53 protein-coding genes (2 of these 53 only partly in view) are annotated in these 56,095 nt (G+C 65.1%); 26 read left to right on the top strand and 27 right to left on the bottom strand.

The features are described 5' to 3' along the window. The 3 genes in view from VRZ08_RS15710 to dctP are tightly spaced (at most 33 nt apart) and all read right to left on the bottom strand, a layout consistent with a single transcriptional unit that may run on beyond the window. On the bottom strand, nt 1-436 hold the 5' end (the start) of the coding sequence (locus tag VRZ08_RS15710) for a TRAP transporter large permease (RefSeq protein ID WP_414533135.1). The gene continues 854 nt to the left of window position 1, outside the view; 436 of the gene's 1,290 nt are visible here — the first part of the coding sequence; the start codon lies at nt 434-436; its stop codon lies off the left edge, out of view. 11 nt (nt 437-447) lie between these two features. Further along, nucleotides 448-999 carry a TRAP transporter small permease gene (locus tag VRZ08_RS15705; protein WP_414533134.1) on the bottom strand — a complete coding sequence of 184 codons (552 nt, stop codon included), beginning with the start codon at nt 997-999 and terminating at the stop codon, nt 448-450. A 33-nt stretch (nt 1,000-1,032) separates the two neighbouring features. Then, on the bottom strand, nt 1,033-2,058 hold the full coding sequence (dctP, locus tag VRZ08_RS15700; protein WP_414533133.1) for a TRAP transporter substrate-binding protein DctP: 1,026 nt from the start codon (nt 2,056-2,058) through the stop codon (nt 1,033-1,035). Nucleotides 2,059-2,259: 201 nt separating this feature from the next. Here dctP and VRZ08_RS15695 point away from each other — a divergent pair, with 201 nt between their 5' ends. Genes VRZ08_RS15695 through VRZ08_RS15680 form a run of 4 tightly spaced genes read left to right on the top strand, consistent with a single transcriptional unit; the run spans nt 2,260 to nt 5,572 of the window. Then, entirely contained in the window at nt 2,260-3,456 is a 1,197-nt protein-coding gene (locus VRZ08_RS15695; protein ID WP_414533132.1) for a CaiB/BaiF CoA transferase family protein, read from the top strand. 7 nt (nt 3,457-3,463) lie between these two features. After that, nucleotides 3,464-3,952 carry a MaoC family dehydratase gene (locus tag VRZ08_RS15690; protein WP_414533164.1) on the top strand — a complete coding sequence of 163 codons (489 nt, stop codon included), beginning with the start codon at nt 3,464-3,466 and terminating at the stop codon, nt 3,950-3,952. Continuing rightward, the gene (locus VRZ08_RS15685) at nt 3,952-4,800 is read left to right on the top strand and encodes an HpcH/HpaI aldolase/citrate lyase family protein (protein ID WP_414533131.1); all 849 of its coding nucleotides are present in this window, start codon (nt 3,952-3,954) and stop codon (nt 4,798-4,800) included. Before VRZ08_RS15690 ends, VRZ08_RS15685 begins: the two co-directional genes overlap by 1 nt. A 40-nt stretch (nt 4,801-4,840) precedes the next feature. Beyond that, on the top strand, nt 4,841-5,572 hold the full coding sequence (locus VRZ08_RS15680; RefSeq protein ID WP_414533130.1) for an IclR family transcriptional regulator: 732 nt from the start codon (nt 4,841-4,843) through the stop codon (nt 5,570-5,572). A gap of 143 nt (nt 5,573-5,715) precedes the next feature. Here VRZ08_RS15680 and VRZ08_RS15675 read toward each other — a convergent pair whose 3' ends face one another. Beyond that, on the bottom strand, nt 5,716-6,759 hold the full coding sequence (locus VRZ08_RS15675) for a GMP reductase (RefSeq protein ID WP_414533129.1): 1,044 nt from the start codon (nt 6,757-6,759) through the stop codon (nt 5,716-5,718). Between the two features lie 87 nt (nt 6,760-6,846). Between VRZ08_RS15675 and VRZ08_RS15670 the strand changes: the two genes are divergently transcribed. Further along, entirely contained in the window at nt 6,847-7,752 is a 906-nt protein-coding gene (locus VRZ08_RS15670; RefSeq protein WP_414533128.1) for a ketopantoate reductase family protein, read from the top strand. Between the two features lies 1 nt (nt 7,753). Here the strand turns inward: VRZ08_RS15670 and VRZ08_RS15665 are convergent, their stop codons facing one another. Next, entirely contained in the window at nt 7,754-8,503 is a 750-nt protein-coding gene (locus tag VRZ08_RS15665) for a thermonuclease family protein (protein WP_414533127.1), read from the bottom strand. 127 nt (nt 8,504-8,630) lie between these two features. Between VRZ08_RS15665 and VRZ08_RS15660 the strand changes: the two genes are divergently transcribed. Both VRZ08_RS15660 and VRZ08_RS15655 read left to right on the top strand, forming a co-directional pair. Beyond that, nucleotides 8,631-9,545: a PaaI family thioesterase gene (locus tag VRZ08_RS15660; protein ID WP_264053538.1), complete on the top strand. Its 915-nt coding sequence runs from the start codon at nt 8,631-8,633 to the stop codon at nt 9,543-9,545. Nucleotides 9,546-9,725: 180 nt separating this feature from the next. Next, nucleotides 9,726-10,928 (top strand): diguanylate cyclase domain-containing protein, encoded by a 1,203-nt coding sequence (locus VRZ08_RS15655; protein WP_414533126.1) that lies wholly within the window; start codon nt 9,726-9,728, stop codon nt 10,926-10,928. Here the strand turns inward: VRZ08_RS15655 and VRZ08_RS15650 are convergent, their stop codons facing one another. From VRZ08_RS15650 to VRZ08_RS15635, 4 genes are all read right to left on the bottom strand, one after another. Next, complete coding sequence (locus VRZ08_RS15650) at nt 10,929-12,125, bottom strand: acetate/propionate family kinase (RefSeq protein WP_414533124.1); 1,197 nt, start codon at nt 12,123-12,125, stop codon at nt 10,929-10,931. It abuts the gene before it with no gap. After that, on the bottom strand, nt 12,122-13,537 hold the full coding sequence (locus tag VRZ08_RS15645) for a bifunctional enoyl-CoA hydratase/phosphate acetyltransferase (protein ID WP_414533123.1): 1,416 nt from the start codon (nt 13,535-13,537) through the stop codon (nt 12,122-12,124). The genes VRZ08_RS15650 and VRZ08_RS15645 overlap by 4 nt, the downstream gene beginning before the upstream one ends. Continuing rightward, entirely contained in the window at nt 13,537-14,322 is a 786-nt protein-coding gene (gene fabI, locus VRZ08_RS15640; protein ID WP_414533122.1) for an enoyl-ACP reductase FabI, read from the bottom strand. Before fabI ends, VRZ08_RS15645 begins: the two co-directional genes overlap by 1 nt. 83 nt (nt 14,323-14,405) lie before the next feature. Continuing rightward, entirely contained in the window at nt 14,406-15,275 is an 870-nt protein-coding gene (locus tag VRZ08_RS15635) for an ADP-polyphosphate phosphotransferase (RefSeq protein ID WP_264074788.1), read from the bottom strand. Between the two features lie 382 nt (nt 15,276-15,657). On the opposite strand from VRZ08_RS15635, the gene VRZ08_RS15630 reads away from it, so the two are divergent. Further along, nucleotides 15,658-17,040: a hypothetical protein gene (locus VRZ08_RS15630; RefSeq protein ID WP_414533121.1), complete on the top strand. Its 1,383-nt coding sequence runs from the start codon at nt 15,658-15,660 to the stop codon at nt 17,038-17,040. 81 nt (nt 17,041-17,121) lie between these two features. On the opposite strand, the gene VRZ08_RS15625 is transcribed toward VRZ08_RS15630, so the two are convergent. From VRZ08_RS15625 to VRZ08_RS15605, 5 genes are all read right to left on the bottom strand, one after another. After that, the gene (locus VRZ08_RS15625; RefSeq protein WP_414533120.1) at nt 17,122-17,526 is read right to left on the bottom strand and encodes a BA14K family protein; all 405 of its coding nucleotides are present in this window, start codon (nt 17,524-17,526) and stop codon (nt 17,122-17,124) included. A gap of 277 nt (nt 17,527-17,803) precedes the next feature. Then, nucleotides 17,804-18,859, bottom strand: a complete 1,056-nt coding sequence (locus VRZ08_RS15620) for an SDR family oxidoreductase (protein ID WP_414533119.1) — start codon at nt 18,857-18,859, stop codon at nt 17,804-17,806. 179 nt (nt 18,860-19,038) lie between these two features. Next, on the bottom strand, nt 19,039-20,601 hold the full coding sequence (locus VRZ08_RS15615; RefSeq protein WP_414533118.1) for a Do family serine endopeptidase: 1,563 nt from the start codon (nt 20,599-20,601) through the stop codon (nt 19,039-19,041). A gap of 256 nt (nt 20,602-20,857) precedes the next feature. Then, entirely contained in the window at nt 20,858-21,346 is a 489-nt protein-coding gene (locus VRZ08_RS15610) for a hypothetical protein (RefSeq protein WP_414533117.1), read from the bottom strand. Nucleotides 21,347-21,453: 107 nt separating this feature from the next. Next, nucleotides 21,454-21,738, bottom strand: a complete 285-nt coding sequence (locus VRZ08_RS15605) for a hypothetical protein (RefSeq protein WP_107357061.1) — start codon at nt 21,736-21,738, stop codon at nt 21,454-21,456. Nucleotides 21,739-21,895: 157 nt separating this feature from the next. Here VRZ08_RS15605 and VRZ08_RS15600 point away from each other — a divergent pair, with 157 nt between their 5' ends. From VRZ08_RS15600 to VRZ08_RS15585, 4 genes are all read left to right on the top strand, one after another. Beyond that, a complete protein-coding gene (locus tag VRZ08_RS15600) occupies nt 21,896-23,461 on the top strand; it encodes an ABC transporter ATP-binding protein (RefSeq protein ID WP_414533116.1) in 1,566 nt (521 codons plus the stop codon). Then, nucleotides 23,445-24,536 carry an ABC transporter permease gene (locus tag VRZ08_RS15595; RefSeq protein ID WP_414533115.1) on the top strand — a complete coding sequence of 364 codons (1,092 nt, stop codon included), beginning with the start codon at nt 23,445-23,447 and terminating at the stop codon, nt 24,534-24,536. The genes VRZ08_RS15600 and VRZ08_RS15595 overlap by 17 nt, the downstream gene beginning before the upstream one ends. Beyond that, the gene (locus VRZ08_RS15590) at nt 24,523-25,440 is read left to right on the top strand and encodes an ABC transporter permease (RefSeq protein WP_414533114.1); all 918 of its coding nucleotides are present in this window, start codon (nt 24,523-24,525) and stop codon (nt 25,438-25,440) included. Before VRZ08_RS15595 ends, VRZ08_RS15590 begins: the two co-directional genes overlap by 14 nt. A 78-nt stretch (nt 25,441-25,518) precedes the next feature. After that, entirely contained in the window at nt 25,519-26,616 is a 1,098-nt protein-coding gene (locus tag VRZ08_RS15585; protein ID WP_414533113.1) for a BMP family ABC transporter substrate-binding protein, read from the top strand. A gap of 188 nt (nt 26,617-26,804) precedes the next feature. Here VRZ08_RS15585 and VRZ08_RS15580 read toward each other — a convergent pair whose 3' ends face one another. After that, nucleotides 26,805-27,770 (bottom strand): S1C family serine protease, encoded by a 966-nt coding sequence (locus VRZ08_RS15580; RefSeq protein ID WP_408017960.1) that lies wholly within the window; start codon nt 27,768-27,770, stop codon nt 26,805-26,807. A gap of 119 nt (nt 27,771-27,889) precedes the next feature. Continuing rightward, the gene (locus tag VRZ08_RS15575; RefSeq protein ID WP_414533112.1) at nt 27,890-28,885 is read right to left on the bottom strand and encodes a Bug family tripartite tricarboxylate transporter substrate binding protein; all 996 of its coding nucleotides are present in this window, start codon (nt 28,883-28,885) and stop codon (nt 27,890-27,892) included. A 258-nt stretch (nt 28,886-29,143) separates the two neighbouring features. On the opposite strand from VRZ08_RS15575, the gene VRZ08_RS15570 reads away from it, so the two are divergent. The 3 genes from VRZ08_RS15570 (at nt 29,144) to VRZ08_RS15560 (ending at nt 32,562) form a co-directional block, all read left to right on the top strand. Beyond that, on the top strand, nt 29,144-30,403 hold the full coding sequence (locus VRZ08_RS15570) for an O-antigen ligase family protein (RefSeq protein ID WP_414533111.1): 1,260 nt from the start codon (nt 29,144-29,146) through the stop codon (nt 30,401-30,403). 30 nt (nt 30,404-30,433) lie between these two features. Then, on the top strand, nt 30,434-31,417 hold the full coding sequence (gene galE / locus VRZ08_RS15565) for a UDP-glucose 4-epimerase GalE (protein WP_414533110.1): 984 nt from the start codon (nt 30,434-30,436) through the stop codon (nt 31,415-31,417). Between the two features lie 227 nt (nt 31,418-31,644). After that, nucleotides 31,645-32,562, top strand: coding sequence for a WecB/TagA/CpsF family glycosyltransferase (locus VRZ08_RS15560; RefSeq protein WP_414533109.1), 918 nt, complete (start codon nt 31,645-31,647; stop codon nt 32,560-32,562). A gap of 15 nt (nt 32,563-32,577) precedes the next feature. Here VRZ08_RS15560 and VRZ08_RS15555 read toward each other — a convergent pair whose 3' ends face one another. Both VRZ08_RS15555 and VRZ08_RS15550 read right to left on the bottom strand, forming a co-directional pair. Continuing rightward, on the bottom strand, nt 32,578-33,714 hold the full coding sequence (locus VRZ08_RS15555; RefSeq protein ID WP_414533108.1) for a glycoside hydrolase family 5 protein: 1,137 nt from the start codon (nt 33,712-33,714) through the stop codon (nt 32,578-32,580). Nucleotides 33,715-33,728: 14 nt separating this feature from the next. Next, entirely contained in the window at nt 33,729-35,867 is a 2,139-nt protein-coding gene (locus VRZ08_RS15550) for a GumC family protein (RefSeq protein ID WP_414533107.1), read from the bottom strand. 405 nt (nt 35,868-36,272) lie between these two features. On the opposite strand from VRZ08_RS15550, the gene VRZ08_RS15545 reads away from it, so the two are divergent. Then, complete coding sequence (locus tag VRZ08_RS15545; protein ID WP_414533163.1) at nt 36,273-37,373, top strand: glycosyltransferase family 4 protein; 1,101 nt, start codon at nt 36,273-36,275, stop codon at nt 37,371-37,373. 21 nt (nt 37,374-37,394) lie between these two features. Continuing rightward, a complete protein-coding gene (locus tag VRZ08_RS15540) occupies nt 37,395-38,924 on the top strand; it encodes a hypothetical protein (protein WP_414533106.1) in 1,530 nt (509 codons plus the stop codon). Nucleotides 38,925-38,940: 16 nt separating this feature from the next. On the opposite strand, the gene VRZ08_RS15535 is transcribed toward VRZ08_RS15540, so the two are convergent. Next, the gene (locus VRZ08_RS15535; protein WP_164639186.1) at nt 38,941-39,306 is read right to left on the bottom strand and encodes a hypothetical protein; all 366 of its coding nucleotides are present in this window, start codon (nt 39,304-39,306) and stop codon (nt 38,941-38,943) included. A 252-nt stretch (nt 39,307-39,558) separates the two neighbouring features. On the opposite strand from VRZ08_RS15535, the gene VRZ08_RS15530 reads away from it, so the two are divergent. Continuing rightward, entirely contained in the window at nt 39,559-40,917 is a 1,359-nt protein-coding gene (locus tag VRZ08_RS15530; protein ID WP_414533105.1) for a lipopolysaccharide biosynthesis protein, read from the top strand. Nucleotides 40,918-40,986: 69 nt separating this feature from the next. On the opposite strand, the gene metA is transcribed toward VRZ08_RS15530, so the two are convergent. After that, nucleotides 40,987-41,988 carry a homoserine O-succinyltransferase MetA gene (gene metA, locus VRZ08_RS15525; protein WP_414533104.1) on the bottom strand — a complete coding sequence of 334 codons (1,002 nt, stop codon included), beginning with the start codon at nt 41,986-41,988 and terminating at the stop codon, nt 40,987-40,989. 13 nt (nt 41,989-42,001) lie between these two features. Further along, on the bottom strand, nt 42,002-43,303 hold the full coding sequence (locus tag VRZ08_RS15520) for an O-acetylhomoserine aminocarboxypropyltransferase/cysteine synthase family protein (RefSeq protein ID WP_414533103.1): 1,302 nt from the start codon (nt 43,301-43,303) through the stop codon (nt 42,002-42,004). 262 nt (nt 43,304-43,565) lie between these two features. Between VRZ08_RS15520 and VRZ08_RS15515 the strand changes: the two genes are divergently transcribed. Together VRZ08_RS15515 and VRZ08_RS15510 are read left to right on the top strand one after the other, a co-directional pair. Then, complete coding sequence (locus VRZ08_RS15515; protein ID WP_414533102.1) at nt 43,566-45,383, top strand: long-chain-acyl-CoA synthetase; 1,818 nt, start codon at nt 43,566-43,568, stop codon at nt 45,381-45,383. Nucleotides 45,384-45,394: 11 nt separating this feature from the next. Continuing rightward, on the top strand, nt 45,395-46,264 hold the full coding sequence (locus VRZ08_RS15510) for a branched-chain amino acid aminotransferase (protein ID WP_234822282.1): 870 nt from the start codon (nt 45,395-45,397) through the stop codon (nt 46,262-46,264). A gap of 26 nt (nt 46,265-46,290) precedes the next feature. On the opposite strand, the gene VRZ08_RS15505 is transcribed toward VRZ08_RS15510, so the two are convergent. Next, nucleotides 46,291-47,175 (bottom strand): acyl-CoA acyltransferase, encoded by an 885-nt coding sequence (locus tag VRZ08_RS15505; RefSeq protein WP_414533101.1) that lies wholly within the window; start codon nt 47,173-47,175, stop codon nt 46,291-46,293. Nucleotides 47,176-47,275: 100 nt separating this feature from the next. Between VRZ08_RS15505 and VRZ08_RS15500 the strand changes: the two genes are divergently transcribed. The 3 genes from VRZ08_RS15500 to VRZ08_RS15490 are packed head-to-tail and all read left to right on the top strand — an operon-like array spanning nt 47,276 to nt 49,608. Beyond that, nucleotides 47,276-47,521, top strand: a complete 246-nt coding sequence (locus VRZ08_RS15500) for an acyl carrier protein (RefSeq protein ID WP_012497748.1) — start codon at nt 47,276-47,278, stop codon at nt 47,519-47,521. After that, a complete protein-coding gene (locus VRZ08_RS15495) occupies nt 47,508-48,884 on the top strand; it encodes a class I adenylate-forming enzyme family protein (RefSeq protein WP_414533100.1) in 1,377 nt (458 codons plus the stop codon). Before VRZ08_RS15500 ends, VRZ08_RS15495 begins: the two co-directional genes overlap by 14 nt. After that, complete coding sequence (locus tag VRZ08_RS15490; RefSeq protein ID WP_414533099.1) at nt 48,877-49,608, top strand: SDR family NAD(P)-dependent oxidoreductase; 732 nt, start codon at nt 48,877-48,879, stop codon at nt 49,606-49,608. The genes VRZ08_RS15495 and VRZ08_RS15490 overlap by 8 nt, the downstream gene beginning before the upstream one ends. Nucleotides 49,609-49,680: 72 nt before the next feature. Here VRZ08_RS15490 and VRZ08_RS15485 read toward each other — a convergent pair whose 3' ends face one another. Both VRZ08_RS15485 and VRZ08_RS15480 read right to left on the bottom strand, forming a co-directional pair. After that, on the bottom strand, nt 49,681-50,622 hold the full coding sequence (locus tag VRZ08_RS15485) for an amino acid--[acyl-carrier-protein] ligase (RefSeq protein ID WP_414533098.1): 942 nt from the start codon (nt 50,620-50,622) through the stop codon (nt 49,681-49,683). Between the two features lie 34 nt (nt 50,623-50,656). Then, nucleotides 50,657-51,886 (bottom strand): acyl-CoA dehydrogenase family protein, encoded by a 1,230-nt coding sequence (locus VRZ08_RS15480; protein ID WP_414533097.1) that lies wholly within the window; start codon nt 51,884-51,886, stop codon nt 50,657-50,659. A 368-nt stretch (nt 51,887-52,254) separates the two neighbouring features. Between VRZ08_RS15480 and VRZ08_RS15475 the strand changes: the two genes are divergently transcribed. The 3 genes from VRZ08_RS15475 (at nt 52,255) to VRZ08_RS15465 (ending at nt 53,813) form a co-directional block, all read left to right on the top strand. After that, a complete protein-coding gene (locus VRZ08_RS15475) occupies nt 52,255-52,527 on the top strand; it encodes a phosphopantetheine-binding protein (protein WP_107357084.1) in 273 nt (90 codons plus the stop codon). Nucleotides 52,528-52,593: 66 nt separating this feature from the next. Beyond that, the gene (locus tag VRZ08_RS15470) at nt 52,594-53,049 is read left to right on the top strand and encodes a cupin domain-containing protein (protein WP_164572321.1); all 456 of its coding nucleotides are present in this window, start codon (nt 52,594-52,596) and stop codon (nt 53,047-53,049) included. A gap of 176 nt (nt 53,050-53,225) precedes the next feature. Further along, a complete protein-coding gene (locus VRZ08_RS15465) occupies nt 53,226-53,813 on the top strand; it encodes a DUF2478 domain-containing protein (RefSeq protein ID WP_107346145.1) in 588 nt (195 codons plus the stop codon). A 409-nt stretch (nt 53,814-54,222) separates the two neighbouring features. On the opposite strand, the gene VRZ08_RS15460 is transcribed toward VRZ08_RS15465, so the two are convergent. The 3 genes in view from VRZ08_RS15460 to VRZ08_RS15450 are tightly spaced (at most 33 nt apart) and all read right to left on the bottom strand, a layout consistent with a single transcriptional unit that may run on beyond the window. Continuing rightward, nucleotides 54,223-54,519: a ferredoxin family protein gene (locus tag VRZ08_RS15460; RefSeq protein ID WP_107346146.1), complete on the bottom strand. Its 297-nt coding sequence runs from the start codon at nt 54,517-54,519 to the stop codon at nt 54,223-54,225. Between the two features lie 33 nt (nt 54,520-54,552). Next, a complete protein-coding gene (locus VRZ08_RS15455) occupies nt 54,553-55,860 on the bottom strand; it encodes an FAD-dependent oxidoreductase (protein WP_414533096.1) in 1,308 nt (435 codons plus the stop codon). A 12-nt stretch (nt 55,861-55,872) separates the two neighbouring features. After that, nucleotides 55,873-56,095 carry the 3' portion of an electron transfer flavoprotein subunit alpha/FixB family protein gene (locus VRZ08_RS15450; protein WP_107346148.1) on the bottom strand. It continues 884 nt past the right edge of the window, so only the last 223 of its 1,107 coding nucleotides appear in the window; its start codon lies beyond the right edge, outside the window; the stop codon is at nt 55,873-55,875.

The following is a 56,095-nucleotide window of genomic DNA, read 5'->3' as shown; positions in this document are numbered from 1 at the left end:
CGGAGATCGCCACCACGCCGGCCGCCATCTTCGGCTCGTAACCCTGCTTGATCATCGCCGGCAGGCTGGTCGACGACAGCGTCGCCGCCGAAGCGGTGCTGGTGCCGCAGATCGCACCGAAGCCGGCGCCGGCGAGCGCGGTCGCCATGCCGAGGCCACCGGGGATGCGGCCGACCCAGGCCGAGGCGGTCTTGAATAGTGCGTCGGCAACGCCGGACAGCAGCACGAGTTCGGCCATCAAAAGGAACATCGGGATGGTGATCAGCTCATAGGACGACACCGTCGACAGCGGCGCGGTCTCCAGGATGCCGAACAGCGTGCCGGTGCCGCCGACCATCAACAGGCCGACCGAGCCGGAGAACGCCATCGCGAAGCCGACCGGCGTGCCGATCGCGAGCAGGACGAACAGCAGGCCGAGAACGATCAAGGTTGTCATGTCGGCCGCCGCTATTCGAAGGATTTGGCTTCACCGACCCCAACCAGGGGCGGCAACGGATAGAGATCTCGGCCGGTGACGAGGCTCGCCACATGGCCCGCGAGCATCAGCACGAGCCGCAGCACCAGCACGCCGCAGCCCAGCGGCACCAGCGCCGCCGAAATCCAGGTCGGCCACGGGATCGCGCCAGCAAGCACGTCGTTCTGCTGAAAGTTGTCGAGCGCGCGGTCGAAGCCGACCTTGCACAGCAGCGCGAACACGAACAGGCCAGTCAGCGCGGTGACGATCTCGGCGAGGCGCCGCCCTGCTGGCGAGAACCGCGGCACCAGAATGTCGACGCCGACATGAACGTGCTCGCGGAGCGCGTCCGACAACGTCAGGAAGAACACCCCGGCCGTCAAATAGAGGCCGATCAGATCGTAGGTGAAGGAGAACGGACGGTTCAGCGCGTAGCGCATGAATACGTCCGCCACCACCAGCACCATGATCGCGAACATGAATGTGACCGCGATCAGCGTCAGCGCTCGTTCGAGCGCGGCGAGAGCGGCACTGGCTCGCTGCATCACGCGGTCTCCACTTTTCTTTCAGGAAGACGCTTACTTGCCGGCACCAGCGGCGAGCAGGCTCTGAAACTCTTCGAGCGCCTGCGTGCCCGGCTTACCGCGGGAGTCGATGCCGGCGGCCCATTCCTTGGCGACGCCCTTCAGCTTGTCCTTCATCTGCGCCTTGGTGGCGTCAGGGATCGGATCGAATGTCACGCCTGCGTCGTTGAGCTGCTTGCGAGTCTGCTGCTGCTCCTTATCGACGTCAGCGCAGACCTTCGGCTCGATCGCCTCGGAGGCTTCTTCCATCGCCTTCTTGACGTCGTCGGGCAGCTTGGCCCAGGCCCGCTCGCTGATCGAATAAGCGACGATGAACGAGCCGAAGCTGACGCCGTCGGTGGCGTGCTTGACCAGCTTATCGAGGCCGTACGACGCGATGCTGTCCGCCGGGAACAACACGCCGTCCATGGTGCCGCGCGCCAACGACTCATAGGCGTCCGGCGCCGCCATGCGCACCGGCACGGCGCCGAGCGCGCGCAGGGTCAGGTCCTGCGCGCCGCCGGTCGAGCGCAGCTTGAGACCCTGGATCGTGGCCATCGCGTCGACCTTCTGCTTGACCGTGAACACCTGATACGGCGGCAGCACCACGGCCATCAGCAGCTTGATCTTGTTGGGCGCGTATTCCTGCTTGGCGAGCACGCCGTCGCGGGCGCTCTTCCAATAGGCCATCGTGCCCTGACAGCTCGTCGTGAACGACTCCGGCAGCTGCGCGACTTCGGACAGCGGCATCTTGTCGGAGGCGTAGGACGGCGCGATGTAGCCGATGTCGACGACGCCCGACTGGGTCAGGCGCAGCAGGTCGGTCGCCTTGCCCATCTGCTGGTTCGGATAATAGCTGAAGGTCACCGCGCCGTTGGTGCGCTTGGTGACGTCGTCCATCCACGGCTTCAGCATCAGGCGGACCAGATAGTGCCCGGCGGGAAACGAGTCGGCGACCTTGAGTTCGAGCGCCTGAGCAGGCGCCAACGCCATCGTCACCGGCAGCGACAACGCCACCGCCCAAGCCACGCTTGTCCGCATCCGAAATCCTCCCTGCATCCGTCCGCAGCAGCGGCCGGGGCGGCTTGTGCCGCTTTGATGGAGGGATCGTACATACAGGTGAATTTTTCAGTCAATATGATGGACAATGCATGGAGCTATGCGCCGCCCGAACAGCCAAATCGATTGACCGGGTTATTTTTTGAATTCTAGCTACACAGGTGTGAACTGAAGGATCGCGCGTTGGGACCTCTGACTGGCATTACGATACTCGACCTGACCTCGGTGCTGATGGGGCCCTATGCTACTCAGACGCTCGCCGACATGGGCGCGGACGTCATCAAGGTCGAGAGCCCGGAGGGCGACATCGTCCGCCATATCGGTCCCGGCCGCACGCCCGGCATGGGCGGGATGTTTCTCAACACCAATCGCGGCAAGCGCAGCATCGTCATCGACCTCAAACAGGACGATGGCCGGCAGGCGCTGCTGCGGCTCACCGCGCGGGCCAACGCGCTGATCTACAACGTGCGTCCGCAGGCGATGGCGCGGCTCGGGCTGAGCTACGAGCAGGTCGCCGCGGTCAATCCGGGCATCATCTATCTCGGCGCGTTCGGCTACGGCCAGGACGGCCCCTACGCCGCCAAGCCGGCCTATGACGATCTGATCCAGGGCGCGGCCGGCGTGCCGACGCTGCTCGCGGCGGCCGGCGACGGCACCCCGCGCTACGTGCCGATCACCATCGCCGATCGCATCGTCGGGCTGATGGCCGTCAACGCCATGCTTGGCGCACTACTGCATCAGCAGCGCACCGGCGAAGGCCAGCGCATCGACGTCCCGATGTTCGAGTCGATGGCGTCGTTCGTGCTGGTCGATCATCTCGGCGGACTGACCTACGAGCCACCGCTCGACCATGGCGGCTACGCCCGCCTGCTGTCGCGCTCCCGCAAGCCGTACCGCACCAGCGACGGCTATCTGTGCGTGCTGATCTACAACGACAAGCAATGGCGCAGCTTCTTCGAGGCGATCGACCGCACCGATTTCCTGGCGCAGCCACGCTTCGCCAACCACGCGGCGCGCGCCCGGCACATCGACGAGATCTATGAGGAGATTGGCGCGATCTTCCAAACCCGCACCACAGCAGACTGGCGCGAACTGCTGGAGCGCGCCGATATTCCGGTGATGCCAATGCACAGCATGGAGTCGATCCTCGACGATCCGCATCTGCGTGCGATCGGCTTCTTCGAGACCGTCGAGCACCCGGTCGAAGGACGCGTACGCCAGATGAAAGTGCCGTCGACCTGGAGCGCGACACAGCCGGAGCCCGGCGCTCCGGCGCCGACGCTGGGCGGCAACGGCCGCGACATCCTCATCGAAGCAGGGTTCTCGGCCGCGGAGATCGACCGCCTGGGCCACAGCAAGGCGGTGCATCTGCCCGACTGACACCGGCCTGCGGGCCCAATTGAATCAAAGGGAGACGACGATCATGGCGGGGATGTACTTCGAGGAATTCGAGGTCGGCCAGGAATTCCGGCATGCGCTGACGCGCACGGTGACCGAGATGGACAACACGATGTTCAGCCTGCTGACGCTGAATCCGCAGCCGCTGCACATCGACGCGCACTTCGCCGAGAAGACCGAATTCGGCCAGCGTATTTTCAACAGCCTGTACACGCTCGGCATCATGATCGGCATGACCGTCTATGATACGACGCTGGGCACGACCGTTGCTAATCTCGGCATGACCGACGTGACCTTCCCCAAGCCCGTGTTCCACGGTGATACGCTGCGCGCCACCACCAAAGTGCTGTCGAAGCGCGAGTCGAAGTCGCGCCCGAACGCCGGCATCGTCGAGTTCGAACACCACGCGCTGAACCAGAACGACGAGATCGTCGGCAGGTGCCTGCGCACGGCACTGATGCACAAGAGGCCGGCCTGATGCGTTCGATGCTGTTCGTGCCGGGCGACAGCCCGCGCAAATTCGAGAAGGCGTCGCAAGGCGCCGCCGACGCGCTGATCATCGACCTCGAAGATTCCGTCGTCGCCGAGAAGAAGGACGAGGCCCGCGGCCTGACCCGCACCATGCTGCAGGCGCCGCGCAGCCGGCAGAAGCTCTATGTCCGCGTCAACGCGCTCGACACCGGCCGCACGCTCGGCGACCTCGCCGCCGTAATGCCGGCGCGGCCCGACGGCATCGTGTTGCCGAAATCGCGCGGCGGCGACGACGTGCGCAACGTCGCGCTGTGGCTCGATGCGTTCGAAGCTGCCGCTGGCATCGAGTCCGGAGCGACTCGGATCGTCGTGGTCGCGACCGAGACCGCCGGCTCGATCTTCGGACTCGGCAGCTACAAGGACTGCTCGCCTCGGCTTGCCGGGCTGATGTGGGGCGCGGAAGACCTTGCCGCCTCGCTCGGCGCCACCGAAAACGGCTCGGGCGGCGTGTTTCACAGCCCCTACCGGCTCGCGCGCGACCTGTGCCTGATGGGCGCGGCGGCGGCCGAGGTCACCGCAATCGACACCGTCTATACCGACATCGACAATCTCGCCGGGCTGGAAGCGGAGACCCGCGCCGCGCGGCGCGACGGCTTTACCTGCAAGGCGCTGATCCACCCCAAGCACGTCGACATCGTCAACGCCGCCTTCGCCCCAACCGAGGCCGAACGGAGCTGGGCGGAAAAAGTGATTGCGGCATTCGCGGACAATCCCGACGCCGGCACGCTGCGGCTCGACGGCAGGATGCTCGACAAGCCGCATCTGCGCGCCGCGCAGAAGATTCTCGGACTATGACAACCGCGGGTGGCCGGGTCGGCCGCCCCGAGGGCCCCTGATGATCGTTCGCCAAGCCGCAAATGTTCTGGACATCCTGGAATACTTCGCGCGCGTGAAGAAGCCGGCGACGCTGGCGGAAATCGCCGATCACTTCGGCTGGCCGCGCTCGTCGACCTTCAACCTGCTGACCACGCTGGCCGAGAAGGGCTATCTGTACGAACCGCGGCCGCGCGCCGGCTATTATCCGACGCCGCGCTGGCTGGTCATGGCTCGGGAAGTCGCGGAGGTCGAGCCGCTGCCGGGCTGGACTCACGCGCTGATCGCGGCACTGTCGGCAGAGACCGGGGAGACGGTCGCGATCGCGGCGCCGGCCGGAGTGATGGCGGTGTTCATCGACGTCGTCGAATCCGCCGCCGCGATCCGCTACTTCGCCAAGGTCGGGCACCGCGTGCCGATCCACGCGACGTCCAGCGGCCGGGCGCTGCTGCTGCAATACGCCAAGGACGAGCGCGACTCGCTGTATCGCAAGATCGAGTTCAAGCAATACAACCACACCACCCCGATCAGCATCGAGGCGGTCGAGGCCGAACTGCGCACATCCATCGAGCGCGGCTATTGCCAGAGCTTCGCCGACTACAGCCGCGACCTCGCCGGCGTCGCGGTGCCGCTGCCGATCGGCGAGCGCCGGCTGTCGGTGGTGGTCGCCGGCCCCGAATATCGCATCGGCGACAAGACCGCGGCGATTGCCGTCACGCTGCAGCAGTTCGTCGAACGGTTTCGCGCGCAGTAGTCATTCTGTGCCGCAGCCGGCCAGCCCCGTCATTGCGAGGAGCGAAGCGTCGAGCAATCCAGAGGTAGCACGCGTGGCTCCTGGATTGCTTCGCTTCGCTCGCAATGACGTGGAAGGGGGCCGTGAAGCCCCTCGCACTGAGCTCAGCGATCGAACACCGTATTGCGCTGGGCGTTGACCAGGATGAAGGTGGTCCGCTTCGGGATTTCCTTCAGGTTTTCGGCGCCGATATAGGTCATCGCTGAGCGCAGGCCGCCGGCGATCTTTTCGACCGTGGCCCGCACCTCGCCGCGATACGGCACCTCCACGGTCTTGCCTTCGGCGGCCCGATAGTCGGCGACGCCGCCGTGGTACTTGTTCATCGCGGTCTCTGACGACATGCCGTAGAACACCATGCTGGTCGGAGTCTTCTGCCCGCCCTGCTCGGCATATTTCAATTCACCGCCGCACTCGTCATGGCCAGCCAACATGCCCCCGAGCATGACGAAGTCCGCACCGCCGCCATAAGCCTTGGCGAGATCGCCGGGGACGACGCAGCCGCCGTCGGAGCAGACGTGGCCTTTCAAGCCGTGCGCCGCATCGGCGCATTCGATCACCGCCGAGAGCTGCGGATAGCCGACGCCGGTGAGATCGCGCGTGGTACACACCGAGCCGGAGCCGATGCCGACGCGGACGATGTCGGCGCCGGCGATCACCAGAGCCTCGGTCATCTCGGCGGTCACCACCGTGCCGGCCATGATGATCGCGTCCGGGTTCTCGTCGCGCAGCTTGGCCACCGCGCGCACGAAGGCTTCGGTGTAGCCATTGGCGACGTCGATGTTCAGCATCGGCACCTTGACCTTGGCCTTCACCGCAGCGAGCCGCTCCCAATCGGCCGAGCCGGTGCCGACGGTGACGAACACATTGGCGTCCTCGTCGCCGGCGAGGTATTCGTCCAGCCGATCCGGATGATGAAACTTGTGCAAGGCGACCAGCGCGCCGAACGGCTTGAAGGCCTTCGCCATCTCCAGTGTGCCGATGGTGTCCATGTTGGAGGCGATCAGCGGAAAGCCTGTCCAGGCCCGGCTGGAATGGCGGAAGCGGAAGTCGCGCTTGATGTTGGCCTCGAACCGCGACGACAGCACCGAACGCTTGGGCCGGATCAGCACGTCGCGAAAGTCGAGCTTCGGGTTCAAATCGATGTGCACGCACGCCACTCCCGGTTTCATCGGCCGAACGCCGACCTTAAGAAGGAAACATTGCGCATTGGTTGGCGCACGGGAAGGGAGAACGGAATGCAAGTGGCGGTGATGGGAGCCGGCGCGGTCGGATGCTATTTCGGCGGGCTGCTGGCGCTGGACGGCCATGACGTCACGCTGATCGGGCGTCCGAACCATGTCGCCGCGATCGAAGCGAACGGCTTGCGGCTGGAGACCAAGACCGGCACGCAGATGATTCCGCTGAAGGCCGCCACCGAGCCGGGCGCGATCGCCCCGCCCGATCTGGTGCTGTTCTGCGTCAAATCCGCCGATACCGAAGCCGCAGGCCGCGCGCTGCAGCCGCGGCTGAAGCCGGACAGCGTCATCCTCAGCCTGCAGAACGGCGTCGACAACGCAGCGAGACTGCAAGCCGCCATCGGCCATCCGGTGATCGCCTCGGTGGTGTATGTCGGCACCGAAATGGCCGGCCCGGGTCACGTCAAGCACCATGGCCGCGGCGAATTGCTGATCGGCGCCTCGGCGCAGAGCGATGCGATCGCGGCCGCGCTGACGGCGGCGAAGATCCCGACCACCGTGGCGCCCGACATCGATCAGGCGCTGTGGTCGAAGCTGATCCTGAACTGCGCCTACAACGCGCTGTCGGCGGTCGCCGACCTGCCTTACGGCGCGCTGCTGGCGATCGACGGCACCGAGCAGGTGGTCCGCAACGTGATCGACGAATGCATCGCGGTCGCCCGCGCCTGCGGCGTCAGGGTCCCCGACGATGTCCTCACCAAGACGCTGGCGCTGCCCGGCGCGATGCCCAGCCAGAAATCATCTACTGCGCAGGATCTGGCGCGCGGCAAGCCGAGCGAGATCGACTTTCTCAACGGCACCGTCGCTCGCCTCGGCGCCGCGCACGGGGTGCCGACGCCGACCAATCTCGCACTCACCGTGATGGTCAAGCTAATCGAGAGCCGCCGCGGTATTGGCGCCTCGTGAGTTACGGCGTCAGCTTGATCCGGCAGTTGTAGGCCTTGCGGAAGCCGGCCGCACGGGCATCGTCCTCCGAGCAGAACCAGCGGTTCGGCTTGGTCAGACTGGCGTAGCTCGGGCAGCCGCGGATTTGATACACGCCGACATTGCCGGTGATGCGGGCACGGCGCGCCAGCTTGCCCTTGATGGTGCAGCCCGGCAGCATCGCCGGCTGATCGGGAAACATCACGTCGATCAGCTCGCTATGCTTGTCCTCGCGGCATGCGGCGCCGCGCAGCGGGGCGTCCTTGTCCCAGCGGCGAAAGTCGTTCGGCGCGACGAAGCAGCCCTGCCACAGCCCCTTGCGCTCGTCCTTGGCCTTGGTCTCGTCACCGGCAAAGCGGTCCTTGCCGCCGGCAGCGGCGTTGAGAGCGAAGCCATCCTGCACCAGGCGGCGGCTGAGGCTGTCGCTCTCACCGGCGATCGCGCAGGTGCCGAGCCGGCGGCCCTTGAACACCGGGTCCGGCCCGAGATCGCGGCAGGTGACGCTGCGACCGCCGATCAGCTTGACCAGCGCATCGCGGGCTTCGAGGCCGCAGGCCGACGGATCGGCGAACTGGTTGACGCAGCGCTGATCGAGCTCGGGTGCATCGACACCTTCGAGCCGGAAGACCTTGTCGCCGAGCTGCAGGGTGTCTCCGTCCTTCACCACCGCTTCCGCCGCCAAGGCCGGCGCCGCCAGCAAGAGTCCCAGCACCATCACGATCAGTCGACGCATTCCCGAACCCTCGTCCCGTCTGCCGGCCGCTCCGGCCGGACACAGTCATACCAGCCGTGCGCCGAAATGGTAGTCGTGCAGCACCGGACGGCTTTGCGGCTTCGCAAGCGCTTGCTAGAACCAATTCATGTCCGACCAATCGATCCCCGATCCGGTGATGTCGTTCGACGACAAAGCGCGGATGATTCAGAACCGCCGCTCGATCCACGGCGCCATCATCGGCCTGCAGCTCGACCGCTACGCGCCCGCGGAGGCGTGGAGCAGCCTGCCCTATCACCCGGTATTCGTCGGCGACATCTCGACCGGCGTGATCCATGGCGGCGTGGTCACCGCGATGCTCGACGAGAGCTGCGGCATGGCGGTGCAGCTCGCGCTGCCCGGCACCACGGCGATCGCCACGCTCGACCTGCGGATCGATTACTTGCGGCCGGCGACGCCCGGACAGGTGATGCGGGCCCATGCGCACTGCTATCACCTCACCCGTTCGATCGCGTTCGTTCGCGCCACCGCCTATCAGGACGCCGAGGACGTTCCAATCGCCACCGCGACCGCGATGTTCATGGTCGGCGCCAATCGCACCGATATGCTGCGGCAGACGCCGAAGGTGACGCTCGACTCCGCACCCGAGCTGGTGGCGCCCGACGATCCGGACGGCGGGCCGCTGGCGATCAGCCCGTATCCGCGCTTCCTCGGCATCCGCGTCGATGGCGATGCCCAGGCGATCATGCCGTATGATCCGAAGCTGGTCGGCAATCCGATCCTGCCGGCGCTGCATGGCGGCGTGATCGGCGCCTTCCTGGAGACCGCGGCGATCGTCAGCGTGCGCCGTGAAGTCGGCCTCGCCACCGCGCCGAAGCCGATCGGGCTGACGGTGAACTATCTGCGCTCGGGCCGGCCGCTCGACACCTTCGCCAAGGTCTCGATCGTCAAGCAGGGCCGCCGCGTGGTTGCGTTCGAAGCGCAGGCCTATCAGCGCGATCCGGCCGAACCGATCGCGTCGTGCTACGGCCACTTCAAGTTGCGCTCCGGCGCGGCGGAGTAAACCGCCGCCATCGCAGGCCTTATTCGCCGCTGTCCTGTGGCGATTAAGCGGCGATTCACCACACTCTGGCCGGCGGAACTGGTTTCACGCTGGATTCAGCATTGTGGGAATAGGTATCGCGCTGTCGCAACAGGCGCTGGTCGCCTGACGCGGCACACTGCTGCGAGATCGACACCTCTGATGACCGCGAACAGCAAGATCGCGAACGCCGTCTACATCGAATTCGTTCGGTTGCTGTACACCGCGCGCTGGCCGATCGTGGTGGTGGGCTGCGCGATGCTGACCACCGGGCTCGCGGTCGCCTGGCAGACCCGCGATGTGGTGATGGCGGTGATCGGTCTCACCGGCATGGCGGTGACACTCGGACGACTCGTGCTGTGTTTCGCGTTCGACCACGCGGTTGCAAAGCGTCCGCTCGATGTGGCGACGGCTAAGCTATGGGAGCGCCGGCTCGCGGTCGGCGTGATCTCCACCGGCGTCTGCGTCGGCGCCTTCGCGGTCCGCTGCTTCCTGCTGCCGGATCTCGCGGCGCATATGATCGCCGGCGGTCTGGTGTTCGGCTATTGCGCCGGCACCACCACGCGGTTTTCGATCAGGCCGTGGATCGTGCAGGCCTCGCTGGTGGTCTCCGTCACGCCGGCAGTCGCGGCAGCGCTGTGGAATTTCGATCTGCTGCACACAGCCCAGGCGCTGCTGTTCGTGATCTTCGCGTTGGGCGGCCTCGAACTGATCGACTACATCCACGCCACCACCGCCGAACAACTGACGCTGCGCGCCGAAGCGACGCGGCTGGCGCGAGCCGACGCGCTGACCAATCTGCCGAACCGGCGGCATCTGGTCGAACACTTCAACGAACTCGCCAAGCGGCTGGCCCGCCACGGCGAAGGCTTCGCGGTGATCAGCCTCGATCTCGATTTCTTCAAAGAGGCCAACGACCGGTTCGGCCATGCCGCCGGCGACGAGATTCTGCGCACCGTCGCCGGGCGGATGACCGAACTACTGGACGACGAGGACCTTGCGGCGCGGATCGGCGGCGACGAATTCGTCGTGGTGCAGGCCAACGTCTCGGATACGGCAGCAGCCGATGACCTCGGCCGCCGGATCGTCGCGGCGCTATCGGAGCCCTATGCGATCGCCGGCGAAGCCGTGATGCTCGGCGCCAGCTTCGGCAGCGCACTGGCGCCGACCGACGGCGTCACGCTCGACGAACTGCTGCGCAAGGCCGATGAGGCGCTGTATACGGTGAAGCGCAACCGGCCCGGCCGAGTGCGCGAGGTCACTTCCTGGACCGACCATGCACCGCTGGTGCCGGAGATCGGCACCACGCCGGAGCACGACCAGACCACCTCTGCAACGCGGCCGATCAACGCCGACGCCGGCTGATCAGCGCCCACCATCGGCAAGCCGCCAGACATGGCGGGCGATCATCAGATCTTCATCGGTCGGGATCGCCCAGGCCGACACTTTGCTGTTCGGTGCGCTGATCCGCCCCGCCCCCGACAGGTTCGTATTCAGGTCCGGATCGAGGCTCACACCGAGCCAGGCGGCCTGCTCGCAGACGCGGCGCCGGATCTCCGAGGCGTGTTCACCGATGCCGCCGGTGAACACCAGCGCGTCGAGCCCGCCGAGTGCGGCGGCGAGCGAGCCGAGCTCACGGGAAATGCGATAGACGAACAATTCAATCGCCTCGCAGGCGCGCGGATCGTCGCTCGCCAGCAGCGTGCGCATATCGTCGCTGATGCCCGACACGCCGAGCAATCCCGACTCGCGATACAGCAGATCCTCGATCTCGCGCGGCGTCATGCTCTTCTCTTCGAGCAGATACAGCACCACGCCCGGATCGAGCTCGCCGCAACGGCTACCCATCATCAGGCCGTCAAGCGCGGTGAAACCCATCGTGGTGGCGATGCTGCGACATCTCAGCATCGCGCACATGCTGGCGCCGGCGCCGAGATGCGCCACCACCACCCGGCCGTCGGCAACCGCCTGTCCGGCGACGTCCGGCAGCCGGCCCGCGATGTACTCATAAGACAGCCCGTGAAAGCCGTAGCGGCGGACGCCCTGTTCGGTCAGCTCGCGGGGCAGCGCGAAGGCCGTGGCGACCTCCGGCAAGCGATGATGGAACGCGGTATCGAAACACGCGATCTGGGTCAGCGACGGATGCAGCTTGGCCAGGGCCTCGATCGCCGAGACGTTGTGCGGCTGATGTAGCGGCGCCAGCCTGTCGAACGCGCGAAGCTGGGCGATCACCTCGGGCGTTACATCCACCGGTCCATCGAACAGCGCTCCGCCATGGACCACGCGGTGGCCGACCGCGCTCAGCCGATGCTCGGGAAACGTCGTTTCGATCCAGCCGATCAGCACCGCCATCGCGTCGTCGTGGCTGCTGCCCTCGGGCAGATAGGTGTCGTAGCGGGTCGAGCCGTCGCTGTTCACCGCCTTGAAATGCGGCCGGTGACCGAGGCTGCCGATGCCGCCTTCGCAGATCAGGTGATCGGCGGTCGGTTCGGTATGCGCTTCATACAGCGCGAATTTGATACTCGAAGACCCCGCATTGAGGACCAGCAGCACATCGCTCATGCGGCACCTCCGGAAAGGCGCGGCGGCGCGGCGGTGGTGTGGCGGGCAAGCAGCAGCGCGATCGCACAGGAGCCGAGCCGCGCCAGCGTCTTATCGGCGCGGCTGGTGAGGATGATCGGCACCCGCGCGCCGAGCACGATCCCGGCAACGCGGGCGTGTGCCAGATACTCGAGCTGCTTGGCGAGCATGTTGCCGGCTTCGAGGTCCGGCACCACGAAGATGTCGGCACGCCCTGCGACCGGCGAGACGATGCCCTTGGTTTTGGCAGCCTCTTCCGACACCGCATTATCGAAGGCCAGCGGCCCATCCAGGATGCCGCCTTTGATCTGGCCGCGCTCGGCCATCTTGCACAATGCGGCTGCGTCGAGCGTCGAGCGGATGCTCTCGGTGACGGTTTCGACCGCCGACAGGATCGCCACCCGCGGCTCGGCGATGCCCAGCGCATGCGCCAGATCGATCGCGTTCTGGATGATGTCGCGCTTGTCGGCGAGCGTCGGATAGATGTTGATCGCCGCATCGGTGACCAGCAGCGCGCGAGGATAGTCCGGCGCGTCGATCGCATAGACATGGCTGATACGACGTGCGGTGCGGAGACCGCGTGCACGATCGACCACCGCGTGCATCAGCTCGTCGGTGTGCAGTGCACCCTTCATCACCGCCTCGACCTCACCGGCCCGCGCCATCGCCACCCCGGCTTCGGCAGCGGCTGCGCTGTGCTCCACCGCGACGATCTCATATCCGGCAAGGTCCACCGCGGCCTGGGCGGCGGCGGCGCGGATCTTGGCTTCCGGTCCGACCAGCACCGGCACGATCAGCCCCTCACGCGCCGCCTCGACAGCGCCGAGCAGCGAGGCTGAATCCACCGGATGCACCACCGCAGTTCGGATCGGCTGCAGCCCGCGTGTCATTTCGATCAGCCGCTCGTAGCGCTGCGCGGTGCGATTGAGATCGATTTCCGGCAACAGCACCCGCGGCCGCGAAATCTTCTCGACCGGCGCGATCACTTCGGCGAGGCCGGTGATCACCTCTTCGCCGCGCTGATTGGTGGCGCGGCAATCCAGCAGCAGGCGTTTCTTGGCTGCATTCTTCTCTTTCACCGTGACCGTGACGGTCACCGTGTCGCCGAGCAGCACCGGCCTTGCGAACCGCAGCGACTGATCGAGATAGATCGTGCCCGGTCCGGGCAATTGCGTGCCAAGCAGGGTCGAGATCAGCGCCCCGCCCCACATGCCGTGCGCCACCACCTGATGAAACATGTCACTCTTGGCGAAAGCCGCGTCGACATGCATCGGGTTGACGTCGCCGGACATCACCGCGAACACCTCGATGTCGCGATAGGTCAGCGTCCGAACCAGACTGGCGGTGTCACCGACTTCGATCTCATCGAAGGTACGATTTTGGATCTGCTCCATCATGTTTCTCCAGCCAGCTCCGAACAGCCGATCACATGATAGCCGGCGTCGATGTACTCGATATTGCCGGTGAGCGACCGCGCGCTGTCACCGACCAGAAAGGCGGCGACCGCGCCGACATCCTCGATGCTGACGAGCTGATGCGCCGGCAGCCGGGCGCGGGTGCGCTCCAGCAGTTCGTCGAACCGCGCGATGCCCGACGCGGCCCGCGTCATCAGCGGCCCCGGCGACAGCGCGTGAACGCGGATCTTCTTCGGCGCCAATTCGGCCGCCATGTAGCGCACCGAGCTCTCCAGCGCCGCCTTCACCGGGCCCATCAGGTTGTAGTCTTCGACCACCTTCTCCGAGCCGTAGAACGACACGGTGAGCAGGCAGCCGCCGTCCGGCATCAGCGGCTCAGCGAGCTTGGCCATTCGGATAAACGAGTGACACGACACGTCCATCGCCATCGCAAAACCAGCCTGCGAGCAATCGACCACGCGGCCGTGGAGGTCTTCCTTCGGCGCGAACGCGATCGAATGCAGCAGGAAATCGAGCCGGCCCCATTGCTGGGAGATCCGTTCGAACACAGCCTCGAGTTGACCCGGCTCGCGCACATCACACGGCACCACGATCGGACAGCCGAGCTGTTCAGCGAGCGGGACCACGTGAGGCGCGGCCTTGTCGTTGAGATACGTGACGGCGAGTTCGGCGCCGGCGTCGCGAAACGCGCGCGCGCAACCGAATGCGATGCTCTGATCGTTGGCGATGCCGACGACCAGACCCTTCTTACCTTGCAGGTTCATTTGCTCTCCGTAACCTCAGCACCGTGTCATCACCATGACAGGTGCATGCGACCAACCGCCGAGCGCGGCTGGCACGTCACCGCTCACTTCAGCAATTGCTGGCGCATCCGTAATAGCTCTTTGCGCCGGGCGGGCGTGGTCTCCGGATAGCTCATTTTGAGGGATTCCATGGTCTCGACGATCACCTGCGAGACGATCAGTCGCGCATTCTCCTTGTCGTCGGCCGGAACGGCGTACCACGGCGAGTCATCACTGGAGGTCTCGCTAAGGCACTTCTCGTAGGCGTCCATATAGTCGTCCCAGTACTGGCGCTCTTCGAGGTCGGCGGCGCTGAACTTCCAGTTCTTCTCCGGCTCGTCAATCCGCGCCAGGAAGCGCTTGCATTGCTCCTCCTTCGACAGATGCAGAAAGAATTTGACGATCCTGGTGCCGTTGGCGTGCAAATGTTCCTCCAGATTGCGGATCGATCGGTAGCGTTTGTGCCAGAATGACTTGCCGAAATTATCGCCATTCGGCACCTGCTCGCTCTGCAGGATGTCCGGGTGAACCCGGACGATCAGCACCTCCTCGTAGTAGGACCGATTGAAGATGCCGATCCGGCCACGCTCCGGCAGATCGCGGGTGGTTCGCCACAGAAAATCGTGCTGCAGCTCGGTCGCGCTCGGGTGCTTGAAGCTGAACACCTGGCAGCCCTGCGGATTGACCCCGGACATTACGTGCCGGATCACCCCATCCTTGCCGGCGGCGTCCATCGCCTGGAAGATCAGCAGCACGGCGTGGCGGTTGCTGGCGTAGAGCAGCTGCTGCAGGTCGCTCAGCCGTTCGACCTGGGCGCGGAGCAATTCGTGATAGTGCTCCTTGGATTCGTAGAACGGATCGACCTTGGTGGGCCATTTGCCGAGGTCGACTTTATCGCCCTCCTCGACCCGGAATTGCTTGGTCTTGATCTTCATTCCCGTCCTCTCGACGTCCTGAACCCGGGATCCGGCCGGCCGCCGCCCCGGCGGTCTCCCGTTCAGGGGAATTATAACCATCTGCGCGGCGAGGCCGCCACCGGCCCGTCCACGGCATTGAACTTAGTCAGGCTTCGTTCATGATCGCCGCCCTATGGTTGCAGCCGGTCGGGTATGGGCGCCACCAAGTGCACACCCGACATAAAGCGACCTCATTTGTACTTCATCTGCGCCCGGCCTGAGGGCTTATCTGGCGGCCTGAAGCGCTTGTGTAGTCAACGGAAATCACTATGGTGCGGGCCGCCCCGGACGGCCTCGGTTGCCGAACTGAGCCGGCACCCGTCGCTTCCGACGGTCCACAGCGCTGATAAGAGCGGTCGAGATGGAGACTTCTATTCCTAGTAAGGTTCTCGCCGCGCAGGCGCGCCGGAGCAACGCGGCGCGGATCGCGCTGTTTGTTCTGCCGCTGCTGCTGCTGGCGCCGGCGATCTGGAACGGCTATCCGCTGCTCCAATACGACACCGGAGGCTACCTCGCCCGCTGGTACGAGGGTTACCTCGTCATCAACCGGGCGACCTCCTACGGCATCTATCTGCATCTCGGTGAGCAGACCCAGTTCTGGCTCAACCTCGGCTTCCAGGCGATCGTTTCGCTGTGGCTGATCCAACTGACGCTGCGGGTATTCGGTATTACCAAACCGTTCCGGCTTGCAGCGATCGGCGTCGGCCTGATCGCCACCACGGCACTGCCGTGGATCACCAGCATGCTGCTGACCGATATCTTCGCCGGCTTGTCGGTGCTGTCGCTGTTCCTGCTGATCGCGTATCGCGACCAGACCTCGGCGGTCGAAAAGGTTCTGCTGTTCGTCTTCACGGCGTTCGCCGCCTCGACCCACAGCGCCACGATGATCGTGCTCACCGGAGTGTGCGTTGCCGGCTGGCTGCTGCTGCCCTGGCTGCGCGGCCGGGTCACCGCCTCCGGGCTGACCCTGGCCAGCTCGGCCCTCGTGGTCGGCGCGCTGCTGGTGCTCAGCTGCAACTACGCATTGTCCGGCAAATTCACCTGGACGCCGGGCGGCTCCGGCGTCGCGTTCGGCCGGATGCTGCAGGATGGCATCGTCAAGCGCTACCTTGACGACCACTGCCCCCGGCAACAGCTCAAGCTGTGCCCCTATAAGGACGAGCTGCCGCCGACCGGCGACGACTTCCTGTGGGGCGGCAACAACATGTTCGACAAGCTCGGCCGCTTCGAGGGCATGAGCGACGAGATGGAATTCATCTCCAAGCAGGCCGTGACCGCCTATCCGTGGATGCAGTTCAAGGCTGCCGCCAAGGCGACCTGGGATCAGCTGGTGCATGTGGCAACCGGTGAAGGCACCAATGGCTGGCTGCCGCACACCTACGGCATCATCGAGCGCTATCTGCCCGAGCAGAGCAAGGCGATGCGGGCGGCCAAGCAGCAGCATTGGGACATCAACTTCGACGCCGTGAACCTGGTCCATGTGCCGGTGGCGCTCGGATCGATGGTGCTGATGCTGGTGATCCTCGGCTCGGCGCTGTGGCGGCACCGGCTCGACGACGTGACGCTGCTGGCCGGCACAGTGACGCTCGCGCTGCTCGGCAATGCACTGATCTGCGGCATCATCTCCGGCCCGCATGACCGCTATGGTTCGAGGATCGTCTGGATCGCCACTTTCACGGCGATGATCGCGGCGATCAAATACTTCATCGACGACCACGACACCGCCGACGACGGCACGGATTGATCGTCGCTTTCGACAAACTCCACAAACAAAAGCCGCGCGGACCAGGTCCGCGCGGCTTTGTCGTTTCAGATCGCCCTGGCGTTACGGGCAGGGGTGACGCTGGCCGTCATAGCCGAGATAGGTGCCGGAGGCCGGGTCGTACGAACGGAAGCGCTGCGAGCAATACGCGTCGGCGTCGGCCGCACCGGCCTGTGCCTGACTGTTGGCGATCGCGCCGCCGATGATCGCGCCGGCCGCGAGGCCGCCGATCGCCGGGCCCCAGCCATAGCCGCCGTGGCGATGGTAACCGCCATGACCCCAGCCGCGGTGGCCGTGCCACCCGCCACCGTGCCAGCCATGATGACGCCATTGCACCTGCTGAACGGCGGCCGGCGTCTGCTGTGACGCAGCACCAGGCATCATCGGAGCGGCGGCCGCAGGCGCGGACGCCACGGCGAGCGAACCCAGCACCAGCGCGGCTGCGGGCAACATGCGCGATATCATCATTGAACTCTCCCTGTTTCTTGAAATCCGTTCGACATCGTCTGGCGTTCCGAGAGTCGGCTGCGCAGACGGTCTGCTGCGACAACGGCTGGTACCACCGACCGTTCCGATATTTGGCTGCGACGGAGTGCGCGGGCCGCCACCGCACACAATCAAGTTCCCTGGCCTGCATCGGATGCAACGCTGCGTCCCGGTGACTCCAAACACGTCAGGAAGCAGAACCACCCAGGTAGTCGATGCGCAGCCGGTCGCGATAGCGCGGCCGAAGCGGGGGTGTCGATCAGCGCCGCGCCACGACAGGCGGCGGACTAGCTCGGACGCCACCGCTGCCTCGCCGCTCGGCGCGGGCAGCGACAGTGAGCAGAGCCGCACCGGCTGCCAGCGCCCCTAAGGCCAGTCCGGCGCGGAGCCAGGCCGGATTGAATGGAAACACCCGCGGCGACGCCTGCCGGTCGAACCTGCCATGCGCGCCGGGGTCGCCGCGGCCAGCCGCAAACAAATTATCAGGTCGGTTCGGCGTCTCCGGCTCGGCGCTGGTTTCGTTGTCGATGCCGGCACGCGCCAAAATGCGATCGGCGACCGACGGCATCAGCATCTGCGCCACGATCGCTTTGACGGCGGAGGCTCCGACCCAATATTCGCGCGGCGCCCGCTCGGCGGCGCGAACCACCGCCTCGGCGATCGCTTCAGGCTGGTAGATCGGCGGCACCGGTGCCGCCTTGCGATCGAACTTGTTGCGGGCCCAATCGAACTGCGGCGTATTCACCGCAGGCAAATGCACCATGGTGAGGGTGATGGCGCTGTTCTCGTTCATCAGCTCGCTGCGCAGCGAGTCGATGAACCCACGGGTTGCGGCCTTGGCGGCGCAGTACGGTGCCTGAAATGGAATCGAGCGATACGCCAGCGCCGAACCGATCGAGATGATCGCACCGCGGTTGCGCGGACGCATGTGACGCAGCGCCGCCAGCGTGCCATGCACTTGGCCGAGATAGCTGACCTTGGTGACTTGGTGAAATTCGTCGGGCGTCAGGTCAACGCTCGCGCCGTACACCGTGACCATCGCATTGTTGACCCACAGGTCGATCGGACCGAACTCGGACTCGACGCGCGCGGCAGCGTCGAGCATCGCATTGGCATCGGCGACATCAGCCTCGATCAGCAGTGCCTCGCCGCCGAGGCGAATGATCTCACGCAGGGTGCTTTCGAGTCCTTCGCGCCCTCGCGCGATCAGGCCGACTTTGCAGCCGCGACGACCGAACGCCACAGCGATCGCCCGGCCGACGCCCGCACTTGCGCCGGTCACCACCACCGTTTCGATGACGTCGCGCCTGGTCATCAGTGTTTCCTTTGCGATCCGGACAAAGACGATTTGTCCCGACAACGCGGGGGCGGCGTTCCAGGTTGCTCTGCCGAAGGTGAAATCTCGGCCAGACGGCGCACAGCGACGGCAGAAACACACAAGGGACGGCGCTGAGCCGTCCCTTGTCGTCGTTCACGAGATGGATGCCGTGAGGCTCAGCCCTTGGCGATCGGCACCGCGACGAAGCGGGCAGCCGAGTCCGCGGTCTTCACCCGCATCAGCACGGTCTTCTTGCCGTCCTTGCTGGCTGCGGTCAGTGCGTTGCGGACGTCGCCCGTGTTGGTCACCGCCTTGCCGCCGACGTCGAGAATAACGTCACCGGTACGCAGGCCCTTGTCGGCGGCAGGTCCGTCCGGGTCGATGCCGGTGACGACCACACCGTTCTTGCCGGCACCATCGACGTCGCTGGCCGGCGCTACGCGCAGGCCGAGATACGGGCGGGCACCGTCGCGATCACCGCTGTTGTCGGCGACCTTCTGATGATCCCCGGGCATTTCGGCGAGCGTCAGATCGATGGTCTTGGACTGGCCATTGTGCAACACGTCGAGCTTCACCGAGGAGCCCGGCGTCAGCGTGCTGATGGTGCGGGCGAGCGCGCGGGAGTCCTTGACCTCCTTGCCGTCGACCGCGGTGATCACGTCGCCGGCCTTGATGCCAGCCTTCGCGGCCGGGCTGCCGTCCTGCGGACTGTCGACCAGGGCGCCGCGGGCCTGCTTCATGCCGAGGCTGTCGGCGATCTCCGCCGTGACCGGCTGTACCTGGACGCCGAGCCAGCCGCGGGTGACGTAGCCCTTGTCCTTGAGCTGCGACACCACCAGCTTCGCGGTCGCGGCCGGAATATCGAAGCCGATGCCGACCGAGCCGCCCGACGGCGAATAGATCGCCGTGTTGACGCCGATCACATTGCCATTGGTGTCGAACGCCGGGCCGCCGGAATTACCCTTGTTGATCGGCGCGTCGATCTGCACGTAGTCGTCATAGGGGCCCGAGCCGATGTCACGGCCGCGCGCCGAAACGATGCCGGCCGTCACCGTGCCGCCGAGACCAAACGGATTACCGACCGCGATCACCCAGTCGCCGACCCGCGCCGGCGCATCGGCGAAGTTGACGTGCGGAAAGTCGGTCTTGCCGTCGACCTTGATCAGCGCCAGGTCGGTCTTGTCGTCGGTGCCGACGACCTTGGCGGTATAGATGGTGCCGTCATCGGTCGTCACCTGCACCGACTTGGCGTGATCGACCACATGATTGTTGGTGACCGCGTAGCCATCGGCGGTGATGAAGAAACCGGAGCCTTCCCCGGTGATCATCTGGTGCCGCTTCGGCATGCCTTCAGGACCGCGGAAGCCGAACTGACGCTCGAACTGCTGGAACGGCGCGAGGCCGCGCGGCATCTGCATCTGGTCGCCGTCACCATCGTCACGCACCAGCGGCGTGGTCTGGCGATCGTCATCGATCTTGACCCGGACCGAAATCACCGCAGGCTTCACCTTGTCGACCAGATCGCCGAACCCTGCCGGGGCCGGCTTGCCGTTCTCGGCCGCGTAGGCCGGAGACGTCAGCGACGGCATCTCGCGGGTGAGATAGCCGGCGCCGCCGAGCGCCACCACCATGCTCAAGCCGGCAGCGGAAGCCAGCAGCGACAGACGCCGCGGCCTCAACACTTTGCGGATATGAGCCTCGGTTTGAGCTGATACGTGGTCGAAGGGGTCGCCTTGCATGACGTGGTCTCCATCTGGTCGATCGTGAACGTGAAACGATGAGACCGAATATAGGAGAGCGACCTTACGGCGAGCTGTGCCGGATATTAATCTTCGGCAAGATGCTATCACGCGCACGCGAGCACAGACCGGGACGTTTTGCGCGGAGATGGAAGACGCGGTGCTTACTTACGATTCTGTAAGGAGATCAGATGCGAGATTGGCTCACGCGCGAGAGTGACGGCGTCTGCGCTGGCACACGCCGTCTCCTGCTCGCTTAGCGACGCTTCATCGAGACCGAGATCTGTCGCACGTCATTGCCTTGCGGCACGATCGTGACCGACTGCGACGCGCCGCGGGAGGCGACCGACAATGAGGCGTTGAAGCCCGGCCCCGCCACCTGCGCCGAAATGTTGCCGCCGCGCACCGTGCCCGACACATTGCCGGTGACGTTGCGCGTCGCCTCGCTCCAGGTGCCGGAGAGGCGGCCCCCGGACTCTTCGACGTTGCTCGAAATGTCGAACTTGTAACTGTCGCTGGCGCAGGTCAGCTTCTGCTGCATCAGACGACCGTCGCCGCCGACTGCGTAAGACGCCTGGCAGCGAATCCGCTCGGCCGAGCCGTCCGACATCTGCACGCGTCCATTGCCCGCCCAGTATCCGGCCAGACCGTCGAAAGCTCCCGCAGCCACACCCGCAGTGGGCGCGAGCAGCAGCGCACCAGCGAAGCCGGCGGCGAGGATGGGAGCGGCGAAACGAAAGGTCATGAGGGCCTCCGGAGGACGAACGACAGCAAGCGGCGCAGAACCCCGCCGCGCGGGTCTTGCACAACGATCCTGCCGGCGTTCGGTTTCATCGGCCCACGGCCACAGCTCTAGCCGAGCAGCAGCGCGATCAGCGTGCCGACGACCACGCCGGCGCAGGCGCCGGACAGGACGAAAACCGAGCCCCACAACAGAAAATAGCCGACCACCGCGCCGAGCGTCTTGTCGAGGTGGTCGCCGTACATCCAGAACGAGGCCGCGCAACCGGCGAGGATGATCGCCGCGATCGCGACTCTCAGCCACAGCGCCTGGCGCGACGCGCGCGCTACGAACCAAGCTCCCCACCCAACGGCGGCGGCGAGCAGCACCCAGCCAATGATCAAACGGACGGCCATGACGGTTTCCAGGGTACAGAGGACGACCTACGCCGTGGAGTCGACGAACGGATGACGGATCGCCGCCACGGCGGATTTCCATTACATTATCGGTGCGCGGGCGTCCCTGCCCGGTCGTGAACCTTACGGAATTACCCTGCCGCCGATGTGATGGTGAATGGCTCTCCCTTCTGATTCCGATTCGCGCGAGCCTTCGCCGCCGCTGTTTCAGGGCCGCGGGCTGACCAAGCGGTTCGGCAGCTTTGTCGCCAATCAGGCGATCGATCTCGACATCGCCGGCGGCGAAGTTCACGCGCTGCTCGGCGAGAACGGCGCCGGCAAGTCGACGTTGGTGAAGATGATCACCGGGCTGCTGCAGCCGGACGAGGGCCGGATGATCTGGCGCGGGACGCCGATCGCCTTCGCAGGCCCGGCGGAAGCGCGAGCTTGCGGCATTGCCGCAGTGTCGCAGCACTTCGCGCTGTTCGACAATCTCACCGTGGTCGAGAATGTCGCGCTCGGGCTCGATCGCCGCATCTCGGTCGGCAAGCTGGCGCCGGAGCTGGAGCAGATCTCGCAGCGCTACGGCCTGCCGCTCGATCCCAGACGCGAAGTATGGCGGCTGTCGGTCGGCGAGCGGCAGCGGATCGAGATCGTCCGCGCGCTGCTGCAAGACCCGCAACTTCTGATCCTCGACGAGCCGACCGCGGTGCTGACACCTGCCGAAGCTGACCGTCTGTTCGACGTGCTGGAACGGCTGAAGGCCGATGGCCGCGCGCTGTTGTACATCTCGCACAAGCTCGACGAAGTGAGGCGGCTTGCCGGCGTCGCTACCATCCTGCGCGCCGGCCGCGTCGTCGGCAGCTGCGACCCCCGTCAGGAAAGCGCGGCCTCGATGGCCCGGATGATGGTCGGCAGCGACGTGACGGTGCCGAAGCAATCCAGCCACCCGATCGGCAGCCCGTTGCTGAGCGTCAACGGCCTGACGCTGCGTCCCGACGATCCGCATGGCGTGACGCTGCGCGACCTCTCCCTCGAAGTGCGTAGCGGCGAGATCGTCGGCATTGCCGGAGTTGCCGGCAACGGCCAGGACGAGCTGTTCGCGGCGCTGTCCGGCGAGACGAGAATCGGACAATCGGACGCAATCAAGATTGTCGGCGAGGCCGCCGGAAGGGTCTCGATCAACCAGCGGCGCCAGCTCGGCGCCGCTTTCGTGCCGGAACAGCGGCTCGGCCACGCCACGGTGCCGACGATGAGCCTGTCCGACAACGCATTGCTGACCGGACATGCGACCGGGGGACTGACGAGGTTCGGCTTGGTCGACCGCGGCGCCGCGCTGGCGCTGGTCGATCAGGTCAGCGAGGCCTTCGACGTGCGCAAAGCCAACCGTGATCCGGAAGCTGCACGGCTCTCCGGCGGCAATCTGCAGAAGTTCATCGTCGGCCGCGAGATCCTGCGGCAACCGCGCCTCTTGGTCGTCGATCAGCCGAGCTGGGGATTGGATGCCGGCGCGGCCAGCGCGATTCGCCAAGCGCTGCTCGATCTTGCGGCGCGCGGCGCGGCCGTGCTGGTGATCAGTCAGGATCTGGACGAGTTGATCGAGATCGCCGATCGCATCGCGGTGATGTTTCACGGCCGGCTGTCACCGCCGCGTCCCGTCAGCGAGATCGGCCGCGATCAATTGGGGCTGTTGATGGGCGGCAGCGACTGGCCAACGGAGGTGCGCGATGTCGCTGGTGCTTGAGAGGCGCAGCGAACGATCGGTGGCGATTGCGCTTCTGTCCCCGCTGCTCGCGATCACGCTGACGCTGCTGACCCTGACAATCGTGTTCGTGGCGCTCGGCAAAAATCCGGCTGCGGCGCTGGCGGTGTACTTCATCACGCCGCTGACCGACGGTTACTCGCTGCAAGAGATCGCGGTGAAGGCCTCGCCGCTGATCATGATCGCGGTCGGGCTGGCGCTGTGCTACCGCGCCAACGCCTGGAACATCGGCGCAGAAGGACAACTGCTGATCGGCGCCATCGCCGGCAGCGGCTTGGCGGTGATGACGCACGGGACCAATCCCGGCCCGTGGCTGCTGCCGGCGATGTTGCTGGCCGGAGCGCTGGCCGGCGCCGCCTATGCGCTGATTCCGGCGCTCTGCAAGGTCAGGTTCGGCGCGTCGGAAATCCTGATCAGCCTGATGCTGGTTTATGTCGCCGGCCTGCTGCTCGACTATCTGGTGCGCGGGCCGTGGCGCGATCCGGCAGGCTTCAACTTTCCGACCACCGCCGAGTTCGACCCTGCAGCGATGCTGCCGCTGCTGATTGCCGGCAGCCGCGTTCATGCCGGCCTGATCCTGACGTTGATCGCGGTCGTGGCCGCCGCCGTTCTGCTCGGCCGCACGCTGAAGGGATTCGAAATCCGCGTGGTCGGCACCGCCCCACGCGCCGCACGGTTCGCCGGCTTCAATGCCGATCGTCTGGTGCTGACGACGTTTGCGATCTCCGGCGCCCTGGCCGGCCTCGCCGGCATCATCGAAGTCGCCGGACCGATCGGGCATTTGCAGCCGGATATCTCGCCGGGCTACGGCTTCACCGCGATCATCGTGGCGTTTCTCGGCCGCCTCAATCCGCTCGGTATTCTCGCCAGCGGTCTGTTCCTCGCGCTAACCTTCATCGGCGGCGAGCAGGCCCAGATTGCGCTCAAACTGCCGCAGGACATGACCGGCGTGATCCAGGGCATCCTGCTGTTCTACGTGCTCGCCTGCGACTCGCTGATTCTGTACCGGATCCGCTGGCGCAGCCCGCAACGAAAGGCGTTGCATGGGCCTCGTTGAAGCCATCCTGCTGTCGATCGTCACCGCCTCGACGCCGCTGTTGCTGGCGGCGAGCGGCGAGCTGATCACTGAGCGCGCCGGCGTTCTCAACCTCGGCGTCGAAGGCATGATGCTGATCGGCGCGGCGTGCGGTTTCGCCGGCGCCTGGGCGACCGGGTCGACCGCGATCGGCGCGCTGTGCGGGATCGCAGCCGGCGTCGCGCTTTCGGCGCTGTTCGCAGCGGCTGCGATCGGGCTTGCGATCAATCAGGTCGCGGCCGGCCTGGCGCTGACGATCCTCGGCACCGGTCTCGCCGGCCTGATCGGCGCGCCGTTCGTCGGCGAGAACATCACCGCTGCACCGCATCTGTGGCTGCCGTGGCTCACCGACATTCCGCTGATCGGCAAGCTGCTGTTCGGCCAGGACGCGCTCGTCTATCTGGCAATCGCGCTGATCGCGGCGATCGCCTACTTGCTCGCCCGCACGCGGACAGGACTCATCCTGCGGGCGGTCGGCGACGATCCGGCCTCGGCGCATGCGCTGGGCTACAACGTCGCGGCGATCCGGACGCTGGCGGTGCTGTTCGGTGGCGGCTGCGCCGGGCTCGCCGGTGCCTATCTGACGCTCGCCTACACGCCGTTCTACGCGCCCGGCATGACGGCGGGTCGCGGCTGGATCGCGTTGGCACTGGTGGTGTTTGCCTCGTGGCGGCCGGGCCGGCTGGCGGCCGGCGCCATCCTGTTCGGCGCGGTGTCGATCCTGCAGCTGCACGCCCAGGCGATCGGTCTCGGGGTGCCATCTCAACTTATGTCTGCGCTGCCCTATCTTGCCACGGTGCTGGTGTTGGTGCTGATCTCGCGCGTCCGCCGCGGCGGGTCTGTGGCGCCGGCGGCGCTCGGAACCGCCTTCGTGCCGGAGCGCTAGCAACGAGATCCGAGAGCCGTGCGGCGGGGGCGCGGGACTCGCACAGGACGATCCCCGAGCGATGAAGCGGAGATTCGGATGAACAAGGCGATCATGGCGGCGCTGGTGCTGACGGCGAGCTGCGCAGGGCTGTCGGTGGCGACGGCCCAGGACAAGCCGGAGAGCAAACCCGACAAGTTGAAGGTCGGCTTCGTCTATGTCGGCCCGGTCGGCGACTTCGGCTGGTCGTATCAGCACGATCAGGCGCGCCAGGCGATCGTCAAGGAATTCGGCGACAAGGTCGAAACCACCTACCTGGAGAAGGTCAGCGAAGGCCCTGACGGCGAGCGCTCGATCGAACAGCTCGCCCGTGCCGGCAACAAGCTGATCTTCGTCACCTCGTTCGGTTACATGGACTCGGTGATCAAAGTCGCCAAGAAGTATCCGGACGTGAAGTTCGAGCACGCCACCGGCTACAAGCGCGAGCCGAACGTCTCGACCTATGCGGGCCGGTTCTACGAAGGCCGCACCATCCAGGGCACGATCGCGGCAAAGATCTCCAAGAAGGGCGTGCTCGGTTATATCGGCTCGTTCCCGGTGCCCGAAGTGATCTCCGGCATCAACGCCACCATGCTGGCGGCGCAGAAGATCAATCCGAACATCAAGGTCAAGATCGTCTGGGTGAACTCCTGGTTCAATCCCGGCAAGGAAGCCGACGCCGCCAAGGCGCTGATCGATCAGGGCGCCGACGTGATCATGCAGCACACCGACAGTGCCGCAGCGGTGCAGATCGCCAACGAGCGCGGCATCCACGCGTTCGGCCAAGACTCCGACATGATCAAGTTCGGACCGAAGGCGCAGCTCACCGCCATCATCAACAACTGGACGCCGTACTACGTGTCGCGCGTCAAAGCGGTGATGGACGGCAACTGGGCATCGCAGGATGTCTGGGAAGGCCTGAAGGACAAGATGATCCAGATGGCGCCCTACACCAACATGCCGGACGACGTGAAGAAGCTCGCCGCCGACACCGAGGCTGGCATCGCCGCCGGCACCATCAAGCCGTTCGCCTGCCCAATCCTCGATCAGGAGGGCAAAGAGGTCGAATGCAAAGGCGGCGATCAGCTCGACGACGGCCAGATCCGCGGCATGAATTTCTACGTCAAAGGCATCGACGATAAGATTCCGGGGAAGTAACGGCGCGAGGCGCGCGTGCACAGGGCACAAGCGTTACCCCGATGATGACGTCATACGCGGGCTTGACCCGCGTATCGATCGCAAGCGAAAGCGCGCTGACTCACTTCAGGACGATGGATTGCCGGGTCAAGCCGGCAATGACTGCGCAGGAGAATCGACGCGAACCTCTGCCGCGTCGGTCGGTTTCCTCAATGCAGCCGCGGCGCCTTGAGGAACTTGGCACGGTCGGAGGAATGCAGCACCACGTCGAAGGTGGCGCCGCCGCTGAACAGCGTCAGCGGCACCTCGACGCCCGCGGTGCCGAGCGCCCAGACCTTGCGATAGAACTCCGCTTCGCTGGCCACCTTGTCGCCCGCAACTGCAAGGATGACGTCGCCGGTCTTCAGCTCGGCGCGCGCCGCCGGACCTTTCGGCGCAATCCCGACCACCACGACCTTGTCCTCGATCTCGGTTGAATACAGCCCGAGCCAAGGCCGCACCGGTTTGTTCGGCCGGCCGAACTTGCGCAGGTCGCTCAGCACCGGCGGCAGCAGATCGATCGGCACGCTCATATTGTAGTGCTCATTCGAGCCGCTGCGCTCGATCTGCAGCGAGCCGACGCCGATCAGCTCGCCGGTCGCCGACAACAGCGCAGTGCCGCCCCAATTCGGATGCGACGGCTCGGTGAAAATCGCGTCGTCGATCAGATACTCCCAATAGCCGGCGAATTCCTGGCGCGCGGCAATGCGCCCGGCCACCGAACGGGTACGGCCGCCGACGCCGCCGATGATGACGCGCTCGCCCGCCTTGGCGAAAGCAGAGCGGCCGAGCGGCAGCGGCGGCAGGTCGATCGGGCCGAGCGCCTGGACGAGGCCGAAACCGCTCTCCTGATCAAAACCGAGCGGATGGCCTTCGACAACGCGGCCATCGCCGAGATGCAGCCACACCGTTTCGGCTTCGGTGATCAGGTAGCCGATCGTCAGCACCAGGCCGTCATCGATCAGGACGCCATTGCCGGCGCGCTCGGTGCCGAGCGTCCCGGCAGTGTAGGCATCGGCCGGGATGATCGCGTGCAGCCCGACAACCGCGGACAACGCACGATCGAGATCGAAGCCGAAATCGGACGAGCGAGGCCGGATCGCGGCCGGGACATTCCATTCGGGGAGCGAAGGCATCCGGCGTCTCCTGTTGCGCAACACCGCGTGCAACCGGAAATATCGGGGCCTCGGGGACGATTTGCAAGCCGGCGTCACCGTGCCGCGGGCGGCGGCGCCAAGCGTCGGCGGACGGAGGCTCAGCCCTCCTTATGGACGCCCGAGCCCTCGACGATCTTGCGCCAGCTTTCGGTTTCCGCCGCCAGCATCGCGCCGAACTGCTTGGCGTCGCCATGCAGCGCAATGGCGCCGAGATCGGCAATGCGCTGCTTGATCGCCGGCTCGTCCAGCGCCGCATTGATCTCGCGGTTGAGCAGATCGACGATCGGCTGCGGCGTGCCGTGCGACGCGCCGACGCCGTAGAACGAGCTGGTGTCGTAACCGGTCAGCGTGTCGCCGATCGGCGGCACGTCCGGCAGCACCGCCGAGCGCTCGCGGCTGGTGACGCCGAGCGCGCGGATCTTGCCGGCCTGCGCCAGCGCGAACGACGAGGTGACGTTGTCGAACATCGCCTGAATCTGGCCGCTCATCAGGTCGGTCAGGCCCGGCGCCGAGCCGCGATATGGCACGTGCACCATCTCGACGCCGGCCATCGACTTGAACAACTCACCCGACAGATGCAGCGAAGTCCCGATGCCCGACGAGCCGACGCTGATCTTGCCCGGATGCGTCTTGGCATAGGCGATGAACTCCGCGACGTTATTTGCCGGAATATCGTTATTGATCACCAGCACCAGCGGAATGCGGGCGATGCCGGCGACCGGCGTAATGCTCTTGGCGAAGTCGAACGGCAACGCGCGGTCGAACGAGGCGTTGATCGCATTCGCGGTGCTGGTCAGCAGCAGCGTGTAGCCGTCAGCAGGCGAATTGATCACCGCCTGGGTGCCGATCGTGCTGCCGGCACCTGGCTTGTTCTCGACAACGAAGCTCTGACCGAGCTTCTCGGACAGATACTGACACACCAGGCGCGACAGCACGTCGGTGGCGCCGCCGGCCGCATAGGGCACGATCCACTTCACCGGACGATTCGGATACGCCGCCGATTCCGCCAGCGCCGGCGAGACCAGCCGCGCACCAGCGGCGCAGATCGCCGCGCCTGCCGCCGTCCCAAGCAATGCTCTCCTGCTGATCGTCATCGCATCCTCCATGTAATCCTGCTGAACACTGCGATAGCGCAGACGAAGCGCCTCGCGCATGCACGGACCGCGATCGTGGTAAAGGCGCATGAACGGCGAGGCGGAGATCTTCGGGATTAGCGATAAGTTGTCGTTAATTCCGCCGCTTCATACTCGCCCGGCGGGCTCAATATGCCCAACTGTTCTGCGCCGGAGTCACGGCACACCTGCGGCAAGGTTAACGAGACCTTACAGACCGAGCGATGCAAGGTTGAACCGATGACCGACTTTGCCCTCGCGCCGCAGGACGCTGTTCGAGCCAGCCCGCCCCGTCTCAAAGCCCTGCAGCTCGGCCTGCTGTGGCTGGTCGGTGCCAGCGGCGCGATCGTGTTCATCGAGCCGAGCCCCTACGAAATCGCCATCGTGCTGGCGCTGGGAGTCCTCGCCGTCACCGGCGGGCTCCGGCTTGCGCCGGCGCTGATCGTTCCGATCGGACTGCTGATCGGAATCGAGCTCGGCTACAGCATCGGCGCGGTCGGCTTGATGGACGACCCCATCATTCTGAACTGGATCCTGACCTCGTGGTACATGGCGGTGACCGCGATGTTCTTCGCGATGGTGTGCCTGCAGGACACCCGCGAACGCGCCGAAGCGATCGCCCATGGTTATCTGGTCGGCGGCCTCATCGCGGCACTGGCCGGCATCGTCGGTTACTTCAATCTGCTGCCTGGCGGGCAGGATCTCTTGACCTATGTGGGGCGCGCGCGCGGCACGTTCAAAGATCCGAACGTGCTCGGCGCGTTTCTGATCTTTCCAGCGATCTACAGCCTGCAGCGGGCGATCGAAGGTTCGTTCTGGACGATGGTGCGCAACGGCGTCGCGTTCGGCATCATTTCGCTTGCGGTGTTCCTGGCTTTCTCGCGCGCCGCCTGGGGCATGCTGGCGGGCGCTTCGCTGCTCACCGTGGCGCTGATGTTCATCACCGCGCCGACCCAGCAGCGGCGGCTGCGGATCGTCGTCCTCGCCGCACTGGCGCTGATCGTGCTCGCCGCCACGATTGCGGTGCTGCTGTCGTTTGACCAGATCGACGCGCTGTTCAAGGAGCGCGCCAGCCTGTCGCAGCCTTACGACAGCGGCCGGTTCGGCCGGTTCGGCCGGCATCTGCTCGGCGCAAAGATGGCGCTCGACTATCCGACCGGCATCGGTCCGTTACAATTCAGGCGGTTCTTCCCCGAGGACACTCACAACTCGTTCCTCAACGCCTTCATGTCCGGCGGCTGGATCAGTGGCACGCTGTATCCGGCTCTGGTGTTCGTGACGGCGGCCTATGGGCTGCGCAACGTGTTTGTACGTACGCCGTGGCAGCGGGTCACAATCGTCGTGGTAACCGCGATGGTGGTAACGCTACTCGAGAGTTTCATCATCGATACCGACCATTGGCGGCACTATTTCATGCTGGTGGGCTTGACTTGGAGCCTGGCGATCGCCAGCACTCGGTTCCGACGCGGCCAATCAAATCCGGCTGTTTCCGCGGGCTGACCGCCCGCCACAGAGCATCGAACGCAGCGCATGACCAAACGCCACATCCTCGTAACCGGCGGCGCCGGCTACATCGGCAGCCACATGACGCTCGCCCTGCTCGGCGCCGGCGAGCGACCGCTGGTGATCGACAACCTCTCCACCGGTTCGCGCGCGATCGTGCCAGCCGAGGTGCCGTTCTTCGAGGGCAATGTCGGCGACGCGGACTTCGTCGGCCGGATCATGGACGAGCACCCGATCGAGGCGATCATTCATTTCGCCGCCAGCATCGTGGTGCCGGAATCGGTCACCCAGCCCCTCGCCTACTACGGCAACAACACGGCCAACGCGCGCACGCTGCTCGACTGTGCGGTCAAGCGCGGCGTGCCGCATGTGGTGTTCTCGTCGACCGCTGCGGTCTATGGCGAGCCGGACCGCACACCGGTCGAAGAAGACGACCCGACCCGTCCGATCAATCCTTACGGCCGCTCCAAGCTGATGGTCGAATGGATGCTGGCCGACGTCGCGCAGGCCTATCCGTTCAGCTACGCGGCGCTGCGCTATTTCAATGTCGCCGGCGCCGACCCCCAAGGCCGCGCCGGACAATCCACGCCGAACGCGACCCATCTGATCAAGATCGCGGTGCAGGCCGCGCTCGGCAAGCGTCCAGGCCTCGACGTTTACGGCACCGACTATTCGACCCCAGACGGCTCGTGCATCCGCGACTACGTGCATGTGTCGGATCTGGCGCAGGCACATCTCGATGCGCTGGATTATCTGCGTGCCGGCAAGCCGAGCATCACCTGCAACATCGGCTATGCCAACGGCTACTCCGTGCTCGATGTGATCGATGTGGTGAAGCGTGTCTCGGGCGTCGACTTTGAAGTGCGGATCAAGGGGCGGCGCGCCGGCGATCCCGCCGCACTGATCGCTGCCAATCAACGTGCCCGGACCGCGCTGAACTGGACGCCGCGCTACGACGATCTCGAGCAGATCGTGCGCGACGCGCTCGCCTGGGAGCGCCGTCTCGGCTAAGACAGCACGGCCAGCCCGCTGTCTCACCGCGGGACGACGCACCAGATCGGTACAGCCCCGGACGCTTGCAGGACAGCTGCTGCCACCTTTCTACGATCGCGGCGATGCGGCCTTAACCACTTTACCTTGTTGGATGGAGGCGGTTGGCAAAAGGTTGCTTCCATTAGTCGAATGATCGATTGTTCCGCCGCAAAGTCGATCGACCTTGAGGGTCGAGAGGAAGTGGAATGTCCAACACGCAAGACAGCGGCGAACAGCCGAATGCGACGGCAGGCGCCGAACGGCGCAAGTCGGATCGCAGGAAAGCTGCGTTTTGGATTCCATTCGAGCAGAATCTGCCGCACGGCGAGCGCCGCGTTTCCGGCGATCGCCGCCGTGAGCGGTTCGGGCAGTGGCCGCGTGTTGTGCTCGGCGGACTGCCGATCGTCGTCAGCGACCAGACTGAGACTGCGCGCGCGATGGTCGATGAAGCGCTGCAGCGTCGCGGGCTGTGGCGCTATCCGGCCTACATGACGTCTGCGAACGGCGAAGTGACGTATCGCTGCGCGGTCGACGAAACCGAGCGCAAGCTGGTGACGGAGGCCGACGCCATTCATGCGGACGGCATGCCGCTGGTGTTCGTGTCGCGATTCCGCTGCGGCCAATCGCTGCCTGAACGCGTCGCTACCACCGATCTGTTCCACGAGGTCGCGCGCGAGGCCAGCAAGCGCGGCGCGACCATGTACATGCTCGGCGCCAACGAAGACTCCAACCGCCGCGCGGTCGAACGCGCGCAGCGCCGCTATCCCGGGCTGCGCCTCGTCGGCCATCGCCACGGCTATTTCGCCGACGAGGCCGAGGAAATCGCAGTGTGCCGCGAGATCGGCGCGCTCGCGCCGGACATCCTGTGGGTGTCGATGGGCGTGCCGCGCGAACAAGCGTTCGTGGTGCGCAATCGCCATCGCCTGACCACCGTCGGCGTGATCAAGACCTCGGGCGGCCTGTTCGACTTCCTGTCGGGCTCGAAGCCGCGCGCGCCGCAATGGATGCAGAAGATCGGCCTCGAATGGCTGTGGCGCATGGCGCTGGAGCCGCGACGCCTCGGCGTGCGCTATCTGAAGACCAATCCTTACGCAATGTATCTGCTGCTGACGCGGTCGCGCTGACCTTTCCTTCTCCGCTTAACGCGGATGCATCAGCGCGTCGATTACACCGGCGTCCAACCTGCCGGTGCGCGGATCGGCCAGACCAAATCCCTGATCCAGCTCCCAGTAAGTCCAGCCCCAGCAATTCGCTTCTGCCGAATCCACCACGGACTCCAACCAGCGCAACCGGCTGTCGCGCGGTGCCGCCGGTTTGAACACGCCGAATTCGTTGATGATCAACGGCCGCGCGTAGCGCTCCTGCCAGGCGACCGCCGGAATCAGCTGCCGGGCCACATAACTCGGCGAGGCAGCCTGAGCAATCGCCTTGTCCAGCTCCTGCAACGCTTCCATGTCGCCGCGCGCGGTCAGCTCGCTGCGCAGTCTCGCCACGGCTGGATCATTGGCGACAAGCGGAAACGGCAGGTCACGAACCCGGCTCAGCGGATTGTTCGGGTCCCAATGGCCCTGATGGGTGAACACCATCGGATCGTAGAAATGCAGCGCATAGACGACGTTGCGGTCGGCCAGCGGCCTGAACTGCGGCAGCGAATCGGCGCGTTGCCAATAGGTCGGGCCAACGATCAGTGTGGTCTGCGGCAACTGCCCCCGCACGAAGGCAGCGAGTTGTTCGACTTCACTCTGCCAGCGATCCGGCGCGATATCCGGTTCATTCAGCAGTTCAGCGAACACCCGTTCCACCGGGTGCTTGCGGATCACCGTCGCAAGGCTGCTCCACGCGTCGGTGAGCGCCGCCATCGAGGACTTCGGATCATCGCGGTGGAGGCGGCCGAAGCCGTCCCCGGGATGCAGGTCGACCGACACATGAAAGCCCAGACCGATCAGTTCGGTGAGCGCCGTATCGACGCCGGCGAGCTGTCGTTCGATCGTGGCCGGCGGACTGAATGCCCGCATCACCAGATCGCCGGCGACCGGAAGCCTCACATGGGTGAAGCCCGCGCTGCGCACGGCGCGGAGTAGCTCCAGGCTCGGAGCCTGGAGCCGCTCGTTCTCTGTCCAATTCGAGACATTTACGCCGCGAGCCAGCGCGGCGATGGTCTGAGGCGGAACGCCGGATGTCGGGCCCGTGCAGCGGCCCTGCGCATCGGCCTGCGCGCTCCAGCACAGTGCGAAGAGCGCGACGGCGGTGCAAGCGATCGCGCCTCGGCTGAGCATGCGCCGTACGCCGGTCAGCTCGCCAGCCGCGCGGCGATGGTCGCAGCGGCGGGAGCCGGTTGCGCGCTGGCCTTGTTGACGACCACGCCAACCGGTGCGTGACCACTCCGCGACAGCAACGCCTGCGCTTCCAGCGCGGCGCCAGCGTCGGTCACGGCGCTGTCGATCACGAGCAGATTGAGATCGGTATGAGCAGCGATCTCGGCGACCTCCGGATGCGAGGCAAGCGCCGGGGCGTCGATCAAGATCAGGTCGAATTCGCTGCGAACATCGTTCTGTACCGTTACGTCGGGTGCCGCGGCGATCAGACGGACGACGGACGGGATGGTCGTCTTCAGCACGCGAACGAGAGCGCCGCCATCCGGCTCTGCGCGGTTCGACGGCGCGGTGCGCGACTGCCCTGCGACTTCGATAACAACGCTCAGCATTCCGCGATCGACCGCAATCGCGTTCAGCGCGCGCGCCACGGAGCTCTTGCCGGCGCCGGGATCGACCGACGTCACCAGCACCACCTTGCCATGTTGCGAGGGCTTAACACCGATCGCATCGAGCAGCCCGACGACGTAGTGATCGAGCCGCCGCTCGCCGCCCAGCATCGCGAGCTTGCCGCCGAGGGTGCGGACGCCCGATAGATCGGGAATCCGCGCAACAATCGGCAGGCTGGCATAGTCGGCCGGAGGCTTCTTGTCTTCCACCGGCGGCGCTGCGGCTTCGACCGGCACAGGCGCGGTCGCGCCTTCCGGCGGACCAGAATTGTCGGCCCGCTCCGGCTGGTTCGACATCGACTCCCAGATTGCAGTGATGGCAATCGACACCAGGATCGATGCCACCGCGATGGCGGCGATCAGCACCAGCAGCGGCGGACGGTTCGGCCGGGTCGGCGGCGTCGCAAACGAAGCCACCTTGGTCTGGCTCGCCTGCAGCAGGCGCTGCTGATTGGTGGCGTTGTAGCGCTCCAGGAATTGCTCGTAGATCGCCCGATTGGCGTTGGCCTCGCGCTGCAACTCTTTGAGTTTCACAGAAGCCTGGTCGTCGCCGAGCATCTCGGTCTCGAGCGTCTTCAATTGCTGTTCCAGCGCCTTCTGCTGGTCGCGCATCGCCTCATAGTCGGACTTGGCGCTGGCGATGTTGCGTTTGCGCTCGGCCTCGATCTGGCGATTGAGCTCGGCAAGCTGATTATAGGCGATCACCAGCTCCGGATGGCGATCGCCGAGGACAGCGCGCTTCTGAGCGATCTGATCGTTGAGCTGGGTGCGCTGGGTGCGCAGCACGCTGACGAGGTCGGACTTCGATCCGGTCGAGCCATCGACCTCGGATTTCAGGTCGCGCTGCGCCTGCTCGTAGCGGTTTTTAGCTTCCTCGGTGCGCAGTCGCGCTGCGGACACCTGCTGGGTCAGCTCGGTGACCCGGAGCTGACGCGTCGTGCTTTCGCGGCCGGCATCGACAATGCGGTACTGCGTCTTGAACGCCGCGACGGCGTCTTCCGACGCCCGCAGCTTTTCATTCAGCGTCTTCAGGCGGCCGTTGAGCCAGCCGGCGGCCTCGTCGGCGGCGACAGCGCGCACCTGGGTCTGACTGGCGACGAATGCTTCGGCGACCGCGTTGGCGTAATACGCCGCGCGCTGCGGATCCTTCGCCACGAACGTCATCTCGATCACGTAAGTCAGGCCGCGCCGCGCGATCTCCAGATGCTTGCGGAACCGCTCAAGCACGCGGGCCGGATCGGTCTCGCTGCCGGCGATCTCATGATCTTCGACAACTTTCAGCTTCTCGACCAAGGGCCGCAGGAAACCATCCGACTTCGCAATTTCGATCAGGCTCTGCAGCGCAGCGGCGTCCTGACCAATCCCGGGCAGCACCTCCTGATCGGTCGTGACGCGCTGCTCACGTGGATCGACCATCACCAGTGCGGTGGCCGCATAGCGGACCGGCAGCAGCCACAGCACGATCATGCCAAGCACGAACAGCGCACCGGCAAGCAGCACGATCCGCTTGAGATTGTCACGCAGGAACTTGCTGATAACGGCGGGCGTCAGTTTGGCTTTGATCAGGTCGCCTCGATCGGTCGGAAGCTGATCAGGGCTCTCCCAGATGTCCGCAGTCGGACGCGGGGCGGGGACCGCCTTGTCCCGGCCTGGTTGGCTACCCGACATACGCACACTCCACACGAACCGCCTGCGTCACCACCGGGACAAAGTAAATATCTACGGTTAATCCGTGGTTACTCCAGGCCAGCCGAACGGAACGTTACCAAACGATTAAGAAACCATCCGGACGAAGCGTGAGTGCGACTAACTCGCTTGGTGCTTTCCGCATCAATTAACCGCGCCACAATGAAATCGACCAGGCGCGGCCGCGAGAGTGTACAATTACGCGGTCAGGACGTGCACTTTTCGTTAACCGTCACACCTGCAGCAAGCTGAACAAGACGGAAAGCGCACGGGGAGACGAGGCACGTGAACGAACAGATCACTCGAGCCGAGCATGCGTTCGTCACCGGCGGACGCACTGCGAGTTCGCGTGTACCGAAGGCTTTCGCCGGAGCGTCGGCGAAATCAATCCGTCCTCGCGTTCTTCTGATCCAGACCCAGGCCGAGAACGCCGGTGCGCAGGAGATCTCTCGTCTTGTCGGCGCCGGCCTCGCCGCGCGCGGCTACGACGTTGCGAACCTGTTCTTCTTCCGGCAATCGCGCGGGTTCGACGAGCCCGCGAACACCGTCTATTGCGCCCCGCGGCGTCCCGCCAATCCGCTGTCGTTCCTGCGCTTCCTGGTGTCGCTTGGCCAGCAGATTCGCGCCGCCCGCCCCGACGCCATCCTGACGTTTCAGCACTACGGCAATGCTATCGGCGGTGCGATCGCGCGGCTGGTGAGCCCGGCGCCGGTGATCGCCAATCAAGTATCGGCACGGCTGACGATGCCGGGCTGGCTGCAGAAGCTCGACCTGATGATGGGGCGGCTCGGAATCTTCCACACCATTACGGTAAATTCTGAAGACATGCTGCGCGACTATTCGCGCTATCCGGATTCGTACCGTAGGCGCCTCACCCACGTTCCGCACGGCTTCGATCGCAAGCACTCAACGTTGGCGAAAGCCGACGCGCGACGCCGCTTCGCTTTGCCGGTCGATGGCGTCGTTCTCGGCACCGCGGCGCGGCTGCATCCGCTGAAGCAACTCGACGCCACCATCCGGGTCTTGCCGGCACATCCGGCCTGGCGGCTCGCGCTGGCGGGGCACGGACCGGACGAAGCGCGGCTGCGCGCGCTCGCCGACCAGCTCGGTGTCGCCGATCGGGTATTCTTCGTCGGTGAAATCACGCCCGAACAGATCGCCGATTTCCTCGCCTGCCTCGACATTTTCGTGTTCCCGTCGCTGGCCGAGACCTTCGGGCTCGCCGCCGTCGAGGCGGCCCATGCCGGGGTGCCGGTGGTTGCCAACGATCTGCCGGTTCTACGCGAGGTGCTGTCGTATCAGGGCGAACCGGCGGCGGTGCTGGTCGATGCTGCAGATCCGACCGCGCTCGGCGCCGCGATCGGTGCCGTGCTGGACGACCCTGCGCTCAGGGTGCGACTCCAGCGCAGTGGCGAAGGTCTGATGAACAGATACTCTGTCGACGCCATGGTCGATGAATACGTCCGCATTCTCGAGCAGGCGATATAGTTATATTTGACGGATTGTCTGATGATTGTTGAGCTCCGTTTCGACCAGCAACGACCTCGAGCATGGATGCGCCACCTGCTCGATCTGCTGGCGGGTAGTGGCCGGACGTTGCAGCTGAGCTGGATCTCAACGTCCGGGGAACGGCCGGCCGGGCTCGACACGCTGCTCGACCTCGAACGGATGCTGCTGCGGCGTGGCCAGCGCTGCGGCGGCGATCGCGAGCCGGCGCTGCTCGAAACCTCTCGCGCCTCCTATGGCTCACCCGAAGTGGTGATCGACTTCACCACGGCGCCCCGCGAAGCTGATTGCCCTGCCCGGCTGTATCTGCGCCCGCTGTTCGATGGCCAGCCCGGTGAAGACGCCGCGCTGGCCGCCATCCTCGCAGGCGATCTGCCGGTGATCGATATCCGGGACGAGATCAGCGGGGCGGTGGTGTGGTCAGGAAAGCCGTCGGGTGAGAACGCCAGCGGCCTCGGCGGCGCGCTCGGCGCCACCATGGCACGTACCGGAACGCTGCTGAGGGGCGTCCTCGAAAGCGGTCCGCGAGCACAAGGCGTCCGCCACGACGGCCCTCGTCTCGGCCACGCGCACTCCGCCGCAGGTTTTGTCGCCCGCAACCTCGCGATGTCGATCGCCAAAGCAATCTACCGGCTGTGCTGCTATGCGCCGCATTGGCGGATTGGTTGGCGCTACACCGACGATGCCGGGATCTGGAGCTCCGGCGATCTGTCGGGCCCAAACTGGCATGCGCTGCCGAGCCCGCCGAACCGGTTCTATGCCGATCCCTTCGCGGTGACCTGGAAGGGTCGCACCTTCGTGTTCTTCGAAGATCTCGACCATCGTGTCGGCAAGGGCACGATTTCGGCGGTCGAGTTCGGCGACACCGGTCCGATCGGCGAAGCGGTGCCGGTGCTCGAAGAGCCGTGGCATTTGTCCTACCCGTTCCTCATCGTGCAGGACGACGAGCTCTGGATGATCCCGGAGAGCAGCCTGCAGAAGACCGTGTCGATCTATCGCTGCGTCGAGTTTCCGGGGCGCTGGGAGCGCCACGCGACGCTGCTATCCGGCGTTGAACTTGCCGACGCCACCATCCTGCAGCACGACGGGCTGCATTATCTATTCGGCGCCACTCGCGACGATGACAACGATGGGGGCTATTCGGACACGTTGTCGATCTACGTCGCAGACGATCTGTTCGGGCCGTGGCGACCGCACGCGCTGCGTCCAGCCCTGGTTGATCGCGCCAGCGCGCGTCCCGCAGGGCATTTCGTCCGGCGCAATGGACGTCTATGGCGACCGGTGCAGGACTGCACGCACGGCTATGGCGGGGCGCTGGCCCTTGCGGAGATTAATGCACTCTCGCCAGAGACTTTCGAGCAGACCGTGCATCACGTCATCGAACCTGGGCCGCGCTGGCCCGGCCGCAAGCTGCACACGCTCAACCGCTGTGGACGACTCGAGTTGATCGACGGCAGCGTGATTCAGCCCAAGCTGCAGCCGCTACGCCGAATGGCCCGCGCCAACGACCCCGTCGCGGTCCCGGCGCGCTGACGCTCTACCTTGCGCCTCAATCGCTACGGAGCAGACGCCCGGCGATCGATCCCGCGGCAAGACCAATAGTTCCGCCGGCGAGTTTGACGCTGGCGTCGAACAGCCGCCCATGCCGTGACGCCTCCAGCACCTGCAGCAGTTCAAATAGCACCGCAGCGCCGAGCACGATCATCGCAGCGAACAGGATGTAGCGCGGGTAAGCCGCTCCGAACAGTGCTCCCACCACCGCGAACGCCACGAAGCGCTCAATCGACGGCGAAAATCCGGTGGTTGGCCTGAGACCTATCGGGCTGAGGGTCGCAAACGCGATCCCCGCAAGGCACAGCCAGGCCGCAATCCGCAGCAGTGTTCCGAAGTTGAGGCTGACGACACGACTATTCATAGATCCGATATCCGCGCTGATGAGACGATGGTTAATGCCAAAGCGCCCCCGCTTCGGTCGGGTCTGCGAGCATCTTTACCGTTATCGACAATTATCGCCCGGCATTCGCTCGCCGATCGTTCAAATAGGATAGATTGCTAAAGTGCGCCAGGACGGTGGCGGCGGGATTATCGACGTGGTGAACCCGGTCCCCGGAGGACCGTTCCGGTCGTCGGCGACTCCCTCAGAATCTGCAGAACCGTCGCGAGGTCGATGACTTTGAAATTCGGTACCGCGTTCGAAAGACTGATCGATCTGCGCAACAACCCTGCGATTCGCGCCATGACCGGCGCGTTCGGGCTGCGCGTTCTGATCACGATCGTCAATCTCGGACTGGTGACGCTCGCCGCACGCACGCTGAGCGGCCATGACTTCGGCACCTATTCGATGCTGTTCAGCGCCGCGGGCCTGCTCAGCGTCGTCGCCACCTTCGGCCAGCAGATCTTCATCATGCGGTCGTGGAGCGAATACACCAATGCGGGCGACGAGCCGAAACTGAAGGGCGCGATGACCTTCACGGCGCTGGCCAGCCTCGCCGGCAGCATTCTGATCGGCTTGCCGTTTTTCTTCTGGGTCTCGCTGGAGCAAGATACGGTGCTGGCGGCATCGACGACGCTGTACCTGGTGTGCTTCGCGCTGATGCTGATTTCAGCGCACGTCACCCGCGGCGCCGTCGGCGTCGGTGTCAGCGACGGACTCACCTACCTGCTGGTCGCCACCTGTCCGATGGTCTACCTCGCTGGGTGCGTCATCTCAGGCACACCGATCGAGATCCACACCATCTTCCTGACCATGGCGGCAGCCTCGTGCTTCACCGTGATGGTGCAGATGACGTTGTTGCGGCGACGGGTCCACGCTCAGTTTCCGCATTTCGGCCGCTCACGCGTGGCCTTCGAGCTGCGCACCTGGAGCGCACGCTCGGCCAAGCTGTGGGTGTCGAGTTGCCTGGAGGCGGCCAATCAATACGCCGACGTCGTGATCATCGGCTACCTGATGAGCCCGACTGTCGCCGGCGCATATTTCGTCACCACCCGGATCGCCAACGCCTTCGCGATGGCCACTGGCGCAGTCTACATCTTCTCGACCCGTCACTTCCCGCATCTGTATTACAGCCGGCAGCATCGCGAGCTCGACGGCCTGCTCGATTCCGTGGCGCTCGTCACACTCGCGATCGTCATCGGTGGCCTGATGGTGGTGCTCGGCGGCGGCCACTGGATCCTGTACCTCTTCAACGCCGATTACGTCTCGTATTACGGCGCCCTGGCGATCCTGACGGCAGGCACCGCTGCTGTCGCCGCCGCCGGCCCCTGCGGTTCGATCCTGATGCTGACGGGCCACGAGGGCCGCTATCTGACGATCATCGGCGGCACAGTGCTGATGCGCGCGGTCGGCTTCTTCATCCTGATCCCGCTGTTCGGAATCTCTGGCGCTGTCGCGGCGACCGCAATCTCGTTCATCGCGCTGGCGCTGCTGATGCGCAGCGCGTCGATCAAACTGGCCGGCATCGACGGTTCGGTACTGCGGCTCCTGACGGGATGGCGCCGACGCCGGCTCACGCAGCCGGCGGAATGATCCGCCTTCCGGGCGTCCGCGCGACCAACGCCACGCTTCATCATATGCTCGGATGAATTGGTTTGCGGCTTAATGCTCGGCCGCGAGCAGCGAGAGCCAATTACTGAATAGGGCCGCCGCAGAAGCTTCGAGCGCAGCCACCAGTCCAGGCCGGAGCGCCAACGGCGGCAGTTCAGCGATCATCTCCGGCTTACGATCCGCGCGGGCACGATCGCAAAACGCGGCGAGCCGAAGTGCCGTCTCGGCGCAGAAGTAGTTTTCCGGTGCCGCCGGACAGTCGTTGCGTTCACCGGCAAGATAGCGGCCGATGTCACGGAGGACTTCGCGCTGCAGCGTCGCGGCGTCGTACTCCGGATGGCCTTGAAAGAACACCATGCGGCTGCGGCCGTCGCGCTTGAAAACGTCGACGCTCGCTCCTACCGCCCGCGTCAGCACCTCGTAGCCGGCGGCAGACAGGTCGTCCGCGTCGAGATCGTTGAGCCGCGAATGCGAAACCCGCATCGTCGCCGGCAGGTCGTCCAGCATCGGATCCTGCTGCAGCTTCTCGACGGCATAGACCCCCGAGCACTTGCGCGGCAGTCTTCGGCGCTCGATGCCGTCGAGGTGCAGGACGGCGGCATGGGCGGCGAGACAGGACCAGATCGTCGAGCGGGTGTTGGCTTCGGCCCAATCCACCAGCCGGCGAAACTCGTCCCAATACGGCTCGTCGCGGAGTGCCGCGGTGCGCGGCTCGGCGCCGGTGACGATCAGACCGTCGAGCCGGACGCGGCCGAGATCAGCGATATCGGAATAGAGACTGTCGATGCGGTGACGGGCGGTTGGCGACCGCGGCACCGATCGCAGCGCGAAGCAATGCAGCCGAACCCGCCGGGTGCCGGCGCCGTCGCGCAGCAGCTTAGCGAATTGGCGCTCGGTTGCTCGCAACGCCGCATCGCCCATGTTGTTGACGAGACCGATCTCGATCGGCCTGCGATGATCTAATCGTCCTCGCCGGCGTCGTTCATCGCCGACGCCAGCCGGGACCAGCGCTGGGCTCGCAATCGGATCGGCAGTGTCGAACAGGAGCGTCATACGCCCTGGCCGCCTATTCGGCTGCGAGACGCGGCTGCGAACCGCAGGCTTGCGCCAGCGCCTGGTCGAGATCTTCGATGATGTCGGCGATGTGTTCGATTCCGATCGACAACCGGATCGTCTCCGGCAGCACTCCTGCTTGGCGCTGCTGCTCGGCCGACATCTGGCGATGGGTGGTCGAGGCCGGATGGCAGGCGAGCGATTTGGCATCGCCAATGTTCACCAGCCGAGTGATCAGCTTGAGCGAATCGTAGAACGCCTTGCCGCCCTCCATTCCGCCCTTAATGCCGAAGGTGAACAGCGACGATGCGCGGCCGTCGAGATACTTTTGCACCAACGGATAATACGGGCTGTCCGGGAAGCCCGTATAGTTGACCCAGGCAACGCGCGGATCGTCGCGCAGGAATTCGGCGACCTTGCGGGCGTTCTCGACATGGCGCTCCATCCGCAGCGCCACGGTCTCGATGCCCTGCAGCAGCAGGAAGGCGTTGAACGGCGACAGCACCGAGCCCATCGTACGTTGATAGATCGATCGCGCGCGCTCGACATAAGCAGTCGGCCCGAAGCGCTCCGCGTAGATCATGCCGTGATAGGAGTGGTCCGGCTGATTGAAGGCCGGAAACCGCTCAGGGTTCTTGGCCCAGTCGAACCTTCCGCTGTCGACGATGGCGCCGCCGAGCGTGGTGCCGTGGCCGCCAAGGAACTTGGTGAGCGAGTGCACCACGACATCCGCGCCAAATTCGATCGGCTTGAACAGAATCGGCGTCGCCACGGTGTTGTCGACGATCAGGGGCACACCGGCGCGATGCGCGACTTCGGCGATGGCTTCGATGTCGCAGACATTGCCGGCGGGATTGCCGATGGTTTCGCAGAACACCGCACGGGTGCCTTCATCGATCAGCCTGGCGATGTCGTCTGGCTTGTCGCTGGCCGCGAAACGGCCGGTGATGCCCTGCCGCGGCAGGATGTGCGACAGCAGCGTATGCGTGGTGCCGTAGAGCTGCGGCACCGAAACGATGTTGCCGCCGTGATCGGCGAGATTGACGAAGGCGAAATGCAGCGCGGCTTGACCGCTTGCCACTGCCAGCGCGCCGACGCCGCCTTCCAGATCAGCCACACGCTTTTCCAGCACGCTGGTGGTCGGATTGGCGATCCGAGAATAACGATAGCCCTCGGTCTCGAGATTGAACAACGCGGCGCCGTGGTCGGCGCTGTCGAACGCATAGGATGCGGTTTGATAGATCGGCACCGCGACCGCATGAGTGGTGGGTTCGGGCTCGTAGCCGGCGTGGATAGCGAGCGTCTCGTTGCGCATGAGCTCCTCCCTTCGCCGCGGCTGCACTTCAAACACAAAGCTCCGCGTCTGGCCTTTGCTAGAACGCACCGCATTAGCGGACAACACATTTCAAAAACGACGACAAACTATCCCTAATTTCGCTTGCTGATTTGAAGACAATTTGAATCGATTCCGATTTGTTTACCTTAAGCGCGCTTCGTCGAACCGTTCGCAACAAATCGCCAACTGCCCTCGCCTACAATTGCATTCAAACTCGAACGAACTTTCAGAACCGATGTCGATGACCGCGCCCGCAGCTGCAGCTATCCATCCCCCCGATACGTCGCCTGCACGCCCGTCGGTCGCCAAGAGCTGGCTGAACGCGATCGAAATCACGGCGCGGATCGAACGCGAGCCACAGCGCCTGCTTTGCGATGCGATCGCCGAGTGGTCAACACGCACGCCAAACGCGCCGGCGCTGCTCTCGGAGAATGAACGGTTCAGCTACGCGGAACTAACGCAACGGATCGATCGCTATGCGCGTTGGGCGCTGGAGCAGGGCATCGGCAAAGGCGTCATCGTCGGCCTCCTGATGTCGAACCGTCCCGACTATCTGGCGATCTGGCTCGGCATCACCAAGGTCGGCGGCGTGGTGGCGTTGCTTAACACCCAGCTGACCGGCTCCTCACTCGCCCATTGCATCGATGTCGCAGCGCCTAGCCATATCATGGTGGCGAAGGAATTGAACGACGCCTACGCCAGCGCAACACCGCATCTGGCGTCGGCGCCTCGGCTATGGCTGCATGGCGACGAGGTTGACGAGTCAGGGCTGTCCGTCGCATTGGCGACCGTGAAGGACGATCCGCTGACAGCAAATGAACGTCCCGCTGTCACCATCGATGATATAGCGCTGCTGATCTACACCTCGGGCACAACGGGCCTGCCGAAGGCAGCGCGGGTCAGTCATCGTCGGGTGATGAGCTGGGCCGGCTGGTTCGCTGGGCTCACCGGCGCGACGCCCGATGATCGCATCTACGATTGTCTGCCTATCTATCACAGCGTCGGCGGCGTGGTCGCAACCGGCAGCCTGCTGATGGCGGGCGGGTCGGTCGTGATCGCCGAAAAATTCTCTGCACGGCGGTTCTGGGACGATATCGTCCGCTACGACTGCACGCTGTTTCAATATATCGGCGAGCTGTGCCGCTATCTTGTACAGGCGCCGCATGCGCCCAACGAGACACGCCATCGCCTGCGTCTCGCCTGCGGCAACGGGCTGCGCGGCGACGTGTGGGACGCGTTTCAGGCGCGGTTCGCGATCCCGCGCATTCTGGAATTCTACGCCTCCACCGAGGGCAACTTCTCGCTCTACAATGTCGAGGGTGAGCCGGGCGCGATCGGGCGGATACCCTCATTCCTGGCGCATCGCTTTCCGGCCGCGCTGGTGAAATTCGATTTCGAAACCGGGCTGCCGATGCGAGACGGCCAAGGCCATTGCATTCGCTGCGCCCGCGGCGAGCCTGGTGAGGCGATCGGCCGGATCGGCGAGGCCGAGCGCGGCGGCGGCCGGTTCGAAGGCTACACCACCGATGGCGACAGCGAGCGCAAAATCCTGCGCGACGTGTTTGCGCCGGGTGACGCCTGGTTTCGCACCGGCGACCTGATGCTGCAGGACGCCAAGGGATTCTTCCGCTTCGTCGACCGGATCGGGGACACCTTCCGCTGGAAGGGCGAGAATGTCGCGGCGAGCGAAGTCGCCGACATACTGGCCGCCTGCCCCGGCGTGATCGACGCCACCGTCTATGGCGTCAGCGTTCCGAACCATGACGGCCGCGCCGGCATGGCAGCCCTTGTGACAGACCACGGCTTTGATCTCGCCGTGCTGCATCGGCATCTCACCGAGCGGCTGCCGGCCTATGCACGGCCGCTGTTCCTGCGGCTACGGACGGCCCTCGATCTCACCGGCACGTTCAAGCAGGCAAAGCAGCCGCTGATCGCCGAGGGGTTCGATCCGTCCGTCGTCAGCGATCCGCTCTATGTCGCCGATCTAGCCGCAGGCCGCTACGTCGCGCTCGACGCCGACATCTTCAGCCGCATTACCCGCGGCGCATTCCGATTGTGATGGACCCGACGATGCCTGCTGCCGCACCAATCAATTATTCGCAGACCTGGACCTTCTTCGAGGGCGAGTGGCACGATGGCAACGTGCCGATCATGGGGCCGCGCACGCATGCTGCTTGGCTCGGCTCGATGGTGTTCGATGGCGCGCGCGCGTTCGAGGGCGTCACGCCGGATCTCGACCGGCATCTGGCACGGATCAACTGGTCCGCGACCAACTTCCAACTGAATGCCCTGGTGGATCAGCCGACATGGCTCGGTCTGGTCCAGGACGGCTTGAAGCGGTTCGCCGGAAATGCCGAGCTCTACATCCGGCCGATGTATTGGGCGCAGAACGGTGTCGGCGGCGGCGTGCTGTTCGATCCCGACACCACCAATTGGTGCCTGTGCATCTACGAAGCCCCGATGCCGAAACCGACCGGCTTGTCGATTACGCTGTCGCCGTTCCGCCGGCCGACCGCGGAATCTGCGCCGGTGGAGGCCAAAGCCGGCTGCCTGTACCCAAACAACTCACGCGCGATGATGGAAGCCAAGAGCCGCGGCTTCGACAATTGCCTGCTGCGCGACATGCTCGGCCACATCGCCGAGCTCGGCAACTCCAACATCTTCATGGCGAAGGATGGGGTGGTCTACACGCCGGCCGCCAATGGCACCTTCCTGAGCGGCATCACCCGACAGCGCGTGATCGAACTGCTGCGCGGCGACGGCGTGACCGTGATCGAGCGTTCGCTGAGCTATCGGGATTTCGAAACTGCCGACGAGATCTTCGCCAGCGGCAATTTTGCCAAGGTACAACCAATCATTCGGATCGACGACCGCTCGCTGCAGCCGGGCCCGTTCTACGCCAAGGCGCGCAAGCTATATTGGGAATTCGCTCACGGCTGAGCGGCGCGGCCGATACCCGTCCGCGATCAGGGACCGAACAGCACCAGCTCGGTCTCGCTGAGATCGGCGAGCCGCGGCGGGTTCGGGCCCTTGTAGTACTTGCGGCCACGGGACTCGACATAGAGGCCGGTCAGTTCATCCATCGGACCGAGCGCGTCGAGAATCACGAGCGGCCGGCCGCGCCAGAGCAGCGCTCGGCCAAGCACGCCTGCGCATTGCACGAATTCGGCGACGTCGCGGCAATACACCAGCTGCATCGCGGGGAATGGGAAGCGGCCATGCTTCACCCGCTTCGGCAAAAACAGAAACGGCATCGTGCGGCCATCTGGCAGATGCACCGCGAGAGCCAGACATCCATAAGACGCATGGCTGCGGAGCAGCTCACACTCCGTCTCACTCAACCCGGCGACCACGCCGGTTGCTTCAGTCACCACCTCGACACGCGCGCCCTTTTCGGCGCGCGACAGCCACGGCAACGCGAAGAACATGCCGTTGCAGTAACGTTTGAACCCCAGCGCCTCGACAATTGGCCAAGTGTTCACCGCCGGCGAAATATTGACGTAGGTGACCTGCTTGTTCTTCTGCGCCATCGACGTCAGCAGCGTCGCATAATTGCGAAAATCGGGCTCGACGTACCAGCTCGAGACGTTGCAGCGCAGAACCTGTTCCGCTCCGGGACGACGCGCCGCGTACAGCAACAACAATGCGCCGACGGGACGGCCACCACTCTCCAGCAGATAACCGTATCGCGCGCAGCCTTCCGGCAATTCACGCGCGCCGAGGCGATGCAGTCCGCGCAACCAATAGTCGCGGCGGCGGCCCGGAAAGCCGCGCGTCAGCAGATCGGAGACAGCGTCGATGTCGGCGTCGCCGATCTCACGGCAACGTACTTTGCGGGCTTCCAAAGCCATTTACCAATCGGCCCGAATTGCAAGTGAAGCGCATGGATTTGTTTCGATTTTGCGCCATATGCTCTTTGTCTCACGGATCGATCAGAAAGGCGAAGTGTCGATGTCTGTACGGTTAACAATCGTCTCGGCGATGCAGCAGATCGCTGACGAACAAGGCTTCAAGGTTCCTGCGCTGACGGATGACCTGGTGCTACACGAATCCGGCTTCGACTCACTCGGCTTTGCCGTGCTTGTCGCGCGCCTCGAAGACGAACTCGGCATCGATCCGTTCAGCACGGCAGACGACGCCATCTTCCCGGAGACGCTCGGCGACTTCATTGGAGCCTATGAGAATGTCCCCGCGTGAGATCGTCGCGCTCCGCCACTATCTCACAACTGATCTGACCAGCCGCACGCTGTCGGACGCGACTCATGAGATCGCGTTCGCCGACATCGCGCGGGGGACTTGTCTTGCCGGCAAGCTGCCTGAGCTCGCCGGCCGTTCGGTTCTGCTATCGCTCTCGACGCAGCTCGTCACCGGACTAGCAATGATCGAACTCGACGGCGTGGCGCGGCGAATGCTGCTGTGCCCGCCGGACGTCGACATGACCTACGCCGCCGATCTGATCGCGGATGCGGAGATCGACGCCATCGTCACAGATGCGCCGGAGCGCTGGCAAGGCCTCGGCGTCGGCACCATCATCACCGCAGGCCTGCCGCCGCAGCCCGCTGCGCCCATCGCAGCCACGCATGCCACGTCGTGGTTGATGCTGACCTCCGGCACCACCGGCCGGCCGAAGATCGTCGCACACACGCTGGCAGCGCTGACCGGCGCGATCGTCGGCGACAACGTCGCGAAAGATGCGCCGACCTGGGCGACGTTCTACGACATCCGCCGCTACGGCGGCCTGCAGATTTTCCTCCGCGCCGTGCTCGGCGGCGGCTCTATGGTGCTGTCCGCACCCGGTGAAGCAATTGGCGATCATCTGGCGCGGCTCGCCGCGCGCGGTGTGACCCACATCTCCGGCACGCCGTCGCATTGGCGCAAGGCGCTGATGAATCCGGCGATCGGCTGTTTCCGCCCAGGCTATGTCCGATTGTCCGGCGAGATCGCCGACCAAGCCGTGCTCGACGGGCTCCGCAACGCCTTCCCCGATGCCTCCATTGGCCACGCCTACGCCTCGACTGAGGCCGGCGTCGGGTTCGCAGTGAATGACGGCCATGAGGGCTTTCCGGCGGCGCTGATCGGCAACGCGCCCGGCATCACCATGAAAGTGGTCGACGGCTCACTGCGGATCAAATCGACCCGCACCGCACACACCTATGTCGGCCGCAGCGCTCCGCCGCTGACCGACGCCGACGGCTTCGTCGACACCGGCGACATGGTCGAGCTGCGCGGCGATCGCTATTACTTCGTCGGCCGCCGCGACGGCGTGATCAATGTCGGGGGCCTCAAGGTTCATCCCGAGGAAGTCGAAGCCGTGATCAACCAGCATCCCTCGGTGCGGATGTCGCGGGTGCGAGCGCGGCGCAGCCCAATCACCGGCGCGCTGGTCGTCGCGGAGGCGGTGCTCGCCAGTGTGGCGGACGCCGGGCGCACAGGCGCGATCCGCGAGGCGATCCTCGCCAATTGCCGCGCCGCTCTGCCGCCGCACAAAGTCCCGGCGTCGATCCGTTTCGTGCAGCAACTCGACGTCACCGCCTCAGGAAAGCTGGCCCGCCATGCATAAGGTGGTGGTGACCGGCGGCAGCCGGGGGATTGGGCTCGCGATCGCACGGCGCCTCGCCGCGGCCGGCTACGGCGTGATCGCTGTGGCGCGGCGGGAGAGCGACGAGCTGAAGGCTGCGATCGATGAGGCTGCGAAAGGACCTGGGTCGATCGCGTTCAAGGCTTACGACCTCGGAGACATCGACGGCCTCGCCGGCTTCGCCAAGTCGCTGCGCCAGGAATTCGGCAAGATCTACGGCCTCGTCAACAACGCCGGCATCGGCGCCGAGGGCGTGCTCGCCACCATGCACAACAGCCAGATCGAGACGCTGCTGCGCATCAACGTGACCTCTCCGATCGTACTGACCAAATACATAGTCCGCCACATGATGGCCGATGGTGCCGGCCGCGTGATCAACATGTCGTCGATCATCGGCTCGACCGGCTACAATGGCCTATCGGTGTACGGCGCCACCAAGGCGGCGGCGATCGGCTTCACCCGCTCGCTCGCGCGCGAGGTCGGCCGGCTCGGCATCACCGTCAACGCGATCGCGCCCGGATTCATCGACACAGAACTGACCGCGGGACTTGCCGGCGAAGGTCGCGACAAGATAGCGAACCGGAGCGCTCTGCGCCGCCTCGCCGAAGCCGATGACGTGGCCCGAATGGTCGAGTACCTGCTCGGCGACGGCGGCCGCAATATCACCGGCTCGGTGCAAACCATTGACGCCGGGAATACGGCGTAGGTCGCGAAGTTACCGACCTCTCGTCATTCCGGGTCACGCGATATGCAAGCCCGGAATGACAATGCAAGGCCGTCAGTCGAGCGACAGCACATCGCGCACGCTGGCCGGCCAAGCACTCGTATCGATGCCGTGGGTCGCGAACAGCGCTACCGCGAGGCGATCCATGCCGAAGGCGACGCAGCCGGTGTGGGCCGGGTTGCCAGCCGCATCCTCGATGCCCCAGGTGACGCCGAAATGCTCGCGGTGATAGTTGAAGCTCATGCAGGCGGTCGGCTGCTCTTCCGACCGCAGCGGCACCAGCAGTTCGAATTTCAGCGCCTGCTGTTGCTGGCTGATCGCCTTCATCTGGCCGACGCGGCCGAAGAACGGATCGGATGCAGTCTCGACGCGGAAGGCCAGACCAAGATCGCGGGCGATCGCCTGCGCCTTCACCATCCAGCGCTCGCGGAAGTCGGCGACATCCTGCGGCGCACCGATGCAGACATATTCCCGCATCCGGAACGATTGCAGCCGGTCCAGGTGCTTCGACGGCTCGCGGCGGAAGCAATCGGCAGCGACATCGAAACGGGCACCGCCCGCCGGAAGCGGACCGCGGCTCGCCGCGATCGGATACACCGGATAGCAGGCCGCGGGTGACAGCACGAGATCGGCGGGAGACAGCGACGTGGTCCAATCGCCCCCGGAATCGAACCGGCTGACCGCCGCGTTGATCTCCTGCTCCGTGCCATGCAGGCCGCAGACGCAACCGAGCAGATTGGGGAAGCTCTTGAGATAGCCCGACCTCTCGAGCTGACGGCGGCTCATCACCGGCGGAAACCGCATCACTTCGGTGCCGTCCTCGCGATGCCGCGAGATCAGCGCCGCCAGCTTCTCGACCATGCCCTCATACAGCGCGGTGCGCGCATAGACGCCGTCGGCGCCGAGCTTGTGGAACAGATGTTCGGCCAGGTGATCTAGCGGATCGACCGACTGCAGCTTGGCTTCGGCCGGCGTGGTGCGAATCGCCATATTCATGAAGCGGCCTCCTCGTTGACGATTGACGGTCGATTTAGTCGCGCAGGCTCGCCGGCACCGGGCTCATCAGATTAGCGGTGCCGATATTGGCGAGGATCCGGTCGTTGTTGATCATTAGCGGCGCGGAGAGCACGTCGCGCAAATGACGGCCGAGGGTAAAGTCGCCATCGTTGCGATAGCCCGACAGGCCGCAGGCGCGCATCGCGCTCATCACCGTCTCGACAGCAAGCTCAGAAGCTTCGACCTTGAGCAGGTTGATCGAGGACTGGAACTCCAGCGAGCTCAGCGCGCGTTCGTCGAACTCATGCGCGGTGTAGGCGTCGAGATGCGTGGCGATCATCGCCCGCAGCTTCGTCAGCGAGCGCTTGGCGCTGGTGAAGTGCGCCGCGCCGGGCGGCATCTGCCCGCCGGCGCCGCGCGCCGCCTTGCGAACGAACGCCTGTGCCCGCTCCACTGCGGCAGCGGCGACTCCGGCCCAAGCCGACGACCAGCTCAGATGCGCCACCGGCGTCATCGTCTGCGCATGAATGCGATCGTAGGCTTCAGTGAACACCTGATCGGTACGACCAGTCGCACGCAGCTCAAAGCCGGTGCTGCAGGTGCCGCGCATGCCGAGCGTTTCCCAACCCAGCGTCGGCGTCAGCGTGTAGTCGTCCTTGGTGAACACCACCAGCACCTGATCCGAGGCGGCAGCATCGCCCGCGCGGCGCGCGATGGTCATCACGCCATCAGCTTCGGCGCCATAGGAGATCACAGTGGCGTCGCGCACCAGCGCGATGCCGGTCTCGGTGCGCTCGATCGCCGCCGCGCTGGAGCGGATGTTGCCACCATTGTTGCCTTCGGTGGTCGACGACGCCAGCAGCATCTGCTCGGCAGCGATCCGCCGCATCAGCTGCTCGTGCCAGGCGTTGCCGCGGCCGTGGCGCACCAGGCACGCCACCTTGGTTTGATGCATCGCGACGATCATCGCGGTGGAGGCGCAGGCGCGTCCGAGCGCGTAGCACATCTCGGCGATGTCATGGACCGAGGCGCTCTCGCCACCGAACTCGATCGGAATCTGCGCGCCGAGCAGACCGTACTCGCGCGCTGCATCGAGCGCAGCCTTGGGGAAACGGGCTTCGCGATCGACCGCCTCCGCATGAGCGGCGGCGATCGCCGCGACGTGAACCACACGCTGCATCAACGGCATCGGCTCGGTACCGAACTTGTCATTGGCCGGCTGAGCCGTGAAGTCGCGAACCGCGTTATCGGTGATGATCGCCATGGCGTCGTGAGCTCCCTGATGCGGACGTGCGCTGCTTGTGTCATTCGCGATCGGGATCACATCGGCTGCGCCGAACCGTCGATCGCTGCTGGTAGCAAGCTATGGATTGGTCAGGAACACGTCGAGGCGAATTCAAAGTGAATCAATTTGGATTCGAATTGAGGGTTAATCGGACTTTGCGTCGATCGTGAGAATTTTCGGAATCCTCGTTAGCGTTAAAATTCGAATGAATATGTCGGCACTCGGCAGAGCATTGTCCCCGACAGGCAGTTGCGATTACATCGCCGCAACGATAGCGAGCTGCGCGTACGGACCAAACCGTCCGAGAGGCGCGCTGAAGACTTCGAACACATCAAGGAGATCGCGTCATGCAGGCAGGCTCGGCGGCTGCGGTGGAGAGCAAGATCCTCGCTCTGGTGGAGTCGATCCTGACGCAGAACGGGCTCTCCGGCGACATCAAGCGCGACACGACGTTTGCCGATGCGGGACTGACCTCGATGGAGATGGTCAACCTGATGCTCGCCGTGGAAGCCGAATTCGACATGACGCTGCCGCAGTCCGACATCACGCCGGAGAATTTCACCTCGGCCGCGACAGTCGCGCAGCTCGTGCTGCGACGTCAGCACGCCCAGGCCGCTTAGTTACGCGAGCTTCTTTCCGGAAACGACCAGCATCACAACCGAACAACGATCAGCAGGAGACGCCTGATGCCCAACGACCTGATCCTCACCTCCCGCACCGACGTCGAGCTGAAGCCGGCGCCGATCGAGCCGTCGTGGATCATCGAAGGCAATCCGGTCGCAACGAACTGCACGCTGTCGCGCAGCGCCGATGGCATGGCGTCGACGATCATCTGGCAGTGCACCGAAGGCAAGTTCAACTGGCACTACGACATCGATGAGACCATCTGCATTCTCGAAGGCTCGGTGGTGATCGAAAGCGCCGGCATGCCGGCGAAGCGCTACGGCCCGGGTGACGTGATCTTCTTCAAGGACGGCGCCAGCGCGCGCTGGCATGTCGAAGGCCACATCCGCAAGATTGCGTTCTGCCGCCGCACCCAGCCGCGGCTGGTCGGGCTTGGCGTGCGGGTGTACGCCAAGCTGCGTTCGTTGCTGCTGCCATCCGCCAATCGGCCCGCACAGTCGCTGCTCGGCGCCAACTGAGCCGATCGCCATCGCTGCGGCGCAAGGCCGCACAAATCAAACGGCGGATCGCACGGCGATCCGCCGTTTTTCGTTCGACAGCCCTACTGAAGTCGGATTGATTTGACGCAAAGAAGCAGTTTGCGGGTTCTGGCATGTCCTAAGGCGAAAGTCGCATTTGGGGCAAAGCAGACGCGATGGACTTTTCTCACGGCAGGTCGGGACGGCCTTCGATTCTCGCGATCGTGTACACCGACGGCGCAGCCGCTTGCAGGCTGATGTCGGATCTCGGCCGACGGCTGCGCGACGCGGGCGTCGTTGTCGCCGGTCTAGTGCCGTATCAGGCGGTCGTCGATGACGGCGGCCCGCGCTGTGACATGGAAGTCGAGGAGCTGTCCTCCCACTTCATCCTTCAGCTCGCTGAGGAACGTGACAAGCAGCCCCACGGCTGCCGCGTCGATCCGGAAGCCGTGCAGGAAGCAGCCGCACTGATCGCAGCCTCGTTCCGCAACGCGCCCGAACTGCTGATCGTCAACAAATTCGGCAAGCTCGAAGCCGATGGCGGCGGCCTCAGCGACGTCATCAGCGACGCCGTGGATCAGGGGATTCCGGTCATCGTCGGCGTTCCCGAGCGGCATCTGGCGCCGTGGCGCTGCTTCACCAGTGGCCTCGCCGAAGAAGCGACGCTGGACTCGCCCCGTATTCAGCAATGGCTGGCGCGCCGCGGCTTCGGCCTGCGACGCGGCACCGTCGGCCCGCAGCACGTGCTCAACTCGGCCGCGTGAGGCGATAAGAGACGGCGGGCCCTGGCGGCCTCACGACTGAGCTGCTCGGTCGCTTGGCCCTTCCCGCTCTCCATCTGTCGCGCTTCATCGACCAATCGACGCGGTTTCCTCGTCGCACGCAATGCGCTCCATCCTGAGGAGCGAGGGCAGCGCGCGTCGCGAAGGACCCGGAGACTGACATTTGCGGCGCATGGTTCGAGACGGCGCCCCGCGTCTCCTTGCTATGCGGATGTGCCCGCCGCGAGCATACACAGCCACAACAGCAGGACCGATCTAGAAACACCAATGCCCGGGACCAGCCCGGGCATGATGTCTTGCGCGATGAAGCAACCAGGGCCGAAGCGAGCAGCCCCGGAGGCGCGGGCGGCGTCTTCTGCCCGGGCGGGCCGTCGCCCTTGGCGCAGCGCTCTCAGCCGAACTTGAACAGCACGCCGTAGCCGCCGCGCGGATAGCTCCACTCGATGTCGCCGCCGCCTTCGGCCAGCACGCGGCAGGTGCCGCATTCGACGCAGCCGTCCGGCGTCACTTCAACCTGGCCGTTGCTGTTGAGCTCGTAGCAATGCGCCGGGCAGATTTTCAGCAGCGCCAGCAGTTGCGGCGACGGCTTGGTGTGAGGCTTGACCTTGATGTGGGCGTTGCCGACGTCGACCAGATAGCGGTTCTGATACAGCTTGTCTTCGACGCGAACCGGGGCTTCCGTTGTCATCGTCCGTTCTCCGCTTTCTCGAATCCCGCTGAGTTATCGCCACGCCCGCGCGAAGCGGAACGCGTCGCCGAACAATCCGCCCCACGACCGCGCCGAAACGAACGACTTGATCGTGGTTTTTTCCTTCTCGATCTTCGGCGTGCCGTCGACCCGCACGAAGTTCTGCAGCGCCTTGTTGACGAGCTGCGGATAGGTCAGGAAGAAGTTTTGCGAGCGGATATGCAGCAGATCCGGCATATCCTTGTACTTCTTCAGATCTTTCATGACGAAGGAGTCATCCAGCATCTTCTTGTAGAGCGCGAGATTCTCCTTGGTCATCGGATCCTTGCGCGACTTCACCTGGAAGATCGCTTCGGCGGCGATCCGGCCCGAGGTCATCGCCAGGTTCGAGCCCTCGCGATGCATCGCGTTGTTGAGCTGCGCGGCGTCGCCGACCACGACCCAGCCGTCGCCATAGAGCTGCGGGATCGCCTTATAGCCGCCCTCCGGGATCAGGTGGCCGGCGTATTCCTTCACTTCGGAGCCTTCGATCAGTGTCGCTACCGATGGATGCTTCTTGAAGCGTTCAAGCAGGCCGTACGGGGTCTCGCCGGTCTTCTGGAAGTCCGACACCAGACAGCCGATGCCGATCGAGATCGACTCCTTGTTGGTGTAGATGAAGCCCATGCCGGTCATGCCCGCCGAGATCGTGCCGGCAGCCTCGATCACCACGCCCTCGTCGCCCTTCAGGTTGAAGCGGGCTTCGATGGTCTCGCGCGGCAGGAAGTGCATTTCCTTCACGGCGAGCGCGACGTTCTCCGGCGACGGACGCTCGCGCAGCTCGGCCTTGGTGCCGAGCAGGCCGTTGACGCCTTCGGCCAGCACCACGACGTCGGCATGCACCTGGCCGCCTTCACGATCGGTGATCACGCCGATCACCTTGCCGTAGGCGTCCTGCACCAATTCCTTGACGGTGGTTTCGCACAGCACGATCGCGCCGGCTTCCTGGGCCTTGCTCGACAGCCACTTGTCGAACTGAGCGCGGATGATGGTGTAGCGGTTCGGCTTCTCTTCGTTGAAGTCTTCCGATCGGTGATGCAGGCCGGTGTGCGACTTGGCGTCCATCATCCAGAATCGCTGCTCGACGAGGTGACGCTCCAGCGGCGCATCCTCACGGAATTCGGGCACCAGCTTCTCGAGCATGTCGGCATAGAGAATGGCGCCCTGCACGTTCTTCGAACCCGGATATTCGCCGCGCTCGATCTGCAGCACCTTCAGGCCGCGCTTGGCCAGGGTCAGCGCCGCGGCGTTGCCGGCCATGCCGGCTCCGACGACGATGGCGTCGAAACGTTCTTCGATCATGGCAGCCTCCTGTTAGCTCGCGATACGATCGCGGGTGTGCGGCGACAGCCGCTTGCGGAACGCTTCGGTGAGCGCCGGCAGCAAGCGGATCGCATCGGTGACGAGGGCGAGATGGGCGAAGTCGAAGATCGGCGCGTTCTTGTCGGTGTTGATCGCGACGATCAGATCGGAGCCGTCGACGCCGACGCGGTGCTGAATCGCGCCGGAGATGCCGGCGGCGATGTACAGCTTCGGC

This window comes from Rhodopseudomonas sp. G2_2311 (assembly GCF_047501505.1).
In the GTDB taxonomy this organism is placed as follows: Bacteria; Pseudomonadota; Alphaproteobacteria; order Rhizobiales; family Xanthobacteraceae; genus Rhodopseudomonas; species Rhodopseudomonas palustris_H.
Note: the sequence above shows the minus strand (reverse complement) of the source record. Positions and strands in the feature narration are given on the sequence as shown.

What these genes read in the sequence shown, in the direction of transcription:
- VRZ08_RS15655 (WP_414533126.1), top strand. Translation starts at nt 9,726, where the DNA reads ATGACCGCGAACAGCAAGATCGCGAACGCCGTCTACATCGAATTCGTT.
- VRZ08_RS15485 (WP_414533098.1), bottom strand. Translation starts at nt 50,622, where the DNA reads ATGAATATGGCGATTCGCACCACGCCGGCCGAAGCCAAGCTGCAGTCG.
- VRZ08_RS15615 (WP_414533118.1), bottom strand. Translation starts at nt 20,601, where the DNA reads ATGCAAGGCGACCCCTTCGACCACGTATCAGCTCAAACCGAGGCTCAT.
- VRZ08_RS15625 (WP_414533120.1), bottom strand. Translation starts at nt 17,526, where the DNA reads ATGATGATATCGCGCATGTTGCCCGCAGCCGCGCTGGTGCTGGGTTCG.
- VRZ08_RS15460 (WP_107346146.1), bottom strand. Translation starts at nt 54,519, where the DNA reads ATGACAACGGAAGCCCCGGTTCGCGTCGAAGACAAGCTGTATCAGAAC.
- VRZ08_RS15550 (WP_414533107.1), bottom strand. Translation starts at nt 35,867, where the DNA reads ATGTCGGGTAGCCAACCAGGCCGGGACAAGGCGGTCCCCGCCCCGCGT.
- VRZ08_RS15660 (WP_264053538.1), top strand. Translation starts at nt 8,631, where the DNA reads ATGTCCGACCAATCGATCCCCGATCCGGTGATGTCGTTCGACGACAAA.
- VRZ08_RS15610 (WP_414533117.1), bottom strand. Translation starts at nt 21,346, where the DNA reads ATGACCTTTCGTTTCGCCGCTCCCATCCTCGCCGCCGGCTTCGCTGGT.
- VRZ08_RS15475 (WP_107357084.1), top strand. Translation starts at nt 52,255, where the DNA reads ATGCAGGCAGGCTCGGCGGCTGCGGTGGAGAGCAAGATCCTCGCTCTG.
- VRZ08_RS15670 (WP_414533128.1), top strand. Translation starts at nt 6,847, where the DNA reads ATGCAAGTGGCGGTGATGGGAGCCGGCGCGGTCGGATGCTATTTCGGC.
- VRZ08_RS15510 (WP_234822282.1), top strand. Translation starts at nt 45,395, where the DNA reads ATGCCTGCTGCCGCACCAATCAATTATTCGCAGACCTGGACCTTCTTC.
- VRZ08_RS15590 (WP_414533114.1), top strand. Translation starts at nt 24,523, where the DNA reads ATGGGCCTCGTTGAAGCCATCCTGCTGTCGATCGTCACCGCCTCGACG.
- VRZ08_RS15650 (WP_414533124.1), bottom strand. Translation starts at nt 12,125, where the DNA reads ATGAGCGATGTGCTGCTGGTCCTCAATGCGGGGTCTTCGAGTATCAAA.
- VRZ08_RS15470 (WP_164572321.1), top strand. Translation starts at nt 52,594, where the DNA reads ATGCCCAACGACCTGATCCTCACCTCCCGCACCGACGTCGAGCTGAAG.
- VRZ08_RS15600 (WP_414533116.1), top strand. Translation starts at nt 21,896, where the DNA reads ATGGCTCTCCCTTCTGATTCCGATTCGCGCGAGCCTTCGCCGCCGCTG.
- VRZ08_RS15515 (WP_414533102.1), top strand. Translation starts at nt 43,566, where the DNA reads ATGACCGCGCCCGCAGCTGCAGCTATCCATCCCCCCGATACGTCGCCT.
- VRZ08_RS15680 (WP_414533130.1), top strand. Translation starts at nt 4,841, where the DNA reads ATGATCGTTCGCCAAGCCGCAAATGTTCTGGACATCCTGGAATACTTC.
- metA (WP_414533104.1), bottom strand. Translation starts at nt 41,988, where the DNA reads ATGACGCTCCTGTTCGACACTGCCGATCCGATTGCGAGCCCAGCGCTG.
- VRZ08_RS15570 (WP_414533111.1), top strand. Translation starts at nt 29,144, where the DNA reads ATGACCGACTTTGCCCTCGCGCCGCAGGACGCTGTTCGAGCCAGCCCG.
- dctP (WP_414533133.1), bottom strand. Translation starts at nt 2,058, where the DNA reads ATGCGGACAAGCGTGGCTTGGGCGGTGGCGTTGTCGCTGCCGGTGACG.
- VRZ08_RS15490 (WP_414533099.1), top strand. Translation starts at nt 48,877, where the DNA reads ATGCATAAGGTGGTGGTGACCGGCGGCAGCCGGGGGATTGGGCTCGCG.
- VRZ08_RS15605 (WP_107357061.1), bottom strand. Translation starts at nt 21,738, where the DNA reads ATGGCCGTCCGTTTGATCATTGGCTGGGTGCTGCTCGCCGCCGCCGTT.
- VRZ08_RS15540 (WP_414533106.1), top strand. Translation starts at nt 37,395, where the DNA reads ATGATTGTTGAGCTCCGTTTCGACCAGCAACGACCTCGAGCATGGATG.
- VRZ08_RS15585 (WP_414533113.1), top strand. Translation starts at nt 25,519, where the DNA reads ATGAACAAGGCGATCATGGCGGCGCTGGTGCTGACGGCGAGCTGCGCA.
- VRZ08_RS15620 (WP_414533119.1), bottom strand. Translation starts at nt 18,859, where the DNA reads ATGACCAGGCGCGACGTCATCGAAACGGTGGTGGTGACCGGCGCAAGT.
- VRZ08_RS15465 (WP_107346145.1), top strand. Translation starts at nt 53,226, where the DNA reads ATGGACTTTTCTCACGGCAGGTCGGGACGGCCTTCGATTCTCGCGATC.
- fabI (WP_414533122.1), bottom strand. Translation starts at nt 14,322, where the DNA reads ATGAACCTGCAAGGTAAGAAGGGTCTGGTCGTCGGCATCGCCAACGAT.
- VRZ08_RS15535 (WP_164639186.1), bottom strand. Translation starts at nt 39,306, where the DNA reads ATGAATAGTCGTGTCGTCAGCCTCAACTTCGGAACACTGCTGCGGATT.
- VRZ08_RS15555 (WP_414533108.1), bottom strand. Translation starts at nt 33,714, where the DNA reads ATGCTCAGCCGAGGCGCGATCGCTTGCACCGCCGTCGCGCTCTTCGCA.
- VRZ08_RS15665 (WP_414533127.1), bottom strand. Translation starts at nt 8,503, where the DNA reads ATGCGTCGACTGATCGTGATGGTGCTGGGACTCTTGCTGGCGGCGCCG.
- VRZ08_RS15495 (WP_414533100.1), top strand. Translation starts at nt 47,508, where the DNA reads ATGTCCCCGCGTGAGATCGTCGCGCTCCGCCACTATCTCACAACTGAT.
- galE (WP_414533110.1), top strand. Translation starts at nt 30,434, where the DNA reads ATGACCAAACGCCACATCCTCGTAACCGGCGGCGCCGGCTACATCGGC.
- VRZ08_RS15705 (WP_414533134.1), bottom strand. Translation starts at nt 999, where the DNA reads ATGCAGCGAGCCAGTGCCGCTCTCGCCGCGCTCGAACGAGCGCTGACG.
- VRZ08_RS15520 (WP_414533103.1), bottom strand. Translation starts at nt 43,303, where the DNA reads ATGCGCAACGAGACGCTCGCTATCCACGCCGGCTACGAGCCCGAACCC.
- VRZ08_RS15530 (WP_414533105.1), top strand. Translation starts at nt 39,559, where the DNA reads ATGACTTTGAAATTCGGTACCGCGTTCGAAAGACTGATCGATCTGCGC.
- VRZ08_RS15500 (WP_012497748.1), top strand. Translation starts at nt 47,276, where the DNA reads ATGTCTGTACGGTTAACAATCGTCTCGGCGATGCAGCAGATCGCTGAC.
- VRZ08_RS15635 (WP_264074788.1), bottom strand. Translation starts at nt 15,275, where the DNA reads ATGAAGATCAAGACCAAGCAATTCCGGGTCGAGGAGGGCGATAAAGTC.
- VRZ08_RS15480 (WP_414533097.1), bottom strand. Translation starts at nt 51,886, where the DNA reads ATGGCGATCATCACCGATAACGCGGTTCGCGACTTCACGGCTCAGCCG.
- VRZ08_RS15455 (WP_414533096.1), bottom strand. Translation starts at nt 55,860, where the DNA reads ATGATCGAAGAACGTTTCGACGCCATCGTCGTCGGAGCCGGCATGGCC.
- VRZ08_RS15575 (WP_414533112.1), bottom strand. Translation starts at nt 28,885, where the DNA reads ATGACGATCAGCAGGAGAGCATTGCTTGGGACGGCGGCAGGCGCGGCG.
- VRZ08_RS15645 (WP_414533123.1), bottom strand. Translation starts at nt 13,537, where the DNA reads ATGGAGCAGATCCAAAATCGTACCTTCGATGAGATCGAAGTCGGTGAC.
- VRZ08_RS15560 (WP_414533109.1), top strand. Translation starts at nt 31,645, where the DNA reads ATGTCCAACACGCAAGACAGCGGCGAACAGCCGAATGCGACGGCAGGC.
- VRZ08_RS15630 (WP_414533121.1), top strand. Translation starts at nt 15,658, where the DNA reads ATGGAGACTTCTATTCCTAGTAAGGTTCTCGCCGCGCAGGCGCGCCGG.
- VRZ08_RS15595 (WP_414533115.1), top strand. Translation starts at nt 23,445, where the DNA reads ATGTCGCTGGTGCTTGAGAGGCGCAGCGAACGATCGGTGGCGATTGCG.
- VRZ08_RS15505 (WP_414533101.1), bottom strand. Translation starts at nt 47,175, where the DNA reads ATGGCTTTGGAAGCCCGCAAAGTACGTTGCCGTGAGATCGGCGACGCC.
- VRZ08_RS15685 (WP_414533131.1), top strand. Translation starts at nt 3,952, where the DNA reads ATGCGTTCGATGCTGTTCGTGCCGGGCGACAGCCCGCGCAAATTCGAG.
- VRZ08_RS15580 (WP_408017960.1), bottom strand. Translation starts at nt 27,770, where the DNA reads ATGCCTTCGCTCCCCGAATGGAATGTCCCGGCCGCGATCCGGCCTCGC.